General features: G+C 64.6%; 55 protein-coding genes (1 of these 55 running past the window's edge). 10 read left to right on the forward strand and 45 right to left on the reverse strand.

The features are described 5' to 3' along the window. From CCR94_RS06170 to CCR94_RS06185, 4 genes are all read right to left on the reverse strand, one after another. The coding region (locus CCR94_RS06170) for an L-aspartate oxidase (RefSeq protein ID WP_104507064.1) at positions 1-1,083 on the reverse strand (1,083 nt) is incomplete at its 3' end. A gap of 71 nt (positions 1,084-1,154) precedes the next feature. Then, on the reverse strand, positions 1,155-2,258 hold the full coding sequence (nadA, locus tag CCR94_RS06175; RefSeq protein ID WP_104507010.1) for a quinolinate synthase NadA: 1,104 nt from the start codon (positions 2,256-2,258) through the stop codon (positions 1,155-1,157). Between the two features lie 182 nt (positions 2,259-2,440). Next, positions 2,441-2,752, reverse strand: a complete 312-nt coding sequence (locus CCR94_RS06180) for a hypothetical protein (RefSeq protein WP_104507011.1) — start codon at positions 2,750-2,752, stop codon at positions 2,441-2,443. Further along, on the reverse strand, positions 2,749-3,672 hold the full coding sequence (locus CCR94_RS06185; protein ID WP_104507012.1) for a lipase family alpha/beta hydrolase: 924 nt from the start codon (positions 3,670-3,672) through the stop codon (positions 2,749-2,751). Before CCR94_RS06185 ends, CCR94_RS06180 begins: the two co-directional genes overlap by 4 nt. A 119-nt stretch (positions 3,673-3,791) precedes the next feature. On the opposite strand from CCR94_RS06185, the gene CCR94_RS06190 reads away from it, so the two are divergent. Next, positions 3,792-5,480 (forward strand): AMP-binding protein, encoded by a 1,689-nt coding sequence (locus CCR94_RS06190; protein WP_104507065.1) that lies wholly within the window; start codon positions 3,792-3,794, stop codon positions 5,478-5,480. A gap of 68 nt (positions 5,481-5,548) precedes the next feature. Further along, a complete protein-coding gene (locus tag CCR94_RS06195) occupies positions 5,549-5,827 on the forward strand; it encodes a hypothetical protein (protein WP_104507013.1) in 279 nt (92 codons plus the stop codon). 445 nt (positions 5,828-6,272) lie between these two features. Here the strand turns inward: CCR94_RS06195 and CCR94_RS06200 are convergent, their stop codons facing one another. The 19 genes from CCR94_RS06200 to CCR94_RS06290 all read right to left on the reverse strand — a co-directional run bounded on the left by CCR94_RS06200 (position 6,273) and on the right by CCR94_RS06290 (position 24,809). After that, positions 6,273-7,670, reverse strand: a complete 1,398-nt coding sequence (locus tag CCR94_RS06200; protein ID WP_104507014.1) for a UdgX family uracil-DNA binding protein — start codon at positions 7,668-7,670, stop codon at positions 6,273-6,275. Next, positions 7,661-8,893 carry a putative DNA modification/repair radical SAM protein gene (locus CCR94_RS06205; protein ID WP_104507015.1) on the reverse strand — a complete coding sequence of 411 codons (1,233 nt, stop codon included), beginning with the start codon at positions 8,891-8,893 and terminating at the stop codon, positions 7,661-7,663. The genes CCR94_RS06200 and CCR94_RS06205 overlap by 10 nt, the downstream gene beginning before the upstream one ends. Positions 8,894-8,944: 51 nt before the next feature. Continuing rightward, positions 8,945-9,568, reverse strand: coding sequence for a hypothetical protein (locus CCR94_RS06210; RefSeq protein WP_104507016.1), 624 nt, complete (start codon positions 9,566-9,568; stop codon positions 8,945-8,947). 80 nt (positions 9,569-9,648) lie between these two features. Next, the gene (locus CCR94_RS06215) at positions 9,649-10,968 is read right to left on the reverse strand and encodes an NAD(P)/FAD-dependent oxidoreductase (protein ID WP_104507017.1); all 1,320 of its coding nucleotides are present in this window, start codon (positions 10,966-10,968) and stop codon (positions 9,649-9,651) included. Continuing rightward, positions 10,965-11,930 (reverse strand): lysylphosphatidylglycerol synthase transmembrane domain-containing protein, encoded by a 966-nt coding sequence (locus CCR94_RS06220; RefSeq protein ID WP_206605785.1) that lies wholly within the window; start codon positions 11,928-11,930, stop codon positions 10,965-10,967. The genes CCR94_RS06215 and CCR94_RS06220 overlap by 4 nt, the downstream gene beginning before the upstream one ends. 34 nt (positions 11,931-11,964) lie before the next feature. Then, positions 11,965-12,912 carry a glycosyltransferase family 2 protein gene (locus tag CCR94_RS06225; RefSeq protein ID WP_184421332.1) on the reverse strand — a complete coding sequence of 316 codons (948 nt, stop codon included), beginning with the start codon at positions 12,910-12,912 and terminating at the stop codon, positions 11,965-11,967. A gap of 209 nt (positions 12,913-13,121) precedes the next feature. Beyond that, positions 13,122-14,066, reverse strand: coding sequence for a rhodoquinone biosynthesis methyltransferase RquA (gene rquA / locus CCR94_RS06230; protein WP_206605786.1), 945 nt, complete (start codon positions 14,064-14,066; stop codon positions 13,122-13,124). Between the two features lie 9 nt (positions 14,067-14,075). Beyond that, positions 14,076-15,101 (reverse strand): photosynthetic reaction center cytochrome PufC, encoded by a 1,026-nt coding sequence (gene pufC / locus CCR94_RS06235; protein ID WP_104507019.1) that lies wholly within the window; start codon positions 15,099-15,101, stop codon positions 14,076-14,078. After that, a complete protein-coding gene (gene pufM / locus CCR94_RS06240) occupies positions 15,098-16,078 on the reverse strand; it encodes a photosynthetic reaction center subunit M (protein ID WP_104507020.1) in 981 nt (326 codons plus the stop codon). The genes pufC and pufM overlap by 4 nt, the downstream gene beginning before the upstream one ends. 16 nt (positions 16,079-16,094) lie before the next feature. Beyond that, a complete protein-coding gene (gene pufL, locus CCR94_RS06245) occupies positions 16,095-16,919 on the reverse strand; it encodes a photosynthetic reaction center subunit L (RefSeq protein WP_104507021.1) in 825 nt (274 codons plus the stop codon). Positions 16,920-17,013: 94 nt separating this feature from the next. Next, a complete protein-coding gene (pufA, locus tag CCR94_RS06250; RefSeq protein WP_104507022.1) occupies positions 17,014-17,193 on the reverse strand; it encodes a light-harvesting antenna LH1, alpha subunit in 180 nt (59 codons plus the stop codon). Positions 17,194-17,208: 15 nt separating this feature from the next. After that, positions 17,209-17,415: a light-harvesting antenna LH1, beta subunit gene (gene pufB / locus CCR94_RS06255; protein ID WP_104507023.1), complete on the reverse strand. Its 207-nt coding sequence runs from the start codon at positions 17,413-17,415 to the stop codon at positions 17,209-17,211. 62 nt (positions 17,416-17,477) lie between these two features. Continuing rightward, positions 17,478-17,759: a hypothetical protein gene (locus CCR94_RS06260; protein ID WP_104507024.1), complete on the reverse strand. Its 282-nt coding sequence runs from the start codon at positions 17,757-17,759 to the stop codon at positions 17,478-17,480. Positions 17,760-17,797: 38 nt separating this feature from the next. Beyond that, the gene (bchZ, locus tag CCR94_RS06265) at positions 17,798-19,240 is read right to left on the reverse strand and encodes a chlorophyllide a reductase subunit Z (protein ID WP_104507025.1); all 1,443 of its coding nucleotides are present in this window, start codon (positions 19,238-19,240) and stop codon (positions 17,798-17,800) included. Further along, positions 19,234-20,766 carry a chlorophyllide a reductase subunit Y gene (bchY, locus tag CCR94_RS06270; protein WP_104507068.1) on the reverse strand — a complete coding sequence of 511 codons (1,533 nt, stop codon included), beginning with the start codon at positions 20,764-20,766 and terminating at the stop codon, positions 19,234-19,236. Before bchY ends, bchZ begins: the two co-directional genes overlap by 7 nt. 7 nt (positions 20,767-20,773) lie before the next feature. Then, entirely contained in the window at positions 20,774-21,775 is a 1,002-nt protein-coding gene (locus CCR94_RS06275) for a chlorophyllide a reductase iron protein subunit X (RefSeq protein WP_104507026.1), read from the reverse strand. Further along, the gene (gene bchC, locus CCR94_RS06280) at positions 21,772-22,704 is read right to left on the reverse strand and encodes a chlorophyll synthesis pathway protein BchC (protein ID WP_104507027.1); all 933 of its coding nucleotides are present in this window, start codon (positions 22,702-22,704) and stop codon (positions 21,772-21,774) included. Before bchC ends, CCR94_RS06275 begins: the two co-directional genes overlap by 4 nt. 76 nt (positions 22,705-22,780) lie before the next feature. Further along, the gene (locus tag CCR94_RS06285) at positions 22,781-23,941 is read right to left on the reverse strand and encodes an acetylserotonin O-methyltransferase (protein ID WP_244593959.1); all 1,161 of its coding nucleotides are present in this window, start codon (positions 23,939-23,941) and stop codon (positions 22,781-22,783) included. A 1-nt stretch (position 23,942) separates the two neighbouring features. Beyond that, positions 23,943-24,809 carry a polyprenyl synthetase family protein gene (locus CCR94_RS06290; RefSeq protein WP_425332315.1) on the reverse strand — a complete coding sequence of 289 codons (867 nt, stop codon included), beginning with the start codon at positions 24,807-24,809 and terminating at the stop codon, positions 23,943-23,945. Between the two features lie 98 nt (positions 24,810-24,907). On the opposite strand from CCR94_RS06290, the gene CCR94_RS24440 reads away from it, so the two are divergent. Beyond that, entirely contained in the window at positions 24,908-25,330 is a 423-nt protein-coding gene (locus tag CCR94_RS24440) for a hypothetical protein (RefSeq protein ID WP_146089876.1), read from the forward strand. Between the two features lie 402 nt (positions 25,331-25,732). Here CCR94_RS24440 and CCR94_RS06300 read toward each other — a convergent pair whose 3' ends face one another. The 19 genes from CCR94_RS06300 to bchF all read right to left on the reverse strand — a co-directional run bounded on the left by CCR94_RS06300 (position 25,733) and on the right by bchF (position 47,186). Next, on the reverse strand, positions 25,733-26,062 hold the full coding sequence (locus CCR94_RS06300; protein ID WP_104507030.1) for a hypothetical protein: 330 nt from the start codon (positions 26,060-26,062) through the stop codon (positions 25,733-25,735). Next, complete coding sequence (locus CCR94_RS06305; protein ID WP_104507031.1) at positions 26,062-27,108, reverse strand: phytoene/squalene synthase family protein; 1,047 nt, start codon at positions 27,106-27,108, stop codon at positions 26,062-26,064. Before CCR94_RS06305 ends, CCR94_RS06300 begins: the two co-directional genes overlap by 1 nt. After that, positions 27,089-28,618, reverse strand: coding sequence for a phytoene desaturase (locus CCR94_RS06310; RefSeq protein WP_104507032.1), 1,530 nt, complete (start codon positions 28,616-28,618; stop codon positions 27,089-27,091). Before CCR94_RS06310 ends, CCR94_RS06305 begins: the two co-directional genes overlap by 20 nt. A gap of 324 nt (positions 28,619-28,942) precedes the next feature. Further along, positions 28,943-29,845 (reverse strand): alpha/beta fold hydrolase BchO, encoded by a 903-nt coding sequence (bchO, locus tag CCR94_RS06315; RefSeq protein ID WP_104507033.1) that lies wholly within the window; start codon positions 29,843-29,845, stop codon positions 28,943-28,945. After that, on the reverse strand, positions 29,842-31,614 hold the full coding sequence (locus CCR94_RS06320) for a magnesium chelatase subunit D (RefSeq protein ID WP_104507034.1): 1,773 nt from the start codon (positions 31,612-31,614) through the stop codon (positions 29,842-29,844). The genes bchO and CCR94_RS06320 overlap by 4 nt, the downstream gene beginning before the upstream one ends. Then, complete coding sequence (bchI, locus tag CCR94_RS06325; RefSeq protein ID WP_104507035.1) at positions 31,611-32,627, reverse strand: magnesium chelatase ATPase subunit I; 1,017 nt, start codon at positions 32,625-32,627, stop codon at positions 31,611-31,613. Before bchI ends, CCR94_RS06320 begins: the two co-directional genes overlap by 4 nt. Before the next feature lie 151 nt (positions 32,628-32,778). Then, entirely contained in the window at positions 32,779-33,867 is a 1,089-nt protein-coding gene (gene puhE / locus CCR94_RS06330; RefSeq protein WP_104507036.1) for a putative photosynthetic complex assembly protein PuhE, read from the reverse strand. 13 nt (positions 33,868-33,880) lie between these two features. Further along, positions 33,881-34,942: a magnesium-protoporphyrin IX monomethyl ester (oxidative) cyclase gene (gene acsF / locus CCR94_RS06335; RefSeq protein ID WP_104507037.1), complete on the reverse strand. Its 1,062-nt coding sequence runs from the start codon at positions 34,940-34,942 to the stop codon at positions 33,881-33,883. Next, positions 34,939-35,244, reverse strand: a complete 306-nt coding sequence (locus CCR94_RS06340; RefSeq protein ID WP_210302273.1) for a hypothetical protein — start codon at positions 35,242-35,244, stop codon at positions 34,939-34,941. Before CCR94_RS06340 ends, acsF begins: the two co-directional genes overlap by 4 nt. Beyond that, on the reverse strand, positions 35,241-35,717 hold the full coding sequence (gene puhC / locus CCR94_RS06345; protein WP_104507038.1) for a photosynthetic complex assembly protein PuhC: 477 nt from the start codon (positions 35,715-35,717) through the stop codon (positions 35,241-35,243). The genes CCR94_RS06340 and puhC overlap by 4 nt, the downstream gene beginning before the upstream one ends. Before the next feature lie 20 nt (positions 35,718-35,737). Next, positions 35,738-36,376, reverse strand: a complete 639-nt coding sequence (gene puhB, locus CCR94_RS06350; RefSeq protein WP_104507039.1) for a photosynthetic complex putative assembly protein PuhB — start codon at positions 36,374-36,376, stop codon at positions 35,738-35,740. Then, entirely contained in the window at positions 36,373-37,137 is a 765-nt protein-coding gene (puhA, locus tag CCR94_RS06355; RefSeq protein ID WP_104507040.1) for a photosynthetic reaction center subunit H, read from the reverse strand. The genes puhB and puhA overlap by 4 nt, the downstream gene beginning before the upstream one ends. Positions 37,138-37,152: 15 nt before the next feature. Next, the gene (locus CCR94_RS06360) at positions 37,153-38,565 is read right to left on the reverse strand and encodes an MFS transporter (RefSeq protein WP_104507041.1); all 1,413 of its coding nucleotides are present in this window, start codon (positions 38,563-38,565) and stop codon (positions 37,153-37,155) included. Continuing rightward, on the reverse strand, positions 38,562-39,263 hold the full coding sequence (gene bchM / locus CCR94_RS06365) for a magnesium protoporphyrin IX methyltransferase (protein ID WP_104507042.1): 702 nt from the start codon (positions 39,261-39,263) through the stop codon (positions 38,562-38,564). Before bchM ends, CCR94_RS06360 begins: the two co-directional genes overlap by 4 nt. Beyond that, a complete protein-coding gene (bchL, locus tag CCR94_RS06370) occupies positions 39,263-40,144 on the reverse strand; it encodes a ferredoxin:protochlorophyllide reductase (ATP-dependent) iron-sulfur ATP-binding protein (RefSeq protein WP_104507043.1) in 882 nt (293 codons plus the stop codon). The genes bchM and bchL overlap by 1 nt, the downstream gene beginning before the upstream one ends. Further along, positions 40,141-43,869: a magnesium chelatase subunit H gene (locus CCR94_RS06375; protein WP_104507044.1), complete on the reverse strand. Its 3,729-nt coding sequence runs from the start codon at positions 43,867-43,869 to the stop codon at positions 40,141-40,143. Before CCR94_RS06375 ends, bchL begins: the two co-directional genes overlap by 4 nt. Further along, the gene (bchB, locus tag CCR94_RS06380; RefSeq protein ID WP_104507045.1) at positions 43,844-45,400 is read right to left on the reverse strand and encodes a ferredoxin:protochlorophyllide reductase (ATP-dependent) subunit B; all 1,557 of its coding nucleotides are present in this window, start codon (positions 45,398-45,400) and stop codon (positions 43,844-43,846) included. The genes CCR94_RS06375 and bchB overlap by 26 nt, the downstream gene beginning before the upstream one ends. Before the next feature lie 2 nt (positions 45,401-45,402). Further along, positions 45,403-46,680, reverse strand: a complete 1,278-nt coding sequence (locus tag CCR94_RS06385) for a ferredoxin:protochlorophyllide reductase (ATP-dependent) subunit N (protein ID WP_104507071.1) — start codon at positions 46,678-46,680, stop codon at positions 45,403-45,405. Beyond that, a complete protein-coding gene (gene bchF / locus CCR94_RS06390; protein WP_104507046.1) occupies positions 46,677-47,186 on the reverse strand; it encodes a 2-vinyl bacteriochlorophyllide hydratase in 510 nt (169 codons plus the stop codon). Before bchF ends, CCR94_RS06385 begins: the two co-directional genes overlap by 4 nt. A 386-nt stretch (positions 47,187-47,572) precedes the next feature. Here bchF and CCR94_RS06395 point away from each other — a divergent pair, with 386 nt between their 5' ends. The 7 genes from CCR94_RS06395 (at position 47,573) to CCR94_RS06425 (ending at position 55,028) form a co-directional block, all read left to right on the forward strand. Next, on the forward strand, positions 47,573-48,226 hold the full coding sequence (locus CCR94_RS06395) for a cobalamin B12-binding domain-containing protein (RefSeq protein WP_158254645.1): 654 nt from the start codon (positions 47,573-47,575) through the stop codon (positions 48,224-48,226). 34 nt (positions 48,227-48,260) lie between these two features. After that, positions 48,261-49,724: a transcriptional regulator PpsR gene (gene ppsR / locus CCR94_RS06400; protein WP_244593960.1), complete on the forward strand. Its 1,464-nt coding sequence runs from the start codon at positions 48,261-48,263 to the stop codon at positions 49,722-49,724. Between the two features lie 54 nt (positions 49,725-49,778). Continuing rightward, complete coding sequence (gene chlG, locus CCR94_RS06405; RefSeq protein WP_104507049.1) at positions 49,779-50,642, forward strand: chlorophyll synthase ChlG; 864 nt, start codon at positions 49,779-49,781, stop codon at positions 50,640-50,642. Between the two features lie 43 nt (positions 50,643-50,685). Continuing rightward, a complete protein-coding gene (locus CCR94_RS06410) occupies positions 50,686-52,041 on the forward strand; it encodes a BCD family MFS transporter (RefSeq protein WP_104507050.1) in 1,356 nt (451 codons plus the stop codon). Positions 52,042-52,080: 39 nt separating this feature from the next. After that, positions 52,081-53,247 (forward strand): geranylgeranyl diphosphate reductase, encoded by a 1,167-nt coding sequence (locus CCR94_RS06415; protein WP_184421335.1) that lies wholly within the window; start codon positions 52,081-52,083, stop codon positions 53,245-53,247. A gap of 2 nt (positions 53,248-53,249) precedes the next feature. Next, positions 53,250-53,756: a TspO/MBR family protein gene (locus CCR94_RS06420; protein WP_244593961.1), complete on the forward strand. Its 507-nt coding sequence runs from the start codon at positions 53,250-53,252 to the stop codon at positions 53,754-53,756. Between the two features lie 651 nt (positions 53,757-54,407). Continuing rightward, positions 54,408-55,028 carry a cobalamin B12-binding domain-containing protein gene (locus CCR94_RS06425; protein WP_158254646.1) on the forward strand — a complete coding sequence of 207 codons (621 nt, stop codon included), beginning with the start codon at positions 54,408-54,410 and terminating at the stop codon, positions 55,026-55,028. 264 nt (positions 55,029-55,292) lie between these two features. On the opposite strand, the gene idi is transcribed toward CCR94_RS06425, so the two are convergent. The 3 genes in view from idi to bchE are tightly spaced (at most 19 nt apart) and all read right to left on the reverse strand, a layout consistent with a single transcriptional unit that may run on beyond the window. Beyond that, positions 55,293-55,832, reverse strand: coding sequence for an isopentenyl-diphosphate Delta-isomerase (idi, locus tag CCR94_RS06430; RefSeq protein WP_104507052.1), 540 nt, complete (start codon positions 55,830-55,832; stop codon positions 55,293-55,295). A 19-nt stretch (positions 55,833-55,851) separates the two neighbouring features. Continuing rightward, on the reverse strand, positions 55,852-56,478 hold the full coding sequence (gene bchJ, locus CCR94_RS06435; RefSeq protein ID WP_104507053.1) for a bacteriochlorophyll 4-vinyl reductase: 627 nt from the start codon (positions 56,476-56,478) through the stop codon (positions 55,852-55,854). After that, on the reverse strand, positions 56,478-56,705 hold the 3' end of the coding sequence (gene bchE / locus CCR94_RS06440; RefSeq protein ID WP_104507054.1) for a magnesium-protoporphyrin IX monomethyl ester anaerobic oxidative cyclase. The gene runs 1,476 nt beyond the window's last position; only the last 228 of its 1,704 coding nucleotides appear in the window; the start codon falls outside the window, past its right edge; it ends in the stop codon at positions 56,478-56,480. Before bchE ends, bchJ begins: the two co-directional genes overlap by 1 nt.

Here is a 56,705-nt window from a genome sequence, read left to right on the forward strand (position 1 = left end):
GGTACGGCCGCGCGCGTCGGTCCACAGGCCGCCCATGTGGTAATGCTCCGCCGGCGCCACCGGGATCGGCTGTGTCGCAGGGTCGATGCCGGCCTCAAGGCAGGCGCTCGCGACATTGGGGAATTTTTCGCAAAAAGCCGCGCCGACCGCCTTGGTGGCGTCGAGAAAGGCGCCGCGTCCGCCCGCGACCTCGGCGAAAACCCCGCGCGCGACAATGTCGCGCGGGGCCAGTTCGGCATCCTTGTGCAGCGCCGGCATGAACCTTTTGCCGGCGCGGTTGACCAGAATGGCGCCCTCGCCGCGCAGGGCTTCGGTGGCGAGCGGCGCGGGATCGCGGCCGATGTCGATGGCGGTGGGGTGGAATTGCACGAATTCGGCGTCCGCGATCCGCGCGCCGGCGCGGGCGCCCATGGCCAGGGCCGCGCCAGTCGCCTGCGGCGGATTGGTGGTCAGCGCATAGAGCGCGCCAATGCCGCCGGTCGCCAGAATGGTGGCGCGCGCGGTGAAAGCGTGGAAGCGGTTTTCCGCGTCGCGCGCGAACACGCCGGCGACGCGGCCGTTCTGCACGATCAGATCTTCGGCGACATGGCCTTCGATCACCTTGATCGACGGCGTGGCGCGGACGCGCGCGATCAAAGCGGCCATGATCGCCGCGCCGGCGCCGTCGCCCTTGACGCGGACGATGCGCCGGGCCGAATGCGCCGCCTCGCGCGAGGGAACGAGCGCGCCCGCCGCGTCGCGGTCGAACGGCGCGCCAAAGCTCAGGAGATCGTCGATGCGGGCGCGGGCCTCGCGGGCGACCGACAGCGCCACCTCCATGTCCACGATGCCGGCGCCGGCGACGGCCGTGTCCCGGGCGTGCAGTTCCGGGCTGTCGCCGGGCAGGACGGCGGCGGCGACCCCGCCCTGCGCCCAGGCGGAAGAAGCCCCCTCCCCCAGCGGCGCAGCGACGAGCAGCGTCACCTTCTCAGGCGCAAGTTTGAGCGCGCAGAACAGGCCGGCGAGGCCGCCGCCCACGATGAGAATGTCGCACAAGTCCCCTGCCCCGGCTTCGGGGAGAGGATGATCAGGGGATGAACGCATTGCGGAAAGTCCAGTTTGACCGTTGCAAAAACCCTGTCCCGCGTGGGGACAGGGGCAGGTCCGTCAGGCGGCTATTTCACCGCGATCATGCGTTCCACCGAGCGGCGGGCGCGGGCGGCGAGCGCCGGATCGATGACGACTTCATCACGCATGTAGACGAGGCTGTCGAGAATCTTGGGAAGCGTGATGCGCTTCATATGCGGGCAGAGATTGCAGGGGCGGATGAATTCCACGCCCGGCGTCTCCGCCGCGACATTGTCGGCCATCGAGCATTCGGTGACCAGCAGGACGCGCTTGGGCCGGCGCGTCTTGACATAATCGATCATCGCCGCCGTCGAGCCGGAGAAGTCGCAGACATCGACCACTTCCGGCGGGCATTCGGGATGAGCAATCAGTTCGATCGAGGGATCGTTGGCGCGATAGGCCAGCAGCTCCTCGGCCGTGAAGCGCTCATGCACCTCGCAGGCGCCATGCCAGGCGATGATCTTCACCTTGGTCTGGCGCGCGATATTGGCGGCGAGGAAACGGTCGGGCACCATGATGACGGTGTCAACGCCGAGGCTCTCCACGATCTTCACCGCATTGGACGAGGTGCAGCAAATGTCCACCTCCGCCTTCACGTCGGCCGAGGTGTTGACATAGGCGACCACCGGCACGCCCGGATATTTGCGCCGGAGCGCGCGAACATCCTCGCCGGTGATCGAGGCGGCGAGCGAGCAGCCGGCCTTGGAATCCGGGATCAAGACGGTCTTGTCCGGGCTGAGAATCTTGGACGTCTCGGCCATGAAATGCACGCCGCCCTGCACGATGACATCGGCCTCGGACTGTTCGGCGACGCGGGCGAGCTGCAAGGAATCCCCGACCACGTCGGCGACACAATTGTAGATTTCCGGCGTCTGGTAGTTGTGCGCCAGAATGACGGCGTTGCGCTGCTTTTTCAGCTCGTTGATCGCCTTCACATAGGGCGCGTGAAACGGCCATTCGATCGGCGGAATGATCGCCTTGACCTTTTCGTAGAGATGCGCGGTCTCGCGGGCGACTTCCGGCGTCCAGGCCAGATTGGGCATGGCGACAGGCGCGAAACGCGGCTCATGAAGCGCATGTTGGCGCTCCTGCGCGTCGCGGGTGAATACGGGCGAACCCGAGGCGGCGGCTTTGGCGGAAGTTGCCGGCATGACGCTTACCCCCTTATGCTCATCGTGAGCATAACACGAACCCAAAAAAGCGCCGTCGCAGCGGCGGTCATGGAACTTACATATACTCAGTCTGAGCATAATGCAAGCCCATGACTTTTTGATCCTCGCGCCGAGCCGCCGGGCGAAACGCCGCCATCGCCGAGCGGTCGCCGGAGAGATATTTAGTTCTTGATTTGGGTGAAGGTGTAGCTGCCGGGGAGCGCCTTCGCCAGCGCGCCGCTCATGGTGGATGGGAAGCAGGCCAGGGTGTAGCTGTTCGCACATCGCCCGCGCCCGGTAGGAACGTAGCTCGCCACTTTGGCGCTGTAGGCGGCGCCGCTGTCGGACGTGGAGTTCAATTGCGTGATGCTGGCGCGGCCGGCGGACGTCTTGCGCGGATTCCGACAGCTTTTGCCGGGTGAGGACGGCGCGGCCAAGGTCGAGCGGGCGCCGCCGCCACGGACGAAAAGCCCGAGGCGGCGAACGCGGATCATGCGGAGACTGTATCTGCGACGGTTTCTTTGGCTTTTGCGGGCGCGGCGGAGGCGCTCAAAACCTTCTTGAGCACGTCGGGATGCCGCAGCACGCTGTAATGGCCGTAAAGCGGCGCGCAGGTTTCTCCGGCGCCCGGCAGGCGGGCGGATTCGGGCGGCGAGACGAATTCGTCGCGGCCCGACCAGAAGGCGTGGACGGGAACCGGCGGCTCCTGCGCGTTGAGCGCCGCCAGCCATGCCGACTTCGCCTCCATCTGGCGACCGCAGGGGCCGGGCGCGAATTTGGCGAGGCGCGCGCCATGATGCGGCGTGGCCAGCGTGATCAGGCCGGCGACGCCGGCGCCGCCATGGCGGGCGAGGTAAGCGCGCGCCACCAGGCCGCCCAGGCTGTGCCCGACCAACAGGACTTGCGTCGCCCCGGTCTGTTCGCGCACAAGGGCGATGCGCTGCTCCAACTGCCGCGCGAGCAGGTCAATGTCGGCGAAGGGCCATGCGAAGGTCACGGCCGCGACCTGGCGGCCGGCCTCTTCAAGATCGCGCTTCAGATCGAACCACAGCGCGCGATTGCAGGCATAGCCGGGAATCAGCACGACCGGAATGTCGTCCGGCGCATGGGCCAGCGGCTTTTCCTCGCTCATCCAGAAGTTTTCGAACGGCATCAGCAATACGAAGGCGCGCCAGAATTCAAGAACTTCCCTGGCGCTCGCCAGCCATCGGCGCTGGGGCGGCGCAATCCGCAGGAAGCCGGGCGCGCTCAGGGCGAGGGCGCCGAGCGGAATCGCCGTCTGCAGCCCGAAGAAACAGACAAGAAGGACGACCAGTCCGGCCTCGAAGCCGAACAGCATTTTCGTGAGATGGCCGAGACTCGCGGCGACAACTAGGATCAGAACAAGAACAATCCGCAATATTATGGTCAGCATCAGAGCTCTCCACGCCGCGCGCTTTTGATCGGCGTCATTGTTTTTCCCTGCGGCGACCGAATTATGAACGCGCGGGTTGCGCAATGACAAAGATCAACAATAAACCGGGAGGGCGCAACGTGGAACGCATTTGGCTGGAGCGATACCCCGCCGGAGTCGACGCGGACATCGACGTCCAAGCCTTTCCCTCGCTGCGGCATATGTTCGAGGACTGCGTCGCGCGCTTTCCCGACAACACCGCCTTCATCAGCATGGGCGCGCGTCTGTCCTACCGGCGCTTGCGCGAACTGAGCTGGAATTTCGGCTCCTATTTGCAGAATGTCGTGAAACTGCCGCGCGGCGCGCGGGTGGCGCTGATGGCGCCAAATCTGCTGAGCTATCCCGTCGCGCTGTTCGGGGCGCTGTCGGCTGGTTATGTCGTCGTCAACTGCAATCCGCTCTACACCGCTTACGAGCTTGAGCGGCAGTTGAAGGATTCCGGCGCCGAGGCGCTGGTGGTGATCGAGAATTTCGCTGTTACGGCGGCGGCGGCGGCGCAACGCACTTCGGTGCGTTGCGTGGTGGTCGCGACCATGGGCGACCTGCTCGGATTCGCCAAGGGCGCGCTGACCAATTTTGTCGTCAGGCATGTCAAGCGGCTGGTTCCGGCCTTTGACATTCCCGGCGCGGTTTCCTTCGCGGAGGCGTTGCGCCTTGGCGCGCGCGCGCCGCTGGTTTTGCCGGAGCTTGGTCCCGACGATCTCGCCTTTCTGCAATATACCGGCGGCACCACCGGGGCGCCCATCGGCGCCGAGCTGACGCATGGCGGCGTGATCGCCAATGTGCAGCAGGGCTTCGCCTGGTGCCGGCCCTTTGTCGAGGACGCCTGCGAAACCGTCGTCACTCCCCTGCCGCTTTACCATATCTTCGCCCTGACCGTGAGTTGCCTGCTGTTCATGAGGTTCGGCGCCGCCAACCTGCTGATCGTCAACCCGCGCGACATCAAGGGCATGGTGCGCGAACTGGCCCGCACCCGGTTCACGGCCATCAGCGGGGTCAACACCCTGTTCAACGCCCTGCTCGCCAAAGAAGCCTTCTGCCGGCTCGATTTCAGCGCGATGAAGATCTCGGTGTCCGGCGGCATGTCGCTGCACAAGGCGGTCGCGGAAAAATGGAAGGCCGTCACCGGCCGCACGCTGATCGAAGGCTACGGCCTGACCGAATGTTCGCCCGCCGCCATGATCAATCCGCTCGATCTCGAAGGTTTCAGCGGCGCCGCCGGCCTGCCCATGCCGCGGACCGAAATCTCCATCCGCGACGAAGCCGGCGTCGAGGTTCCGCTCGGCCAACAGGGCGAACTCTGCATCAAGGGGCCGCAGCTCATGCGCGGCTATTGGAAGCGCCCGGAGGAAACGGCGGCGGCTTTCACCCCCGATGGCTTCTTGCGGACGGGCGACATTGTGACCTCGGACGCGCAGGGTTTCGTGCGCGTCGTCGATCGCAAGAAGGACATGATCCTGGTCTCCGGCTTCAACGTCTACCCCTGCGAGGTCGAGGACATTGTCGCGCTGCACCAGGGCGTGAAGGAAGTCGGCGCCGTCGGCGTGTTCGATGCGCGCACGGGCGAGGCGGTCAAGATCGTCGTGGTCAAGCGCGATGAGGGGCTGGTCGCGGAGGATCTGGTCGCCCATTGCCGCAAATATCTCGTCGGCTATAAAATTCCGCGTCACATCGAGTTTCGTTGCGACCTGCCCAAGACCAGCGTCGGCAAGATCCTGCGGCGCGCGCTGCGCGAAGAGCACCCGCCAGCGCCCCAGCAGGCGCATTGATCGCCGCCGTATGATTTGCGCAACGCCGGGGTTTCACGCTTGATGTCGCGCGGGCGCAAGAGCATCATTTGGTCTGGCGGCCCGCCGACAACAACAACAAGAGCGGGCGCGCCGGTCCAGAACGGGAGGTCGCCATGATACGCCCAATCGTGAAACTCGCATGCGCCGCGCTGTTGGGTTCCTCCGTCTTGTTAGCGCCGGGCCCTGAATCCGCGCAGGCCGCGCCCATCTCCGCGTCGATCCTCGCCATGCAGGCCGGGTCGTCGCCCCTGATCGAAAAGACTTATTATTATCGCCGTCATTACCGGCGTCATTACGGGCATCACCGCCACTGGCGCCGTTGGTGAGGATGCGCTCGGCTGACTGAAACCTCGCAAGCACGCCGCCGGACCCGATTCGGCGGCGTTTGCGTGTCTCCGGCCCGAAAGGACAGGCGCAGCGAATGAGACGATTGCATCGGAGCGCCCTCGCGCTAGAGCAAGTTTGGTGAACCCCGTTCACCAAACTTGCTCTAGCTCTTTGGTTTTTCGCATATTCTTTTCCGAAAACCGCGCACACTTTTCGGGAATATGCGCTAACAAATTCCGCGCCGGCGCGAATTTTGGCTCCGTGCGGAAAAAAAACTGCGGGAATCGCCGGATTACGCCAGCGGCCGGGGCGCCAATGTGTTTTTCCCGGACGAGCGCCTTTATCCTCAGGCGCGGCCGCTGGCAAAAGTTCGGCGCGACCTGCTCGCGCGCGAGGTTGGCGAGACCGACCTTCTGGAGGCGCTGGCGAAACTGGCGCGGCGATTCATTCCGCCAGTTTTACGGCCTGCGTGAGATCGTCGAGAAAGGCGCGCCATGCCAAGCGTTTTTCCTGCTCGTCTTCGAGCCGCAGCAGATAGGCGGGATGGGTGGTGGCGAGCAGGCGGCGGTTTTCCGCAAGCTCAATGAGCCCGCCCCGGCTTTCGCGCACGGAGAGAGTTTGGCCGGTCAGCCCGCGCAGCGCGGAGGCGCCCATGGCGACGATGATTTTTGGCCGCATCAGTTCAATTTCGCGATGCAGCCACCATGAACAGGCGTCGATTTCGCCGACGCTCGGCTTGGCGTGGATGCGGCGCTTGCCCTTCAACGTGAACTTGAAATGTTTGACGGCGTTGGTGACGTAAATTTCGGCGCGGACGCAGCCGACGCGGCGCAGGGCCTCATCAAACACTTTTCCCGCCGGGCCGACCAGCGGCGCGCCGCAAATGTCTTCCTGATCGCCCGGTTGCTCCGCGACGATCATCAACTGCGCACGCGCCGGGCCGGCGCCGCAAACGGTTTGGGTGGCGTCGCGGTGGAGCGGGCATTTTTCGCAACAGGCGAGTTGCGCGCGGAGGTCGGCGAGATCGCTTGCATCGGCGGGCGCTTCCGACTGCGGCGCGGGCGGGCGCGAAAGAGAAAAACGCGGTGGCGTTGGCGGCGTCGCGATCATGGCCTCGGCGCGGTTTTGCGCGGCGCGGGCGAGCGCGGGAATCGCTTGCGCCTCCGGCAGGTTGCGCCAGAATTTTTTCGGCAATTGCGATTGCATGGCGGCAAGATTGAGGCGCGCCGGGTTGAAGATCGAGGCGTAATAGGTGCGCCAGTCTTCGTCGCGGGCGTCGTCAGCCGGGACATCGCCGCGCGCGCCGCCGGGCGCGAAACGCACTTCGCCTTCGTCATAATGGGCTGACAATTCCGGCGTGACGATCGACCAGCGCATGTTGGCGAAGCGGCGGGCGAAAAAATCGGCGTTGGCGCGCAGGGTGTAATGGCTCGGCTCGTACCAGGCGAGGAAGCGCGCTTGCGCGCCATCGCCCAGTTCGCGGAAGCGCACGAAGGCGCGCATCTTGTGGATGTCGCGCCGCGCCTCGCCCTCCAGCTTTTTTAAGGCGCGGACGTCGGAATCGGCGGGGTTTTGCAGGAAACGCGGGTCGCGCGCCGCGCGCCACAGCGCGCGATAGACCATGGCGAAGCGGCTTTCCGCGCGATGCAGCAGCGCGGCGGTAAAATGCTTTTCGCCGCGCCAGGGAGCGCGCGGCGCCGGGGCGGCGCTGGCGAACAGATCACCCGCCGCGCCGACGCTCCAGCCGACGCGTTCCGGGGTCTCGCCCTCGGCGATCAGGGCGGCGGCGTGTTGGTAAAAACGTTCCGGATCATCTGGCCGGTCCAGCGCAATCATGCGCATGCGAACAGGTCCAACTGGCGCGGCTCCGGCCGTAGTTTTTGCATCAGGCGCTCGGAGTCGAGCGTGGCGCCGGGGGTCCAGTCGAGCGCGGTGATGAAGGGCAGGAGTTTCTTGACGCTGCTTGCGAGGCGGGAGATGTCGTCGAGCCGCAGCGCGGCGTGGCGCCTTGCGGCGATCATCCGATCCGCCGCGCGCACCCCAAGACCGGGCACGCGCAACAGCATTTCGCGCGGCGCGCGGTTGACGTCCACCGGAAACAGCGCCCGGTTTTTCAGCGCCCAGCTTGTTTTCGGATCGAGGTCGAGGTCGAGCATGCCGCCGTCCGTCGCCTGCGTCAGCTCATCGATGCTGAAACCGTAGTTCCGCAGCAGCCAGTCCGCCTGATAGAGCCGATGTTCGCGTCGCAGCGGCGGCGCGCGCGGGGGCAGCGCGGCGGAGGCGTCGGGGATCGGCGAAAAGGCCGAGTAATAGACCCGGCGCAGGCGGTAGCCGCCATAGAGCATGGCGCTGGTCCGCAGGATCGTGGAATCGTCGGTGGAATCGGCGCCGACGATCATTTGCGTGGATTGCCCCGTGGCGAAGCGGCGTTTGCGCGCGGATTTTTCCGCCGCGTGGTTGTCGATCTGGCCGCGAATCGACGCCATGCTCTTGCGAATGGTCGAAAACTGTTTTTCCGGCGCCAGCGTTTTGAAACTCGCCTCTTGCGGCAGTTCGATATTGACCGACAGGCGGTCGGCCAGTTCGCCGGCGCGGGCGATCAGCGCCGGGTCGGCGTCGGCTATGGCTTTCAGATGGATATAGCCGCGAAACTGGTGGGTTTCGCGCAGCAGGCGCGCGGTTTCGATCAAGTGCTCCATCGTATAGTCGGGCGAGCGGATGATGCCCGACGACAAAAACAGGCCCTCGATGAAGTTGCGGCGGTAAAAATCGATGGTGAGTTGCGCCGCCTCTTCCGCCGTGAACCGCGCCCGCCGCACATTGGACGACACCCGGTTCACGCAGAAGGCGCAATCGTACATGCAGTAGTTGGTCAGAAGGATCTTCAGCAGCGAAACGCAGCGGCCATCCGGCGTGTAGGAATGACAGATGCCGGAGCCGTTGACAGAACCCACGCCCTTCGCGCCGCGCGAATCGCGCTTGGCGCCGCCGCTGGACGCGCAGGAGGCGTCATATTTGGCGGCGTCGGCGAGTATGGCGAGCTTTTGCCGGATGTTCGAACCCATGCGCCGATGTTCGCCAAACGTTCACGCTCTGTCAAGCGGCGCTGCGCGTTTTCAGTTCGATGCCGCGACGGTTTCCAGTTCCGGATTGATGTAGCGCCGGTTGAGGTGGAACAAAGTCGCGACCGCGTTGGAGAACCGGATGAAGGCGCGCCCGACCGGCGTGATGATAAAACCCTCGCCGCTGGGCGCGATATTGCCGCTGCGCAACTGTTCCTTGATGCGACGGTCCATCGCGCCATATTTGCGCACGTAGACGTCGTCGAACACCGTTTCCAGGCGATCCGCCGTAAACGTCTCGGTCGGGCGCTCGTTCATGACGCCCAGCAGGAACACGCTCACCGAACGGTCGAGCGTCACCGGCACCACGATGAGAAAGGTCATGTTCAAGCCGATGGCGAGGCTGACCGTGGCGATCTGGTGATGAATTGAAATCTGCCCGCCGCACCGACGGTTCAGCAGATGGCGCAAGGGGAAGGTGAACAGGAATTGAAGCATCGCGGCGAGGGCGATCAGTTTCAACCCGCGAAAGAACAGCACTTCGTCCGCCGAGAACAAATCGGCCGCGAAGGCGCCGACGAAAAGGGCGAGCCCGATCGACGCCGCCAGCACGTAAAAGGCGAGTGAGGGCAGGACGGTCGCTTTCGGCGCGCTGTAGGGCTCAATGGCGATCGTCATGAGGCTCGACCTTTCATGTGAGCCTCGTTGATAGAGGGAAACCGTTGAGGATTGTTTACGTGCGTCCGCTCAATGCCGGCTCAATCGCTTGAGACAAGCCGCCGGCCAATCGCGCGTCCCTCGCGGATGGCGTAATTGGTGCCGCGATCCTCGGGGTAAATTTGCGCCATCGAACACAGGTGCAGACCGGGGCGCGGGCCGTCCTGCGGGGGAATCAACCGGCTGTAATGTTTGCCGACCACTGGCTGCGACCAGCGCGCCCGCCAGACGTGATGCGCCAGACTCCATGACCTGTCCAGTTTGGGGAACATGGCCTGAAGATAGGGCAGCGCATAGGCGAAGAAGGCGTCGTCGCTCATCGTGTAGAGCGGGTCGGTGTGCGGCACGTATTTCGAAAGATAGACGATGTGGCGGCCGGCGTAATTTTCCGGTCCTTCGAAATTGGTATGTTCGATCACGCCGACAAAGGGAAAAGAGGCGTCGTTGACGTTCAGCCAATAGGTCGAGGACAGCGAGCGGTCGAGTTCGAGCACCAGGCAGACATTGCCGATATAGTCGATGGCGTTGAGGCGGGCGAGATGATCAGGTTCGGCCCAGTCGGCGATGAGATCGGCGACGATGGGCAGCGCCGTGGTGGCGACGACGCGCGCGGCCGTGAACACGCCCTTGGCGGTGACCACTTCCCAGCCGCCGTTCTCACGCGGCCGCACCGCGCTGACGCCGGCGCCCAGCTCGATTTCCGCGCCAAAACTCTTGATTTTCGCCGCCAGCGCGTCGGCCAGCGCGACGAAGCCGCCCTTATAATAGGCGAGGCGCTCCTCGCCGGCTTTGCCCCGGCTGCCGCCGCGCAACTTGATCTTGTTCCAGAACCAGACGGCGGACACGTCTTCAGCATAGGGGCCGAACTTGCCCTTCAGCAGCGGCTCCCACACCACCTGGAACACACGCTCGCCGCCGAGTTCGCGCAGCCAGTCGGCGGCGGTCCGACCCTCCAGCGCCATCCAGTCCGTGACCCGGCGCGCCCGCAGCGCGAGCAGTCCGAGTTTGATGCGGTCGAACAGGTTTAACGGCGAAAATTTCAAGAGATCGAGCGGCGTCGAAAGCTTGAAGACTGTATTGGCGTAATAGACCCCGGTATTGGTCGGGTTGATGCGGACCTGATCAGACAGGCCGAGTTCGTCGATCAGCCCCATCACCTCGCGATCGTTGGTGAACCAATGATGGTAGAACCGGTCGAGACGGCTTCCGCCGACGTTGAACGCGGCGGCGAGGCCGCCGATTTCTTCGGCCTGCTCCAGAATCGCGACCTTCTGGCCGGCGCGGGCGAGTTCATAGGCCGCGCTGAGGCCGGTAAAACCAGCGCCAATGATCACCACATCGAAGTTGCGCGCTTCGCTCATGCTTTTTCCGTTTTCAACAGGCCCTTGACCGGATGCGACAGCAGATGGAGTCCCCCCAACAGGGTTGGCGGCAGCCACAGGAGAAGATGGACCAGCACGGCGAAGGCAGCGCCCGTGGCGAAACTGTCGCCGGAGCGCATCAGCGCCTGCGCGGTGAAATAGTCGAACGTGCCGACGAAGCCGGGCGAACTCGGGATCACCGTCGCCAGCGTGCCGACGGGAAGCGCCAGCCACGCGCCGGCGGGGTTTTGCACCGTCGGCAGCGCGAGAGCGCAGAACCAGAACACCAAGCCTTCGCAGAGCCATGCCAGGGCGGACCAGCCCAGCAACCGGAACATGGTGGCGGGGATGCTGACATGGCCAATGGTTTCGGCGCCGCGATGGATTTCGCGGCTGAGGCCTTCGCTCAAGCCGGGGAGAAACCGCCGCAGCGCCGCCGTCAGATGCAGCGCAATTCGTTCGAACACGGCGGGAAACAACAGCAGGCCCGCCAGACCGGCGATGGTGACGACCGGGATCAGGCTGCTCAGCCGGATCAGCCCGCCGCCGCCGAACACCGCCAACGCGGCGGCGAGAAACAGCAGGACCATCAGAAGATCGAGCAGGCGCTCGACGAACAGGGTGGTGACCGCCACGCCCTGGGAGACGCCGAGTTGCTTGCAGAAGCCGAAGGAGCGCACGAGATCGCCCATGCGGAAAGGCAGCAGATTGTTGGCGGCGACGCTGGCGAACAACGGGCCGGCGCAATCGCGCCATGTGAGCTTGGGATTATGCGCGCAGAGCATGACCCGCCAGCGCGCCACCCGGCAGGAATAGCCCAGCAGAAAGGCGACCAAGGCGCCGATCACCCAGGAGGCGCGCGCCTGAGAGATCGCAGCGGAGACCTGTTCGACCTGGATCTGGCGAAAGCCGAGCCAGAGAAACAGGCACGTCAGCGCGAGGCCGATCGCCGCCTGCGCCACTCTCCTGCGGCCGCGACCCCGGGCCGGTCGCGCGTCAGGGTGGGGGGAAGCCGTGATATTCATCGACGACATAGAGCGGACGGCCTTTCGACTCGCTGTAGATGCGGCCGACATATTCCCCGAGAATTCCTACCGAAATGAGTTGCACGCCGCCGAGAAACAGCACGGCGATCATGAGCGCCGTCCAGCCCTCGACCCATATGTCCGTGAAAATGCGCAGATACAGGGCATAGACGATGCCGATCACCGCCATCACCGCGCAGGTCATGCCGAGCGACACCGACAATTGCAGCGGCTTGATCGAAAACGAAAGAATGCCGTCCACCGCGAAGCGAATCATTTTCGCCAGCGGATATTTCGTGGCTCCGGCGAAACGCGGCGCGCGCTTGTAGGGCAGCGGCGTCTGCTTGAAGCCGACCCAACTGACCATTCCCCGCAAAAAGCGATCGCGCTCCGGCATGGACCGCAGCACATCCGCAACGGTCTTGCTCATCAGGCGAAAGTCGCCGGTGTCAAAGGGAATGGGGACGTCCGAGAATTCGTTGAGCAGCCGATAAAATCCGCGCGCTGTGGCGACTTTGAACAGGGATTCTCCGGGACGCTCGGTGCGCACGCCGTAGACGACCTCATAACCTTCGCGCCATTTCCGGATCATTTCCGGAATGATTTCGGGCGGGTCTTGCAGGTCGGCGTCGATCAGCACGATGGCGTCGCCCTTGGCCGCGTCGATGCCGGCGGAAACCGCGATCTGGTGTCCGAAGTTGCGGGAGAAACCAATGAGGCGAATGGGCACGCCCTGGGAGTCGAAGGATTTGACGATTTCGCGCGTCTGGTCGGCGCTGCCGTCATCAACAAAGATAAGTTCCAGATCATCCTCGACCCTGTTCGCCAGGGCGCAAAGGCGTTTCAAGGTCTCGGCAATGACTTTCTCTTCATTGTAACAGGGGACGACTATTGAAATCGTCGCTTTTCCAACGGGCATACGGTGTTCCATCTGCGCGGAGACGATAAACGCCCGCTTCCCAACCGCCTGAACAGACTTGTCCCAGCGCATGTCTGCCTTTAGGAGACGCAAGGTAACAGAAGCCGCCGACATTTCAAATCGCGCCCCGACGCCAAAACAACCAATCGCGCGGAACTCCGCCCGCGCGTTTTGGTCGAAACTTCGGTCGATCACGACTTCCGTTACGCCTATTCAGTCCGTTCGAAGCTGACCAGTTGGTACAAGCCGCCGAAGAACCGCTGAATTTCAAAACCGCCTATCTTAGCATCCGCGGGCAGGAAGTCCCTGATGTCGTGTCGCCACAGGTCGAGTGCGAACGGTTCCAACCTGGCGAGGATCGGCGCGAACAGATAGCGCATGGGATTCCAGCGCGCCGGTTGCGCATATTCCATGATGACGACGCGACCGCCCGGCCGCACCACCCTTAACGCCTCCGCCAGCGTGCGACGACGCCAATCCTCTGGCATTTCGTGCAGCAGAAAAAACAGCACCACGCGATCGAAGCTTGCGGACTCGAACGTCAACGCCGCCGAGTCCATCGTCGCCAAGCGCACGGGCGCGTTCGCGCGGAGTTTGCGTTTGAGATTCTCGAGCTGGATCGGCAGCACATCGATCACATCGACTTCGCCTTGTCCGGCGACGGCGCGATCCAGCAGCGAAGGCGTGAAATCGCCATAAGCACTGGCGACCTGGAGTGTGCGGCCCGGCAAAGTAGGTCCGAGCGCGTCCAGCGCGGCATCGCGCAGGCGGTGATAATTACCCCAGAGAATAGCGTCGATCAGCCATTGCCGCTCGAACACCCAAACAGCGTTGGGGTGAACATAAGCCCACCAATAGTTATCCGTCAGATAGCTTGGGATTGCCTGGGCGCCATTGATCCCGGCCTCGGCCTCCGCGATCGGAGGCTCCCCTGATGCGGGAGACATGACGGAATTGGCGCGATCGGCCTGAAGATCGACCACTCGATCGACCTCTGTTGAACTATTTCCATTTAAGAGCACTTGGACATCCCCGGCGCGCGTGCGGTCAAGATAAGACAACCTAACCTGAAACGCCGGCGACCTCCTAGCGCCATCTGGCGTGTCGGCTTCATCGTTATTGGACGCGGCGGCCTTTTCGGACCGCCGCGCCATTTTTGTCTCTTACTTCGTCGCGGCTACGCCGCCAAGTTCCGACCAGTCCTTCGCCAACTGCGCGCCGAGGAGCGGCTTAGGCGCACCCTGGTGACAGGTTGCGCAGTAAAGCTTCGGACCGTCGCCCGTCGGACCCAACCGATTGGCGGGCCATTCAGCCTGGAGCGGCTTCAGGAAGTTAGCATTCAGATCGCGCACCAAGTTGATGCCCTGCCACGCATTGACGCGCAACGGGGAACTCTCCGGCCAACTGAAGAAGTCGCGGGAGTTGTGGCAATAGGTGCAATTGACGCCAAGCCCCCCCGAAATCGCCATCATCAGCGAGTAGGTTTTCTCCGTCGCGAACATAGTCGGACCGAAACTCGTCGGCAGCGCCTGGGTGGATTGGATGCGAATCGCATCCTTGCCATCGAGAATGCCGCTGAACGGATCCGTGTTCATAGCGGTGAAGCCATTGACGCGGTTCGGGTGACCAAGGTCGTGACTGGTGGCGGCGGCTCCGCCAGCCTTTGGCGGCGCATCCTTGTACCAGACGCCCTTGGGCACAGGCTGCCCACGGTGACAGGTATAGCAGGTCACGCCGGTGGTGAGGACGTGAGCTTGCCAATCCTTGTTAATGTGCCGCGTCATCTGCAGCATCGTCCGGGACACCCTCTTGGTGTAAAGACTGTCGTCCGCCAGGTTCTCCGGGTTATGACAGTAGTTGCACCCCTGCTCGCCGCCGACCCAGGCGCCGAGACCGAGCATCACACGGTTGAACTGCCCTTCCGTGAGGTCTGTCAGAACTTTGACGTTCTTATAGACATCAGTGGCCCTCTTGCCGCCGGCCTCCGCCGGATCAATCGCATCCGGCAAGGCGTTGGCTGCTTTCAGGAGGCGCACGGACTCCGCAGTAGACAACTCACCGGTCGACGTGCCGCGATAGCCCGTCTGCGTGGTATGGACTTTCGAAAAATTCCATCCCGGGGTGAGTATGAGCGCCGTGGCGAGCAGCGCGGCGGCGGTTCCGCCTAACAGTAGACCGACGGTTTTCATTGCGGAGCTCCCGACGCTGCCGGATCAAGGATCGCGGGGAAAACATGGGGATAGGAAGGCGCGATGTTGTGCTGGACCGCCCAGAGATACCAGTTGTCCACCACCGTGCCGGAGAGCAGGATGCCAATGCCGCCTGTCAACGGACACAGAACCGCACACCACCAACCCCAACGATGGATCGATTCCATCGTAGCGTTGTAGCCCATGGTCCAACGCCAGAACAAAGCCGCGCGCTCCGCCGCCGTACCGCGGTAAAGCATCTGCTCGACTTCGCGCTCCCCACCGTAACGCCCAACCGACAGGATCGTCGCTCCGTGCATGGCGAACAGCAGAGCTGCGCCGTACAGGAATGCAATCGAGAGCATGTGGAACGGGTCGTAGTACAAGTTGCCGTAACGCAGCGAGAATGCCGCGGTCCAGTCAAGGTGCGGGAAAATGCCGAACGGCGGCGCTTCGCTGAAATGACCCATCAGCAGCGGCTGGATGAATCCGAGAACCAGATACAACCAGATCGCGGAAGCAAAAGCCCAAGCCATGTGCGTGCTAAGACCCAGAGCGACCGCGCGGCGATAGACGCGCGCCCACCAGAGGAGCATGGACATGGTCAGGAAGAAGCCGGCCATCAACCACCAGCCGCCTTCGGCCAACGGCGGGAAGGCCCTGATGCCATATTCCGGCTTCGGCGGTTCCAGAGCCAGCCACGGGAACTGCCGCAGGAACTGGATCACATCCCAGTGCACCGACGCGAGCATATTAAACCCGATGATCAGCAGTGCGACCGTTCCGGAGATCAACGACGCGACCCCGAGGGTGCCGAGATAGAGCGGCCCGATCTGTGCGTTGCCGATGAAGCCGAGCCAGTAGGAAAGTATCGGCTTTCCTACGCGCTCGCGATCAACGATCTCCCCGCCCAAACCCTTCTCGGGAGTGGTTGGGTGGACCTGGAGTTGAGTGAAGACATTCTCATAAATGGACACGCTCGCCTCCTAGACGTTAGCGCCAGATCGGCAGGTTGAGCCACCAATTCCACCATTCGGGCCAGCCGCGCGTCCAAAACGGACCACTCAGCAGGATGCATATCGCGCTCCAGAAGGAGGCGGAAACAGCCAGGAAGAGGCCGAGCCGATGGATACCGAGCGTGCCGATGGAATAGCCGACCACATCACGGAAGAACCAGTCTTCGTACTCGGTCGGACGGACAGTTTCCCCGCGCCTTGGATTGGCGGCCGACACGATCACGGCGCCATGCATACCCAGCGCAAGGCAATTCGTGAAGAAGAAGGTGATCGCCAGCATGTGCGCCGGGTTATAGTGGAAGTGAAGATACTGATAGCCCGTGTTGGACACCCAATCGAGGTGACTGAGGATTCCATAGGGAAATCCGTAACCCCACGCGCCCATAAGAAGCGGCCGGAACACGACCAGGACCGTATAGGCGAAGATCGCGAAGCCGAAGGCGATCGGGACGTGATAGCCAATGCCGAGTTTGCGGCAGATTTCCACCTCACGCAAAGCCCAAGAGCCGAAAGCGCCGAGCGCGCAGACGGTCACGATCTGCCAGATTCCACCCTCTTTCAAGGGGGCCAAGCCGAGCCCATATTTGAGGTCCGGAGGCGCGATATTGATCTGCCAGAGGTTCCAGGTGGGGCCGAGCGCCGCCCCGTAAACGATCATCAACGTACCAACAAGGGCGAAGATGACCGTGGTGACACCGAAGAATCCGACGTAGAACGGTCCGACCCAGAAGTCGAGCAGGTCTCCGCCTAGGAGCGTGCCGCCCCGCACGCGGTATTTTTTTTCAAAGTTGAGCATCGCCATGGCCGGCGCTCCCCAAACGACGTTAAGTTTCAGGGTACGGGCGGGCGCTGAAGCGTCCACCCGTGACGCGGGCGATTCCCGCTGGTCGGAAGTGTCAGGCGACCGTTGTCGTGAGCTCGATCTGCGCGGCCCTCAGGGCCGGCTTGCCTTCCAGCCAGTTGAACCGATCGGTGCTGAGGCAGATGAAGTGAATAATCAGCCCCAGAACGAACAGGAAAGCCGACAGAGCAACGAGGACCCGACGCGGATCGAAGAGCAGCCAAAGTTTGTACATGAGCCTCTTCTCCTCTTAGCTGATCATCGAGATAGCGCTGGTGACGCTGTCGAGCAGAGCCCAGCCCTTCGGGCCCGGGATCCACGGACGCCACGCCCACGAGAGGACGTGCGCGAGAACGGCAACAACATGAAAGCCCAAGAAGCTTGCCACGAACACGGAGTGAAATTCTTTCGCCTCCGCATCCGACAGTCCGGACAGGGATGATCTGTCTTCGGCCATTTTTTGACCTCCTTACAGGTTACCGCGTACGCCGTTACGCGGCCCAAATTCGTCTCGATCCCTTAGGATCTCGACTGGCGTTCCTGACGGTTGTCCCGTCTGGATGACTGCAACATCGTCTTCGCCATGAGCGCGTAAGATGTCGCTATAGACGCTTGCGAGCGCGCCTCGGCGAGCCAAGACCGGCCCTGGTCCGGGGCGTGCTGCGAATCAATGAAAACCTTGGAGAAGAGAGCCTTCAGCCCGCCGGCGACCACCAGCAACACCAAGAGAAATCCGCCAAACACCCGCCAAGCCAGATCTTGCTCGCTTCTCGCCGTGACAGTGTGGACAGCCGATTTCATGATCCTCTCCATGCTATGCAAGCAAACGCGTAACCGCGTCAGCCAGCAAACTCCCTCGCGCGTTCAAGACGCGAGAGATCAACTTGCGCTTCGCCCGCTCGGCGGGCGTCCCGTTCGGCCGCGTCGCGGAGACGCTTCGCGGCGGAAATCCGCGCCACCAGGGGCGCCGCTTCAACGAGCTCGTCGAGCCGGGCTTTTGCTTCCGCACTCCATTCGAGTTCGCGATACAATCTCGCCGGCGTCGCATCGACGCGATCAATTTCGCTGGCGAGCGGCAGGATGTGAAACAAAGCGTCAAACAACGCATTGCATACTTCCTGAACGAGATAGGTCGCACCGGCATACCCCATGAAGGGCGTGCCCGTATGCCGCCGGATCACGGTGCCGGGGAACGACGCGGGAATGTAGGTAGCTTTGGAGCCGGCCTCCGTCAGGTACAGGCGCTCATTGTAGCTGCCGAACACGACCAGTGGCGGCTTGGACCGCAGCGTCTCACGCAGCGCTGCATTATCGGTCTTTTCGCCGGGCTTGCGAGCAACAGCAAACGCGCAGGGCATCCCTAGTTCGTCGGCGAGAAAATGCCTGATGCCGCGGGCATAGGTTTCCGACGCGGCGATTCCGAAGGAAGCTGTGGCGAAGAAATCCTGTGTGACGGAACGCCAGAGATCCCAGATCGGTTTGATCGTCGTGTGGCGTTCGCGTTCTATGAACGGTTCGGGATCGAGTCCAGACAGTTCACCCAACGCGCGCAAAAACTTGGTCGTCGCGTGCATGCCGATCGGGGCCTGCAGATACGGTTTTCCCAAGGCCTCGCACAGCGCACGTCCGAATTCCCGGTAGAGGCAGATGTTGACGTCGGCGTCGGCGAGGCGCGGAATCTCGGTCAGATGCGCCCCGAGTGGGAACACCAGATTGATTTCAGCGCCGACGCCTTCGCAGAGGCGCACGATCTCTGCGAGATCGGACGGCATGTTGAACACGCCGTAACTCGGGCCGATGATGTTGACCCTTGGCTTCGCCCCGGGTTCGCGCATATCCGCCTTGCGCGCCTTGGACTTCTTGACGCCATATTCGTTCCACAGCCACAACAGGGCGCGATTGGCGCACTGCCACTGGTCCTCATCAATCGTGCGCGGCAGGAACCGCTGCAAGCCCGAGCCTTCGGGCGTCACGCCGCCGCCGATCATTTCTGCGATCGATCCCGTGACCACCACGCTCGGAAGTTTAGGATCGAGAGTTTTGTGCGCGCGCGTCATCGCCGCTTCGGTGCCATGGCGACCGAGTTCGGCTTCGGAAAGGCCAGTGACGACGATCGGAAGTTCCTCTGGCGGCAGCGCGTCGGTATAATGAAGCACCGAGGTGACCGGCAAGTTCTGACAGCCCACCGGGCCATCAATGACAACCTGCAAGCCTTTCAGGGCCGTGAAGACGTAGACGGCGCCCCAGTATCCGCCAGCGCGGTCGTGGTCGAGAACTAGCATGCGCCGTCCTCCCTGTTGGCTTTTGGCTTGCTGGCTTTGCCATGTGTTTCAGGCAGGTTTTTCGGCGCCTCGGGCCAGACGCCCGCAGCGGCGCCCTCGCCCACCCCAGAGAAGAACTCACGCATTTCCGTGAACCGCGCCCGGTTTCCGATCGCCATGTTGAGGGTGGCCGCCACCGAGCCAGCCCCGGCTGCGCCCATCAGGGGACGCGCGGAGATCAGGTTGGTGAAATAGAGTCCCGGGATCGAGCGACTCTTGGCGGCCTGGACGACGGGCGTGGTGCCAATAGCCAGATCCGGTTCATATTCGTCAATCGCCGCGAGATCGTCTTCCAGGGTGGCGCGATAGCGCACCTGTACGCCCTTCGCCTCCAACCATTCACGGTCGCGCTCCGACCATGGCGTGCGCGGACAGGCCGTGCCGACATAGCGCAGATCGGCGCCACTTTCGATCAGAAGGCGCGCGGCGATCAGTTCCGAGCCTTCATAGCCCGAGAGCGTGATGCGTCCACGGATCGGCGCGCCAGCCAAGGCCTCACGGATGGCGGGGAGCAGGCTCGCCTTCGCGGCGTCCAGCTTTTCCGTCGCAATGTTGCAGACCTTGGCGACGTCATCGAGCCAAGCGGCGGTCCCATCGACGCCGACCGGGGCGGAGCCGATCACCGGACGCCCGGCGGCCTGGAACTCCCGGATGGAGGCGGTGTAGAACGGGTGGACCGCTGCGACGGCGCAGCAATCGAGCGCGCCATAAAGCTCGCGCCATTCGCGCGTCGGAACGACCGGACCCACCGCCAATCCGAGAGGCTTGAGCATGCCGCCGATCTGAATCGGATCGAGCGGAAACATTTCGCCGAGCAGCGTGATCGTAGGCTCCTGCGCGCGCGGCGCGCGCGGCGCCTGAACCGGCCCCTGCTCTGCTTCGCGCCGGGCGTAGGACAGCATGGCGGCGGCGAGCACGTCCTTGGCTTCCGCATGCGTTGGCACGCCAAAGCCGGGAACGTCGATGCCAATCACGCGCACACCGTTGATTTCTTTCGGCAGCAACCGAAGCGGCACGCCGGAGGCGGTGGGAACACAGAGATTGATGACCACGACCACGTCGAATTTGCCGGGGTCGGCGAGTTGGAACACGGCTTCGCGGATATCCTCGAACAGCTTGCCCGTGACCAGCGTTTCCGAACTGAAGGGGACGTAGCCCACGGAACGGCGCGCGCCGTAGAAATGCGAAATGAAGGTCAGGCCATAGACACAGCACGCGGAGCCCGAAAGTATGGTGGCGGTGCGGCGCATGCGCAGACCGACCCGCAACGACCCGAACGCCGGACACATGCTCTGCGGTTGGTCGTGCGGACCAGCCGGGTAATCCTTGGCGTAGCGCGCCAGCGTTTCGCCGGCGCCGGCCTCGCGGGCGGCGGCGAGCATGGTTTCGCGTCCAGCGTGGCAGCCAATGCCGTCCACACCAACCGCGCCCTCAGGCGCCCGTGGCGTTTCGTTCAATGCTGGAGTGTGGGGAGCGTCGAGCGTCATGACCAACTCACAACATGTCGTCGTAGACGACTTCGAGCGAGGGCTTCTCGACGATCGAAGTCCCGAACAGATCTTCCTTCGTCGCGGGCTCAAGCACGTAGTTCCGACCGACGGCGTCGCTCGAAAACAGAGAAAGCAATCCGTCCTGGCTCAAGGGAGTCGGGCGATTCGGTATCGCGTCCGCCACGGCGGCGGCGAGCGTTTCGAACAGCGGCGCCCAGCGCTCCCCGGGCCTGCCGACGATCTGGTAGGCCGCGCTCTTGCGGCGAATGTCCTCGTCAGCGGGAATTTCCGCCAGGATGGGAATGCCCGCAGCCTTCGCGAAGGCCTGCGCTTCGCCGGTTCCATCGTCCTTGTTGATGACGAGACCGCCGACGCCGACATTGCCGCCGAGCCTGCGGAAATATTCCACCGCGGAACAGACGTTGTTGGCGACATAGAGCGATTGCAGGTCGTTCGAGCCGACGATGATGACCTTCTGGCACATGTCGCGCGCGATCGGCAGGCCAAAGCCGCCACAGACCACATCTCCCAGGAAGTCGAGCAGCACGTAATCGAATCCCCACTCATGGAACCCGAGCTTTTCCAGCGTCTCGAAACCGTGAATGATGCCGCGCCCACCGCAGCCGCGCCCGACTTCGGGGCCACCCAACTCCATCGCATAGACGCCGTCGCGCTTGAAGCAGACGTCGCCGATTTCGACGTTTTCGCCGGCAGCCTTCTTGCGGGAGGAGGTTTCGATAATCGTCGGGCAGGCCTTGCCGCCAAACAGCAGCGAGGTGGTGTCGCTCTTCGGGTCGCAGCCGATCAGAAGAACCTTCTTGCCCTGCTGCGCCATCATGTAAGATAGATTGGCGAGCGTAAAGCTCTTGCCGATGCCGCCCTTGCCGTAGATCGCAATGATCTGCGTAGCCTTCTTCGCTGGCGTGGACGTCTCAGTCTCGGCCGAGGGCTGTTGCGCCCCGGCTCCGCCGCCAGCGATTTCCGCTTCCGACAGAAAACTGATCATAACGCACTCCAGTCGAGGACCATTTTTACACAGGTCGGATCTTCAAAGGCGACGGAATAGGCCTCGGCGGCCTCGCGCGCGTCGCGGCGGTGGGTGATGAGACCGTCCAGCGAAAGCTCGCCAGCCTCGACAAGACGAACGGTCTCGCCGAGATCGCCAGGCGCCCATTGCGCAGAGATACGGAACTCAACCTCACGCATGAAGGCGGGCGCGAAAGCAAAGCCGACCGCTTCGTAGAAGCCAGCCAAGGTTATCCGACCGCGCGGGGCGAGCCGCTGGATGAGCGAATCCAACGCCTTGGCGTCGCCGCTGACATCGATAATGTGACGGTAGTCGCGGCGAGCATCGGCTCCAGGCGCCAGCACCCGGTAGCCTTCGGCGCCGGTCGCACGCAGCGGATTGGTTTCCCAAACCGTCGCGGCGACACCACGCCCGACCAGCAGACGAGCGATCAACCGACCGAGCGCGCCATGACCGACCACCAGAGCCTCCCCGGAGGCGTCGGCTGTATTGACGGCGTGAAGCGCAGTCGCGGCCAAAGCAAGAAGTACGCCACGATCGCCTAGCGCTACGTCGACACAGGCGGCGCGGGCGCCGGGAACCACGAGGTGAGAGGCCGAACCGCCATGCACAACACTGACCGAACCGAAGCAATGCGCGCCAGGAACGAAAACATTGGCGCCGACAGCCAAACCGGAGTCGGGGCCAGCGTCTATGACGCGACCGACAGTCTCGTAGCCCGGCACAAGCGGGTAGCCCATGCCAGGAAACAACGGCATACGCCCCGTGTACAGCAGCTTTTCTGTACCAGCGCTGACACCCGACCAAAGGGTCTCGACGACAATATCCGCGGGGCCAGGCTCGTCAAGGACGAGCGACGCCAGCTTCAGGCGTCTTGGCTCTTCCATGACAACGGCTACGGACTGCATACGCGGAGGCCTTTATTTTGTCTCTGGTTCTTGGAAGCGTCAGATTAACTCGACAGTGCCTTCCGTCAAGTAATATTTACACCCGCTGCGCGACCAGAATGTTGGCCAGCATCGGGCGACGCGAAGCCACCGCGCGCACGTCCGAGAATCCGCTCGCTTCGAGCAGGCAGGTGATTTCCGCGACCGAGCGGGTGCGACCGCGCCCCATGGCGAGGAGATAGAAGTTGAAATAAGCGTCGCTGACGCGGTCGGAACCGCGCCCGCCGCCCATAGGCTCCGCGATCAGCAACGTGCCGCCCGGCTCCAGCGCGTCATGGGCGCGGGCGATGATGGCGCGCGCGGCCTCGTCGTCGTGGTCGTGCAGGACACGGATCAGCGACAGCACATCCGCGCCCTTGGGCAGAGAATCCGAGAAAAAATCGCCTTCATGGACAGTGACCCGCGACAACATGCCGCGCGTTTGGAGGGCGGCGCGCGCCCGGGCTGCGACCTGCGGGAGATCGAGCATCTGCGCCTCGACTTCGGGCGCAGTGATGGCGAGGACAGAGACGAACACGCCCTCGCCGCCGCCGACATCGAGCCAGCGGCGATGGCCGGTCGGCGGGAAAGCGTCCAGAATGTCCTCGGCTATGTCCAGCTGGGACTGCGCCATCAACTCGCTGTAGGCCGCATAGGCCTCGTCGACGTCAGCGCCAGCAGGCGCGGGATCGCCGGGCTTGCGGTTGGCGTAGGGCCAATAGCCCGACAACTCGGTCTTGACGTCGCCGCGCAGCAGGGCGACAGGATCGGTGAGATCAGCGTAGAGCAGCGCGTGGTGCTCGACGACAGCGCCGATAGAGGGATTGGCGAGCAAGGCGGCGCCGAGCTCGCCAAGGCCGTAGCGCTCGCCTTCAAGATGATCGACCAGCTTCAGGGCTGTCGCGGCGCGAAGAAGGCGCTGCGTGGCGTCGAATGACAGGTCGAGATCCTCGGCGACGGAAACGATGGGGCGCGGGCCGCCGGCGAGTTTGGTGAACAAGTCGAGGCGCACGCAGGCGAGGAGGATCTGAGAATAGACAAAGCCCGAACATATGTCGAACAAGGCGTTCGATTGCCGCTCCGCGACCAGACGCGTCAGCGGGAACGAGGCCGCCCACTTCTGGAACGAGGGGTTGGCGAGCAAAAGATTGCGCCCGTGACGCAACATTTCGGACACGGACGCGGGGCCGATGGTGGCGGGGAGATTGGTTCCGGTCATGTCAAGCCGCATACTGTTCGAGTTGCGAGGGGAACAATTGCCGAGTTTGCGCGCGGATCACGACACGCAATTGCTCGGCGCCGGGACATTCGGGAATCGAGGCGGCGGCCGCATCGGCGAGTTCCGTGAGGCGCGCCTTGGCGCCGCCGATGCCCAACTGGGCGGCGGCGTTCGGCCGCGCGCGCCGTTCGTCCTGGTGGGCGGGCTTGCCGAGTTCTTCCGCGTCGCACAGCAGGTCGCGGAGATCGTCGGCGACCTGATAGGCCTCGCCGATATAGTCGCCCAGAGCGCGCCAGGGCTCAGGATCGCGGCCGGCGGCGGCGGCGCCTGCGAGGGTCGCGCCGGCGAACAGGGCGCCGGTCTTGGCGCGCTGGTAATCGACCAGAGAGATCGTGGATTCGGATTCCCAAGCCTGACCGGCGATGATGCCCCCCGGCGCACCGACCGCGCGCGAAACGATGGAAATCATGGCGGCCAGTTGACGCGGATCGGACGCGAAGGCTTTCGCGATCGTCTCGTAGGCGAGCACGATCAGCGCATCGCCTGTCAGCACGGCGAGAGGCTCGCCATATTCGACATGGATGGTCGGCTTGCCCCTGCGAATGGGCGCGTCGTCAAAGGCCGGCAGGTCGTCATGGACGAGCGAGGCGCAATGCATGAATTCGATTGCGGAGGCGGCGGCGTCGGTGTGATGTGGATTTGGATCGCCGCAGGCCATGGCGACCGCGAGAACGATTTGCGGCCTGATTCTATGACCGCCGGGGAAGACGGCATAGCGCAAGGCGGAGGCGAGCAACGGCGGGCAATTGGCTCCGCCGGCCTCCATCAGGGCCGCTTCAAGAGCCTTTTCGACGCGCTCCATGTGCATCACCGCCTCCGTGACCTTTTCAATAGACACTCAAAGTGTAAGATAATATTGACAGCTTTTGCCGGCGCGTCAATCCTTTTCCCTCTGGCTCGGGGGCGATGACGGCGGCGAGGCCCGAAGTCGTCGCGATCGGCTCGGGCGGCGGCGGACTTGTTCCGGCGCGGCTGTCGTCCGCGCGGAGCTGGACATGGGGTGTGCTCGATACCGGCAATACGCCAGGCGACAAACTCCGCGCCATCGAGATCGCGGGCCGGAGCATCGGCGTCGGCCCCTCAGTCTTTACCTTCCGAGACGTGTTCGAGGCCCTGTTTGCCGGATGTGGCGGGGAATTGGGCGATCATCTCACGCTGAATCGCGCCGAGCGGTTCGCCTGGCGCTTGTGGAGCGGTGGCGCGCGGCCCAACTTCTTTTCCCGATATCGAGGCCAAGGTCGAGGCAATCCTGGACTTCGTCGGGGTGATCGAGGCGGAGGGACATCGCGCCTTGACGGCCTGCGCAACGCGCAGTCATGCGACACTTAACCGCGCCTTCATGCGCGACCGATGCGGTTTCCGCGAGACTGTTTCGCGATCCGCGAAAGCAAATCGCACGAACGTCCTTGAAGCCAAGGCGTAAGGCCGCGCGAAAGGAATACGAAATCAAAAAATGGATCATTCGGACTTCGTATGACCTCGATCACAGTCGCCGGCGGCGTCTTTTCGCCCGTTGACGCGAAGAGCGCATTCCGCCCACCCCAACCAATATCGCGCGATCACGCACGCCCTCGATGCTGCGCCCTCGCGCTTTTCACGGGGGGGGGGCGAAAATTTTCTGGTCGCGCCCAGTTCCTCTCCCGCGAGGCGGCGTCACTATGTCGCGGCCTGCGCATCCCCAAGCCATGCCTTATCGACAGCCGCTCAGCCTGGCTGGCCTCGCACGGGAACTCAGGCGCGCGGCGCCAACCGCGCCTCCAATGCCTCCAACTCGGCGAGACGGGCGCGTCCGGCTTCGATTTCAGCGCGAATAGCGGCGGCGCGGGTGATGTCGTCCTCCTCGGGAGAGACAGCCTCGATGCGTTCTTCGATGAGGAGCGCGGCCTCGGTGACGATCGCGGTCTCTCGAACAGGCGCGACCTGCTCGCGCGGCTCTCGCGCGGCCCGCTCCTGATCTTCGCGGAGGCTGCGCTTCGTCACCACCAATTGCCAGGTCAGAAAGGCCAGCACGAGCGCGAAGGGAATCAGCATTTCGATAAAGGCGATCGTATTTCCCGACATCAGCGCACCATCTGTTGAGCACGGTCTCGTCGCTCCAGCCGCTCGTACATTTCGAGCACCGTCAGCGCGCGCGACTTAAAAGTCGCGGGAGCGAATGTCGGCGCGGGTTCGCGCCCGACCGCTTCGACCAGGAAAGCGGTTTCGGGCAAGGCGGGCGCCGGCGCGTGGGTCCGCGGCGCAATCGCGCGCAGGCTGGCCTCGGCCAGCAGCGCCAGCTTGCGCCTGTTGCCGATATAGGCGCGCGACGTCACGGAATCATGCCCGCGTCGTTCGACCTCGCGCCCGATCTCGCAATAGATCAGGGCGGCGGCGAGAATGGCGGGCCGGCAGCCGGCGGGAAGCCGCGCCACGCCGTCGCGCGCGCGCTCGTAAAGGCGATCGGCTTCAGCGAGGAGGCGCGCGACCACGCTTGCCAGCGCCTCGGACGGGGCCGGGGCGGCGAGGAAAACCTCGGGGTCGACGCCCGCCTCCACCAGCCAGTCGAGCGGCAGGTAGAGCCGGCCGGCGCGCGCGTCCTCGCCGACGTCGCGGGCGATATTGGTGAGTTGCATGGCGACGCCGAGGTCGCAGGCCCGCGCCAGCGCGATCGGGTCGCGCACACCCATCAACAGGGTCATCATCACGCCGACTGTCGAGGCCACGCGCGCGGAATAGGCGCGCAACTCCGACAGATTGGCGGGCATGCGGCCCTCGCTGTCCCAGGCGAAGCCGTCGATCAGCGCGAAGGGAATTTCGCGGGGGATGTAAAAGGACCGCACGATGTCGGAAAACGCCCGATCGGCGGGATGGTCCACCGGCGCGCCCTCATAGACCCGGGTGAGCCGTTCGCGCAGCCGCTCCACCGCCGCCGCCTTGGCTTCATGCTCGTCGACCGCGTCGTCGGCGAGCCGGCAGAAGGCGTAAAGCCCGAAGGACGGGCGCCGCACAGCTTCGGGCAGCAGCCACGAAGCGGTGAAGAAGCTTTTAGAGCCGCCGCGAATGGATTCGCGGCAAGCGGCGTGATCAGCCTCGGTGGCCAGCCGCGCCTCAGGCGAAAGTGCAAGCATCGGGCGCAACCTTGTCGAGAATCCGGGCAGAGGACAGCACACCGGGAAGACCCGCGCCGGGATGCACGCCCGCGCCGACGAGGAACAAATTCTCGATGTCCTCGCTGCGATTGTGAGGACGGAAATATGCGCTCTGCGTCAGAAGGGGTTCGAGTCCGAAGCCTTCGCCATGGATGGCGTTGAGCCGGTCGCGAAAATCGAGCGGCGTCGTCACCCGGGACACGACGATGTGCTTGCTCAGATCGGGCAGGATGTTCGCCTCCAGCCAGCTCTCGATGCGCTTGCGATAGCCTTCGGCTTCGAGGCGCCATTCCTGGCCGCCCTGAAGATTGGGAACCGGCGACAGCGCATAGAACGTGTCGCAGCCGCGCGGCGCGACCGACGGATCAGTCGCGGTCGGCCGATGCAGGTAAAGGCTGAAATCCTCGGCCAGAACCTTGCGCTGGAAGATATCCTTCAGGAGACCCTCATAACGCGGACCCATCAGAATGCTGTGATGGCCGATGTCGTCGTAACGGCGATTGACGCCGAAATACCAGACGAACAGGCCCATGGAATATTTGGCGCGCTGTAGCCTGGAATCCGTCCAGCGCTTGCGCGTATCCGGGGGCAGCAGGCTGCGATAGGTATAAGCGGAATCGGCGTTGGAGACGACGATGTCGGCGCGCAGCCTTTCGCCGCCGGACAGTTCCACGCCGACGGCCCGGCCGCTTTCGACCAGAATCTGGCGGATGTCGGCGCGATAGCGTATCTCGCCGCCCTGCGATTCGATCAGCTTGACCAGCCCGCGCACCAGCGCGCCCGTGCCGCCGATCGCCGAATGCACGCCGTAATTCTTTTCCAGGAAGGCGACCAGGCAATAGATCGAGGACACGCGGAAGGGGTCGCCGCCGATCAGCAGCGGATGGTAGCTGAAGATCGTCCGCAGACGCTCGCTCTTGAAGAATTTGGACACCAGGCCGCGCACGCTGCGGTAGCCTTGCAGGCGCACCAGATCCGGCGCGATGCGGGCCATGTCCGCCAGCGAATCGAAGGGAACGTCGCCGAGCTTCTCGAAGCCGATGCGATAGATGGATTCGCTCATCGCCATGAAGGCGTCGAAATTCGGACCTTCGCCGGGCGCGATGCGCTCGACCTCCGCCCTCATCGCCTCGCGGTCGCCGCGATAGGTGAAGGTTTCGCCGTCGCTGAAGCGGATCTTGTAAAAGGGGTCCATCTCGCGCAGTTCGACGTCATCGGACATCTTGCGACCGCACAGGCCCCAGAGCTCCTCGAACAGGAAGGGCGCGGTGACGATGGTGGGGCCGGCGTCGAAGGTGAAGCCGTCGATGTGATGCTGGTAGGCGCGCCCGCCGGGCGCGTCGAGGCGCTCCAGCACCTTGACGGCATAGCCGCGCGCGCCAAGCCTGACCGCGGCGGCGAGTCCGCCAAAGCCGGAGCCGATGACGAGCGCGACGGGTTTGCGTTGGCCCGTGGCGCCGCCGGTGTGTTCTTCCTGGACCGTCAACATGAGATGACACTATATCCGTCAGTTACATTTGAACAAGCCAAATCTTGGCCGTGTCCGGCGAGGCGCGAGACCTAGAGCACGATGCGTTTCCACGGAACGCATCGTGCTCTAGACTCTTTGTTTTCGCATGATCTTTTCCAAAAATCGGTGTCCACTTTTTGGGATCATGCTCTCGGAGAGGGCGCCGGTGATGACGACCCGCCTTGGCTGTTTCAAGCGGTTTCCGAACGGATCATTGGGAAACCGATTACCCATTTCCTTGTCGAAACCAGTTCACAACATCATGACGCTCCGACGCAAGTAAATCCGCCATCGCAAACCCGCTCACGCCAACGATTCGCCGTCATGGTCCGACCGGCCCGCGTTCACGGCGGACCAGGCGGTGAAAATCGCCTCGGCGACGCCGTGCGGGTCTTCCTCATGGACGATATGACCGCCTGGAAAACGCACGATTTTGGCGTGGCGCAGCAGCTTGGCGACCCGATCCGCCATATGCGGGCGGATCGCCTTGTCGTTCTCGCCGACGATCAGCAGCGTCGGCGTCTCCACGCGGCGAAGATCGTCGGGGATGCGGGTCAGATCCCAGTTCGCCACCATGTCGAGCGCGCCGGAACAATGCGACGGCGTGGTCATCAGCCTGGTGTAGAGATCGAGCCCGAAATCGTCGATGTTCGAGCCCATGCCCTTGATGAGCAAGCCGACCTGCCGACGGTCAGCGGTCCAGGCGAACAGGCGCCCGGCGAGCGGGTTAAGGTGCATGAGACGGGCCATGACCGGGAGGATATGGCCGGCGGCGCCCTCGAACGGAAAAAAGGCGCCGTTGATGCAGACGAACAGGTCCGGCTTCAAGCGCCCTTCGGCGATCAGGCGGGCGAGGATCACCGCGCCGGCCGAATGGCCGATCGCGAGTTTCGGCGCGTAATCGAGCGCGCCGAGCAGCGCGTCGAGCGCCTCGGCGTTCCCCTTGAGCGAGGCGTCCAGCCTTCCCTCGGCTTTGGTGAAGGCGTGGCCCGGCAGGTCCGGCGCGACCACGCGGAAATGCTCGGCGATCAGGGGCGCGAGGCTGCGCCAGGAATGCGTGGCCCCGGCGGCGCCGTGGAGGAGCAGCGCCTGCGGGCCAGCGCCGAGGTCCTGCACATGCCAGCGATAGCCGCCGGCGCTGACGAAGCGACTCGACTCGCGCAGCGGCCAGTCCGCTCCGTCGATGTCGAAGTCGAGGCCGCTCATTGTGGCAACGCGCCGCGCACGACGGCGTTGATGACGGCGGCGTCCGCGCGCGGCAGTTTGACATAGCGGCCCAGCATCGCCGCCGCCAGCGCGCGCACCGGCGTGTCCGGGCCGGAGCCGCCGCCCTGGGTGGTGTCGATGGCGAGCGCGGCGACCTGCGCCGCGGCGATCCGCTTGGCGGCGTCGAGCGCGTCCTCCATCGCGCGCGGGCGCCCTGCCCCGCCGTCGCGGCAAATGTTGGCGCGGCCGTCGGTCATCAGCACGATCAGCGGGGTCTGGCCTTTGCGCCGGCTCTGGTCGGCGACGTCCAGCGCGACGTCGAGACCGGCCGCGATGGGGGTGCCGCCGCCGCCGGGCAGGCCGCTCAGCGCGCGTTTGGCCCGCGCCGTGGAGCGCGTCGGCGGCAGCACGACTTCGCCGACGCGACCGCGAAAGGCCACCAGCGCGATGGTGTCGCGGCGCGCATAGCAATCGGCCAACAGCATTTCAATGGCGCCCTTGACCTCGGCGAGGCGGGCCATCGCCAGCGAACCCGACGCGTCCACCACGAAAATCGTGGTCGCGCCCTTTTTCTGGCGGTGGCGCCGGATACGAAAATCCTCGGGCTTGACGATGACCCGGCGCGATTCCTTTTCGTCCGGCTTCAGGCGCAGCTTGCGCCAGGGCGCGGCGGCGCGCAGGGTCGCGACCAAAGCGAGGCGTCCCTTGGACAGCGAACCCGGCCGCGCGTCGAGCGGGCGTCCGCGCTGCATCGAATAGGTTTCCTCGCCGGACTTGCCGTCGCGCGCGCTGCTGCGCCGGTTGCGCGGCAAGCCCGCCGCCAGCGCGGCCAGCAGGCCCGGCGGCAGCGCGGCGCGCACGGCTTCCAGAATCTGTTCTTCCAGCTCGCGCGGGGTGTCGTCCTCGCCCTTCTGCTCCTGGTCCTCGGGCGGGGTCTCCTCCTCCGGCGGGGGAGGCGGCGGCTCCTCCGACTCCTCCTCCTCGGGGGGAGCGGGCAACCGAGTGGCGCGCGGGCCGAGCGCCAGCGCGGCGGCGAGCTCGATGTCCTCGTGCTCGACATTGGTCTCGCCGCGCAGGGCCGCCAGCGCGCGCGCGGCGCGCAGCGCGAACAGGACGGCGCGGGGGGAATCGACGCCGAATTGCGCGGCGATCGCGACCATCGTCTCGATCACCTTGTCGTCGGTCTTTACGCTCGGCAGGATTTTCCGCGCGGCCGCGAAATCCTCGGGCGTCAGCGCGGGCGGCTCAACGTCGCGCCAACCGACCTGTTCGAGATTGACCCAGAACCCCAGCCGCTCCGACAGCGCCGGAGGGGGCGCCTCGTCTTCCTGGCCTTCGTCCAGCGCGATCACGCCGACATGGGCCGGCAGGATCGCCGACAGGCCGTCGCGTTGCAGCGCGACCTCGCCCATGTCGAGCGCGGCCGACAGCCGCGCCGCGACGCCGGTCGAAATACGCTCGGCCATGGCGATGGCGAGAACGCCGCCATGGGACGCGGCGAGGACGCCAGTTTCGGCGATGGGTCTTCCAGCTTGCAGCGTGGCCGCGACGTCGAGGCCGCCGATCAAGCGGTCGTCGGCGATATCGGCGGGCGCGCGCGACAAGCGCATCGGCGCGATATCCTCGGCGATCCGGGCCATCAGCGCGTCGCGCGCGGGGCCGGCGCCCGAGCGCACGAGCAGGCCGGAGCCGAGCGGGTCGAGCGCGAACACGGCGGCCGCGAGGCTCGCGCGCCGCCAGGGCGTCGAGACCGCGTCCGAAACGCTCATTTCGCGAAGACCTCCTGGAGCGCGCGCTCGACGCGCGTCGCCGACCCGGAATCGTCGAGCGGATTGCGGCGCAGGCGATGGCTGAGCACCATGGGCGCCACGCGCTTCAGCTCAGCATCGCCGACCGTTGCGACATCCTCCAGCGCGGCATAGGCGCGCGCGGCGCGGATCAGCGTGAGTTCGCCGCGCAGTCCGTCGGAGCCGAGCGCGACGCAGAGCCGCGTGGCGCGTTCGAGCGCCGCCTCGGGAACCTCGACATTGGCGACGCGCTCGCGCGCGTGGGTGATCTTGGTCCGCAGCTTCTTTTCCGCTGCGGCCCAATGCTTGTGGAAGGCGTCGGGATCGCGGTCGTAGGCGTCGCGGCGGCGGATGACCTCCATGCGGGTCGGAATTTCCTGCGGCGTCCTGACCTCGATGGCGAGACCGAAGCGGTCGAGCATTTGCGGACGCAACTCGCCTTCTTCCGGGTTGCCGGAGCCGATCAGCACGAAGCGCGCGGGATGGCTCAGACTCAAACCTTCACGCTCAACGAGGTTGAGGCCGGAGGCGGCGACGTCGAGCAGGAGATCGACGAGATGATCTTCGAGCAGGTTGACTTCATCGATGTAGAGGAAGCCGCGGTTGGCGCGCGCCAAGAGTCCAGGCTCGAAGTGCTTTTCGCCGGCGGCGAGCGCGCGTTCGAGGTTCAGCGCGCCGACGACGCGATCCTCGGTGGCGCCGAGCGGCAGATCGACCACGGGAGCGCTGCGCAGTTCCGACTTGCCCTTGGCGTCGTTCGTGCAGGCGCCGCACAGCCCCGCGCGCTTTTCAGGCGCGCAATTGTAGGGGCAGCCGGCGACCACGCGGATTTTTGGCAGCAGCGCCGCCAGCGCGCGCACGGCGGTGGACTTGCCGGTGCCGCGATCGCCGAAGGCAAGCACGCCGCCAACCGAAGGATCTGTGGCCGCGATCATGAAAGCGAGACGCATATCGTCCTGACCGACGATAGCGGAGAAAGGAAACGGATTTGCCATATGCTGTAGTGCCCTGTTCGGGGTCTTTATGTCATTCCAGGGTGACATCTGGCAATTGATTTCCATCAAGACAAGTTGACACACCCCCTTTGGAGGACGTTGCGCGTCCTTTCGCGACAGTAGGGAGTCTCGGCGGGAATTTTCGGCGCTTTCAGGCCGCGCAATTCTCGATCGCGGCCAGGAGGCGGTCGCGATCCAGATGGCGGCCGATAGCGACAATGCGCGGCTCTTGCGGGCGGCGCGGCGTGAACGGCGTCATGCGCGCGCGGCTGCCGTTGATCTCGAACGCGATCCAGTGCGCGCGTGTGCGCATCGCGCCCTTGACCTCATCGACTTCGCCGAACGCGCCGGCGGCGACGAGCTCCAGCAACTGCGCGAGATGGCGCGCCTCACAGATTTGAGGCAGTGGCGCGATCCAGCTCTCGTCGCGCTCGGCGAAATTTTCCAGCGCGATCATTTCGCCCTCGATCAGGCCGGAGAAATCATCCTGGCGGCGCCCCATCTGGCCCCACAACGCGTTGGCGTTGAGCGGCGCGACCAGGAACCAGTGTTCGGCGACGGCGAGCGCCATCAGCGTGCCCAGCATGGTGTAGCCGGTCGCCTCGAACGCGGTGGTGGCCGCCGTGGCGGCCCAGGCCAGCCAAACGGTGATGACGGTCGAAATCGTCACCGAGATCGGGAAGAACATGTTCATCGGCCGTCGCGTCATATAGGTGGCGAGATAGCGCAGATGCTCGGGAATCATCTCCTCGCCGAGATTGGGCACGCCGAAGAACACGTTGAGCTTGGCGCTCTCGTGCATCCACCAAAGCGTGGCATAGGTCCAGAAGCCCAACTGGTTGGGCTGGTTGTGGGTCAGGGCGAGCAGGACGACGGCGCCGATCAGCGCGAAAAGCTCATGATAGAGGCTGGTGCGAACGCCCTCGATGAACCGGCCGAGGCCGCGAAGTTCCGGTGGGCAGGGCTGGCGCTGGGGACCGGTGATGTAGCCCATGTAGAAGCTGAGGATTTGCCAGCCCCAGCAGATAAGCCCGTAGGAGAAGGCGCCATAGGCGGAACTCGCCGTCAGGTGGTCCGAGGTGGCCACAAGGCCCCAAAGGGCGAGGCCGACGAGCGCCGTGGCCGCGATCATGGTGTAGCGGAACGTGTTCCGCGGCAGACTGTCGACATAGAAGATGATGCCGGTGGAACCCCACCACAGCGCCAGGGTCGCGAGGATCGGCAGGCCGAAGTCGTGCACGGTTACGGCTCCCTTACCAAACCGGCGCGAGCCGGATGGTGTCCGGCAAGGGGTTGCTCTTGACCGGAATCAGATAGAGGCGCGCGAAGGTCAGCGCGGCCCCCACCACGAGCAGGCCTTTCTTGACCTTGCCGATGACGCCGCCTTCGGCCTCCGCGCGCTCGATGGCCTGCGAGATCCGGACCATCCGGTCGAAGCCCGGCTTGAACGCCGGATGATCGATGTCGAGCGTGAGCGGAAACGCCTGCTTGGAAATCTCAGAACAGAGGCGGAAGACTTCGAAACTATAGTCCTCTGGCGCGACTCCGACCGCCTTGTGGAACGCGGGCCGGCAATGGTCGCGCACATACATTGTGGCGTAAACCGACAGCACGAAGAACTTGATCCACCAGACGTTGAGGCCCTGCGTCAGTTTCGGATCCGCGCGCAGGATGAGCGCGAAGGCTTCGCCGTGCCGGAATTCGTCGTTGCACCATTCCTGGAACTTTTTGAAGAGCGGATGGAAACGACGCTCGGGATGGCGCTCGAACAGGCGAAAGATGGTAATGTAACGGGAATAGCCGATCTTCTCGGAGAGGTAGGTCGCGTAGAAGATGAATTTTGGCCGGAAGTAGGTGTATTTTTTCGCGCGGGTGAGGAAGCCGAGATCAACGCCGATGCCGAAATCCTTCAACGTGTCGTTGATGAAGGCGGCGTGGCGCGCCTCGTCGCGGCTCATGAAGGTGAAGAGATCCCTCATGTCCTGGTTCGTGGTGCGCTTCTTCATCTCGGCATAGAGCACGCAACCGGAAAACTCGGCCGTGCAGGAGGAGATCAGGAAGTCCCGGAATTCCGCGTCAAGTTCCGGGTTCAGCTTGAATTCCTGGTCGAACTCCTCGTCGCGCTGGAAATGCCGCTTATTGGGGTCAGCGCGCATCTCGGCGATCAACGCATCCCATTCCGCGCGCACCGAACTGACGTCGATACGGTCGATGGCTCCAAAATCCGTGGTGTAGAAGCGCGGAGTCAGAACAGAGTCCTGCTGCGCGATGCGGGTGGCCTCGGCGGTTTCGATAGTCCGGACTGGTGCGTTCACAGAGACCTCTTTTCTGAAAAGCTCACGTCGTAGAGTTCAGTCAATTCAAGGTTGCCAGCCAGCCGGGTCCACAATTGTCCCAGCGCGCTGGCGCGCGTGACAATAGCGCGGCGGCGCGCGACGATCCTCTCGCCATAGGGCGGGCGTTCCGGTGGGTTGATCACACGTACTTCGTCGCCGGGCGCGAGGATGAAATCGCCATCGAGTTCGACATGGGCGTGAAGCGAGTCCGCCGTGTTCTCGATTTCCACCGTACAGGGAACCTCGAACCGCCGCCGGACAAACACAGACGGCACGCTCAATGCGTGGGCGCCTTGGCCGCCGGGAACAACTTCGCGAAGGTCTCGGACTGATTTGATCCGAAGGCGTCGAGATCGACGCGCCGGCCGGTCTTTTCGTCAAGCAGCGACAGCGTGCCGTCGCTCCAGCGCGTGAGGGCGAACGGCGTCTCCGGGCCGATGCCGCCGAGCATGCGCGCGCGCGCGAAGCCGCGCATCGTGCTGCGCAGGAAACCGTTCGTGCCCGGCGCGACCTTCGACAGAATCACGCCATTCGACGCATCGACAATGGCGATGCCGCCGTCGTCCTGATCGTTGAAGCGAAGGAGCAGTGTTTGGTACGCTTGGGCGGCCGGCATGTGGACGGCCCCGACATCCGAGGAGCGCCCGAAAAAAACCGCGAAAAAAGCGAAGGCGAGGAGCGCCCCCGCTCCAAAGAGCACGCCACGCGGAAAGGTCTCCGCATGATGGCCGCTCTTATGGACGGTCTCACTCATCCCTTCGCTCCTCTCAAGCCTCAAGTGGACGCCGGAAGCTCCATCTTGCTGGCCTCGACGCTGTCCGCATGGGTCTGCTCTGGCGTTCGTCCCGCCGCCGCGCCAAGCGCGCGGCCCAGGGTTTCTGCCACCGCCCGAGCCTGCGGCACACACCGCAAGGTCGGTTCAGTATCGACGAACCGGAACGGACGCGCGCTCGGCCAGAGAGCAATATAAGAGGCGTGTTGACCTTCGGCAAGTACCACCGAGACATCACCCGTTTTATCGCCGAAAACGCGAACGTCGGCCGAAACGATGCGTGCGAACGGCAGGTTGACGAAGATCGGAAGAGCGACGCCACTTTTGATGACGAGGCGGCGCTCCGTAATGACGTAAAGACTGGCGCGCGCGCTCAGCCAAGCGAGCAGGCCGAAGATCGCCAGACCCGCCGCGCCGAGGGCGAGCGTCACCCCCGCCGCAAGTAGGGCCTTTTGGGCCCCCTCGTCGGCGAAGGTCGAGAAGAAGCTCCAGGCGGTCGCGACGGCGATCCAGATGATGACCCAATCCGCGCGATAGGCCCTGCGCCAAAGGCTCTTGGGATCAGGACGACCGCACCAGAGTATGTGCTCCCCGGGCGGAATGTCCGAGGGCAGTAGCTTTTCCAGGTTTACAACCTTCACAGGAAGGGCTCCGCCCGCTCCGAAGTAGCATACAGGGTGCCGGCGCCGTAATAGGCCGAGACCTTGTCTTCTTCCTGCATCGTGATCGCGTTCGGCGACTTCAGCTTAGGAACGCGCTGGAGTTGCTCGGAGGTGACCGCGTTGATCTTGATAGCTTTCACGCCGTTCTTGACATCGACGAAACAGACGGGCGCGAGCACGGAGCCGCCCGACGCGAGCGCGATTTCATAATAGCGCACGCAGGATTCGCCGCGGTCGATCCAGAGATCCTTGACCGTTCCGCCGGACTTGCCGTCGGCGCAGATCACGGAATATCCGATCGGGCTTTTCCCTTCAGCCGGCACCGCGAAATGGGTGGCGACGCGAAGCGGCGAGACCAGATCCAGGCCGTCGACAGTCTTGTAGGTGAAGTCCGGACGGACGTTGTAGGAGCCGGGGCCAACGCCGGCCGACAGCGGATCGCCGTTCGGCTCGATCGGGGCGCCCGGCCAAAGCTCGACCTTGGTGCCGTTGACCGGACGGGTGTCGCCCTGGAAGGTCGGCGCCTTGACAGCGGTGCCGTCCGCAAGGCGGAAGGTCTTCGCATCGGGAATGTAGAGAAAGCCGCGCGGGTTCAATTTACCATCCGCCTCGGACTCGAGCGGATAACCCTCGCGCCGGTCTTCCTGACGCAGGTACCAGCACAGGCCTGCGAAAAAGAACCAAAACGCCCATATTGTGAGCTGGGCCACATCGAGATGGCCGACTGCGCCGTGAACCATGGCATGCCTCCGGGGTTAAAAACCAAGTGAAGGGGAGCCGCGCAGGCAATTGTCCTGCGTGGCCTTGACGTTTCTGCGAGACAGCGGCCCGATCGAGATGATCGAGGCGAGCAGCAGAAGGATTTCGATCGCGTAAACCGCGCAATAGCCGGCAACGGGATCGGCGAGGGCCTCACCGAGAGCGCCGCTCACGGCGAGCGCGCCCACTGTGTCATTGATCAAACCGCTAAGCGCGATCGCGAGACCCGCAGCGGTCGCTTGCGCGGCGCCCCAGGCGCCGAGCGCGAGCCCGCGCGCCTCGGGACGCGCGAAGGCCATGCTCGCCGTCAGGCCGCCATGTGCGAACAGCCCGCCGCCGAAGCCGATGAGTCCGACGCCGATGCCGAAGGCCAAGCCCGACTCCACCGGGGCGGCGAACATGACGAAGGCGAAGGCGATCACGCCGACGAGCGCGCCCATGCCCGCGACCCTATGCGGGTCGGCGCCGTGGTTAAGACGCCGCGCCGCGAGAACAAGACCAAGTCCGCCGCCGACCGCCAGCATGGCGGTCAGCAAGGTCGTCGCCCCGACCGGCAGATGCAAAATCTTGCCGCCATAGGGTTCCAGCAGAATGTCCTGCATGGAGAAGCCGGCCGTGCCCAGCGCGATGGCGACGAGACGGCGACGAGACCGCGCCTCATTAGCGAAAAGGCTCCAGGCTTCCAGAAATCCGGCGCGGCGCGGCGCTGAATCGACAATGCTGTTGCGGGGTTCCTGCTTCCACAGCGCGATGGTGTTGAGCGCCAGCGTCACGAGCGCGGCGCCCTGGACGACCTGGATCAGCCTGACCTCGCTGAATGCGCGCAGGGCTAAGCCGAAGACGAAGGCGCTCAAGGCCATGCCCAAAAGCATGGCTGCGCATAGAAGCGCGACCACCTTGGGCCGCGCCCGCTCCGGCGCGAGATCGGTCGCAAGCGCGAGGCCAACGGTTTGAACGGTGTGCAGACCGCCGCCGACGAGAAGAAAGGCGAGCGCGGCGGCCGCCTGGCCGAACCACATCGGCGCCGTTGTGTCGCCGGACAGCAGCACCAGCGCGAAGGGCATGATGGCGAAGCCGCCAAACTGCGCCATTGTGCCAAACCAGATGAATGGCGCGCGCCGCCAGCCCAACACCGAGCGGTAGCGATCCGAGCGGAAGCCGATCACCGTGCGCAGCGGCGCGGAGAGCAGAGGCAGCGCCAGCATCAGCGCGACGATTGACGAGGGCACCGCGAGTTCGACGATCATCACGCGGTTGAGCGTGCCGATCATCAGCACCGCCGCCATGCCGACTGTGACCTGGAACAGCGACAGGCGCAGCAAACGTCCCATCGGCAACTCCGCCGTCCCCGCGTCCGCGAACGGCAGGCGGCTGAGGCTTCCAACGATAGTGGCGCTGAGGCTGTTCATGCGGGCCGCGCCTCCAGGGCTTCGGAGATGTAGAAGCCGCGCGCGACGCGATGCGAGCGGGTCAGACGCCAGTTGGCTAGGCCGGCCTGACGCTGCATGTCGCGCGCGAGCGCGGCCTGAGAGATCGGCGCGATCGCCGGGGACCGGTCGCCGCGCGGAAAAAACTTGCCGACCGCGTGCATCAGCGTCAGCAGCGTGGTGCGCGGCGCGATCGTGAACACGATGGCCTGCGAGGTGCGGGCGGCGAGCGTTTCGAGCGCCTTGGCGATGTCGGCGCCGTCATAGTGGATCAGGCTGTCCATCGCTACGACATAGTCGAAGGCGCCAAGGTCCGGGCTGAGGAAGTCGCCCACGCGCCAGTCGATTTGATCAGCGAAGGGTTCGGCTGCCGAGCGCTCCTTGGCCAGATCGACCAGGGTCGGCGAGATGTCGGTGGCGACCACATCGGCGCCGCGCCGCGCGAGCTCCACCGCGAGGGCGCCGGAGCCGCAGCCGGCGTCAAGAATGCGCGCGCCCTTAGGGTCAGCTGGTAGCCAGGACAACAGGTTCGCGCGCATTTCGTCGCGACCGGCGCGCACGGTGGCGCGAACCGAGCCGACCGGTTCGTCAGAGGTCAAGCGACGCCATGCCTCGACCGCGGTGCGGTCGAAATAGTGGCGCAGTTCTTCGCGCTTGTTATGGTAAGTCAGGTCGGCCATCAATCAAAACCAAGGAATTCAAAGAGATCGCGGTCTTTCATCGGCGTGGCCTCGATCGGTTCGACCCCAGCCCACAGCTTTTCGGCGAGCGACATATATTCCTTGCGCACCGCTTCGACTTCGGGGGACTCTTCCATTTCGAACAGCGTACATTTCTTCAGGCGGCTGCGCCTGACAGCGTCGATGTCCCGGATATGCGCCACGCGCTTGAGGCCGGTCGCATCGCAGAAGCGGTCGATCTCGTTGGTGGCGGCGCTGCGGTTGGCGATCACGCCGCCGAGCCGGACGTCGTAGTTTTTCGCCTTGGCGTTGATCGCGGCGGCGATGCGGTTCGCCGCGAAGATCGAATCGAAATCATTGGCGGTGACGATCATCGCGCGGTCGGCATGCTGCAACGGCGAGGCGAAGCCGCCACACACGACATCGCCGAGGACGTCGAACACCACTACGTCGGTGTCGTCGAACAGGCGATGCTCCTTGAGCAGTTTTACTGTCTGGCCCACGACGAAGCCGCCGCAACCGGTGCCGGCCGGTGGTCCGCCCGCCTCCACGCACATCACGCCGCTATAGCCCTCCATCATGTAGTCTTCGGGCCGCAATTCCTCGATGTGAAAACGCACCGATTCCAGCGCGTCGATCACGGTCGGCGCCAGGCATTTCGTCAGCGTGAACGTCGAATCGTGCTTGGGATCGCAGCCGATTTGCAGCACGCGCTTTCCGAGCTTGGTGAACGCCACCGACAGGTTCGACGAGGTCGTGCTCTTGCCGATTCCACCCTTGCCGTAGATTGCGAACACCTTGGCTGTGCCGATGCGCACGTCCGGGTCGAGTTCGACTTGAACGGAGCCTGGCGGCTGGGGATTCCGGATAACCGTGTTCATGCAACCTCCGCGACAACGCCTTCGAGGCGATCTTCCAGTTCCTCACCGGCGTTCTGCAATGCGGACAGCATCTCCGGGTCGGGCTTCCAGTATCCACGCTCGTGCGCTTCAAGCAACCTTGTTGCGATTTTGGCCGTCGCCGCCGGATTGAGCGCGGCGAGCCGCTCGCGCATTTCCGGGTCGGTGACATAGGTCTGCGTCAGGCGCTGATAGACCCACGGCTCCACCTGTCCGGTGGTCGCCGACCAGCCCATCGTATTGGTGACGTGGGTCTCGATCTGGCGAACGCCCTCGTAGCCGTGCTTGAGCAGGCCCTCGTACCATTTGGGATTGAGCATGCGGGTGCGGGTTTCCAGCGCGACCTGCTCGTTAAGTGTGCGCACCACGCCCTCGCCCTTGGTCTGGTCGCCGATATAAACCGGCGCGACCTCGCCCTTAGCGCGCTTGACCGCGCGGCTGACGCCGCCGAGCGTGTCGAAATAATTATCGACCGTGGTGACGCCGAGTTCGACCGAATCAAGGTTCTGATAGGCGAGATCTACGCTTTGCAGCACGCTCTTGAGCAGTTCCGGCTTCTGCGCCGGCGCGCCCGAGCGACCGTAAGCAAAACCCTTGCGGCGGGTGTAGGTTTCCGCCAGTTCGTCCTCGTTTTCCCAGTTGCCGCTTTCAACGAGGTTGTTGACGTTGGAGCCATAGGCGCCGTCGGCGTTACCGAACACGCGCAGGGCCGCCTCTTCGATCTCGCCCCCATGCGCGGCAACGAAATCCAGCGCATGCTTGCGCAGGAAATTGCGCTCCGCCGGCTCGTCGGCGGACGCGGCGAGGAAGGCGGCCTCCGCCAGCATCTTGATCTGCAACGGCAGCAGGTCGCGGAAAATACCCGACAGCGAGATGATCACGTCGACGCGCGGGCGGCCGAGTTGTTCCAGGGGGATCAACGTCGCGCCCGCGAGGCGGCCGTAGCTGTCGAACCTGGGCGCCGCGCCCATCAGCGCCAGCGCCTGCGCGATCGGCGCGCCTTCGGTCTTGAGATTATCCGTGCCCCACAGCACCAAAGCGATGGTTTCCGGGAAGGCGTTGCCGTCGGCGAGATAGCGGTCGAGCAGGCGCGCCGCCTGTTTGGCGCCGTCCTGGATGGCGTAGGCGCTTGGGATACGGAAGGGATCGAAGCCGTGCAGGTTGCGGCCTGTCGGTAGGATTTCCGGCATGCGCAGCAGGTCGCCGCCCGGCGCCGGCCGGACGAAGCGGCCGTCCAGCGCGTGGAGAATGCCCGCGACTTCGTAATCCTTGGCCAGATAGTCGGCCGAAGACTTTAACGCCCGCAAGGCGTCGCGGATCGTGGCGTCACGCGAGATCGAATCGACTGCGGCGCCGTCGACCATCGCCGCGACGTGCTCGGGCGACAGGCGAACGCCCTGGGTCGCCTCGGCCATCGACGTCAGCATGTCCACGCGCTCCTCGCGCGACATCGGCGAACCGACGATGTGGAGGCCATGGGGGATCAGCGTGTATTCGAGTTCGAGCACCGCATCGCCGAGCGCGAGGATTTTCGCCTCGGCTTCGTCGCCCCAGGCCGGTTCGGCCTTGGCGAGATCGAGTTCGCTGGCCTGCGCCTGGATGATTTCCGCGAGTTCGCGCCGCTCGCTGTCGGCGTCCGGCCCGCAATTGCGATAGCGATCGAGCGTCGCGCGAAGGTCGAGCAGGCCGCGATAGAGGCCGGCGTTGGCGACCGGCGGCGTCAGATAGCTGATCAGCGTGGCGCCGGCGCGGCGCTTGGCGATCGCGCCCTCGGACGGGTTGTTCGAGGCGTAGAGATAGAAATTGGGCAAGTCGCCGATCAGACGATCCGGCCAGCACGATTCGGACAGGCCGGTCTGCTTGCCCGGCATGAATTCCAGCGCGCCATGCGTGCCGAAATGCAGGACAGCGTCGGCGCCGAAATCTTCCTTCAGCCAGCGGCAGAAGGCTGAGAAGGCGTGGGTCGGGGAAAAACCGTGTTCGAACAGCAACCGCATCGGGTCGCCTTCATAGCCCATTGAGGGCTGAATGCCGACGAACACATTGCCGAACCGCTCGCCCAGCACGTGTATCGTCGCACCGTCGGTGTTCTGCCGGCCCGGCGCCGGTCCCCACTGCGCTTCGATCTGCTTGAGCCAGCGCTCGCGACGCACATGGTCGTCGACGGGAATGCGGGTGTGGACGTTGGCGATCGCGCCGTAATTGGCAGCATTGCCCTTGATGATGGAGTCGCGCAGGGCGTCGACACTGGTGGGCGGCGTCACCGAATAGCCCGCCTCCTTCATCGCCACGAGAACGCGGTGCAGCGATTCGAACACCGACAGATAGGCGGCGGTGCCGGTATTGCCGGCGTTCGGCGGGAAGTTGAAGATGACGATGGCGATCTTGCGCTGCGCGCGTTCCGAACGGCGCAACACCGCCAGCTTTTCGATGCGCGACGCAAGCGCGTTGGCGCGCTCCTTACATACGTGCATGTCGCGCAGGCTTTCCGAGTCCGGGAAGCAACAGCCGTCCTCGCAACCGCCGCAAATAGAGCCGCCGCGCGCGCGACCGCCGAACACCGCCGGACCGGTGGAGCCATCCAGTTCAGGAATAGCAACCATGATGGTCGCTTCCACCGGCAGCAGACCGCGATCGGACTCCTTCCATTGCTCCAGCGTCTGGAACTCGACAGGATGGGCCGCGATATAGGGCGCGTCGATCTTGATGAGGATTTCCTCGGCCGCCTTCGCGTCATTATAGGCGGGACCGCCGACCAGGCTGAAGCCCATCAGCGACGCCATGGCGTCGATGGTCGAGCGGCCATCCTTCATGAAGAATTTTTCGATCGCCGGACGGGCGTCGAGACCGGCGGCGAAAGCCGGAATCACCCGCAAGCCCCGCGCTTCCAGCGCCGCGATCATGCCGTCGTAATGGCCGGTGTTGCCGGCGAGCACGTAGGACCGCATGATCAGCAGTCCGACCGTCGCCTTGGCGTCGGGCCGGGCTGGCAGCTTGTCGACCGATTCGGCGACCCGGCCGGGAATGGCGGGGTGATAGACGCCGTTGTCGGGATATTCCTTCGGCGGCGCCGCCTTGATCGCGCCGCGCAGTTTCCGGCGGGGGCCGTCGGCGTAGCGATCGACCAGCGCGCGGACCAGATTCTCCATGTTTTCTTCGGAGCCGGCCAGCCAATATTGCAGCGCCAGGAAATAGACGCGCACGTCCTGCGCCGTGCCGGGGATGAAACGCAACAGCTTCGGAATTCGCCGCAGCATGGTCATCTGGCTGGCGCCGGCGGCCTCGTTGTTCGGCTTGGAGCCGCGCAGCTTTTTCAGCAGGGCCATCGGCCCGCTCGCCGGCGCGCTCATGTCGAACTTGCCCATTTTGGTGAGCTTGGTCACCTCGCCAGCGGACATGGCGCAGACCATCGCATCGCAGTGGTCGCGGCGCGCCATCAGCGCGGGCAGCAGCGGTTTGAAATGCTCCTCCAGGAACAGCATCATGGAGACGACAATGTCGGCGTCGGCGATGTCGTCGAGGCAACGCTTCAGACGCTCGGGCTCGGAGGCGAATTCCGACGCGGCGTGCACGACCAGCACCAGACCGGGGATTTCCTTCGCCAGCGCGATGCGCGCACGATCTGTCGCGCTCGCGACGTGCGAATCCATCGTGACGATCACGAACTTCACGGAAGCTTCCTCAGCGGCCGTAATGGGCTTTTGCATCGTACAAAGTTCCCACACTAATGGTCGTCAGACCACGCTCACGCGCGTACTTTTCGGTATTGCCACGGGCCTTGCCGCGAACGAAAAACGGGATCTTCTTCAGTTCCCGCGCCGCCTCGTCGCTCCATTGCGGATCGAGAGGCGTGGCCGCCGCAGCCGGGGCGGCGGAGACCGCCGCGGCCGGGACAGCCCGTTGCGGCGTGGCTGGCGCCGGCGCGCTGGAGGCGCCCAGATGGGAGGCCCCCTCGTGAAACTCGGAGTCCTCGCGGAACATGCCGAGCAGATGCTCTTCGAGGCCCATCATCAACGGATGAACCCAGGAGTCGAAAATGACATTCGCGCCTTCGAACCCCATTTGCGGCGCATAGCGCGCCGGGAAGTCCTGGACGTGCGCCGGCGAGGAGATCACCGTGCAAGGCAGGCGCAGGCGCTTGGCGATATGGCGCTCCATCTGCGTGCCGAGCACGAGGTCGGGATGCGCCGCCGAGATCGCAGCCTCGACATCGAGGTAATCGTCGGTGATCAGCGCCTCGATATTGTGACGCTTGGCGCATTCGCGAACATCGCGCGCGAATTCCCGCGAGTAGGTGCCGAGGCCGACGACATCGAAACCCATTTCCTCGCGCGCGATCCGCTCGGCGGCGAGCACATGAGTGCCGTCGCCGAAGATGAAGACGCGCTTGCCCGTCAGATAGGTCGAGTCGACCGAGCGCGACCACCACGGCAGCTTTGACTCCGGCAGGACAGCGCCCTCCGGCAGATTGGCGAGCGCGCGCACCTCGGCGATGAAGTCGCGGGTGGCGCCGACGCCGATCGGCACGGTCTTGGTATAGGGCTGACCATGCGCCTTTTCGAGATATTGCGCCGCCGGCAGCGCAATCTCTGGATAGAGCACGACGTTGAAATCGGCCTCGCCCAGCAGCGTCAGTTCATCGGGCGTGGCGCCCATCGGCGCGGTCACGTTGACGTCGACGCCGAGCGTGTTGAGCAGTTTGGTGATTTCCAGCACGTCGTCGCGGTGGCGGAAGCCGAGCGCCGTCGGGCCGAGCAGGTTCGCCAGCGGACGCTCGCGCTGCGGGCGTTCCCGCCGCACGCCGGAGAGCGTGCGCGTGAGACGATAAAACGTCTCCGCCGCGCCCCAGTTTTCCTTCTTGGAGTAGGCGGACAGTTCAACGGGGATGACCGGGACCGGAAGGGCGAGCGCGCGGGCGAGGCCGCCGGGATCGTCCTGAAGCAGTTCGGCCGTGCAGGACGAACCGACGATCATCGCGCGCGGCTGGAAACGCTCGAAGGCGTCGCGCGCGGCGGTCTTGAAGATTTCGGCGGTGTCCGTGCCGAGATCGCGGGCCTGGAAGGTCGTATAGGTGACCGGCGGCCGCTCCTGGCGGCGCTCGATCATCGTGAACAGCAGATCCGCATAGGTATCGCCCTGCGGAGCGTGCAGGACAAAATGCAGACCCTTCATGCCCGTAGCCACGCGCATGGCGCCGATGTGCGACGGGCCTTCATAGGTCCAGAGCGTCAGTTGCATGGTCAGACCTCCAGCCGCGACCGGCGCGTGAGCGGCCGGGTGAAGAGTTCGGCAAGGTCGCCCGCCTGGTCATAGCCCTGGATCGGCGTGAACAGCAGCTCAATCGCCCATTTGGTCGCCAGCCCCTCGGATTCCAGCGGATTGGCGAGGCCCAGACCACAAACGGTCAAGTCCGGCCGCGCGGCGCGACAGCGATCAAGTTGGCGATCCACGTCGGAACCTTCGTTCAGGCGCGTTTCGGTAGGAAGAAGAGCGAGCTCCTCCGCGAGCAATTGCTGGTGGAGATAGGGCGTAGACACGTCGATCGGCTGCATGTCGAGTTCACGGGCGAGAAACCGCGCCAGAGGGATTTCGAGCTGCGAATCCGGGAAGAAGAAAATCGTCTTGCCGGAGAGTTGCGCCTTGTAGCGGGCGAGGGATTTTTCGGCGCGCGCGCGACCAGGCGCCACGGCGGCGTCGAAACGCGCGGCAGGAACATCAAAGGCGTCGGCGGCGGCCTTGAGCCAGAGGGTCGTTCCCTCGCAGCCGAGCGGGTAAGCAGCAGAAATCCGTCGCGCGCCGCGCAATTCAAGCGCGCGCGCCGTTTCGGCGAGGAAAGGCTGCGCCAGGATGAACTTTGTGTTCGGCCCGACCGCCGGCATGGCGTCGGCGCGACGCGCCGGCAGGAAGCGCGCGTCAATCCCGATTTCTCGGAATGTCGCCGCGAATTGATCCTCGACGACGTCGGCAAGAGCGCCGACCACCAGAAGAGAGGGAGCCGCCGTCGCGGGTTCGGCCGGCAGGTCCGGCGCGAGCGCGGCGAGACAAGCATCCTCGCCCTCGGTAAATGTCGTTTCGATGCCGCTGCCTGAATAGCTCACGACACGGGCGCGCGGCGCGTGCGCGCGGTTCAGACGATAAGCGGCGCGGACAAGGTCGATCTTGATGACTTCGGAAGGGCAAGAGCCGACCAGGAACAGAAGTTTTATGTCGGGCCGACGCTCCAGCAGGCGCGACACCACACCATCGAGTTCGTCGTTGATATCCGCGATGCCAGCGAGGTCGCGCTCCTCGAGGATCGCGGTCGCGAAGCGCGGTTCGGCGAAGATCATCACGCCAGCGGCCGACTGCAACAGATGAGCGCAGGTACGGGAGCCGACGACGAGGAAAAAAGCGTCCTGAATCTTGCGATGCAGCCAGACAATCCCGGCGAGACCGCAGAACACCTCGCGCTGGCCGCGCTCATGATGAACGAGCAGCGCCCCGGGCGCGGACGGACGAAGCGGGACAGCCTCGTTCATGGCGCGCATTCCGTCGCGGCGACGCCGTTAGCGCCCTGGAGCCGGGCCGCGCGCAACTTCAACAGGAACTGCGCCGCGTTGACCACATAGGTCGCATAGGCGGCGAGCGCGATCATCATCTGCGTGCGCACATCGAAAGCATGCGTCAAAAGCGCCACCAGATAGGTTGTATGCAACGCGATGACCAACATGCTGAACACGTCTTCCCAAAAGAAAGGCTCGGCGAACAGATAGACTCCGAACACGACCTTCTCCCAGATCGCGCCGGTGATCATGATCGTGTATAGGGTAACGGTCTTGACGACAATCGACACCGTAGCGACATCTTGTCCCTGGTCGGTCGCCAAGTAGCGAATGACGAGAACGAGGGAGACAAGGAAAACGAGAAACTGGAACGGCGCCAATACGCCCTGAACAAGAGTCCAAGGGGTCGCGTCGCGGCGCGCTCTCTGCTCGGGACTATAGAGCGATTTCGATGTCGCGCTGGTCGTCCTTTGAACGATCATACTGTTTTCCCTGGGAAGGCACGCGTTTATTCGAGCAGCGTCAAGGTCATCGCTGGGCAATTATCCTAGGGCGGCGGTGCAAAAAATGTCAAGATAAATTGACGTAAAGCAAAAAATACATTTAAGTGTGACACGGCGCGCGGACGTCGCGTGCTGGGCCGGCGACCTGTGTCGGTCACCTCTGGACTACGCTTGACGCGTTCTCGGGAATTGGGGGCGGCATGTACCTGTCGGGCGCGTTCCCACGGCGTTTCGCGAGAGACGGCTCCATCGCCGAAAAGACGGCGACGCGACGCGCCGATCGGGCCAAGGCGGAGCTTGACGCCCTTCGCATCGATCGGCGGCTGCTCCGGCCCGAGAAAGACGGCGGGCTTTCCGCTGCGGAAGTGGCTCGCCTCGCCCGCCTGCTCGTCGTGGGCGGCAGCGACGTCTTTCGCGACGAAGTCGAGACGCGGCTCGCGGCAGGAGCCGCGCCGCTCTCCGTGATGAACGAGATCCTCGCGCCGATCGCGCGTGAACTCGGGCGGCTGTGGGATCGGGACGACTGCGACCTGATCGACGTACAGCGCGCATGCGGCGCGCTGCAACGCCTGATGAGCCGGATCAAGCCGCAAGCCGCCGCGCGGGGCCCTTTGAAACCGCCCTCCATCCTCATGCGGGTCGCTCCCGGAGAGCGGCACACGCTCGGGGCCGAGGTGGCCGAAGCCGCCTTTCGCGACCTCGGTTGGCGGGTAAGCAGGGGCGAGGCGCGCGGAATTGGCGCCCAACTCGCGCGGGAGTGGCATGATTTTGTTGGCTTTTCGTTAGGCTGCGATCGTCATGTCGAGTCCCTGTCGCACGCGATCGCCGAGGCGCGCGCCGCCTCGCGCAATCCGAGGCTGCTGGTTGTCGTCGGGGGCGCAATCTTCGCCGAACATCCTGATATCGCTAGAAACATCGAGGCGGATTTCTGTGTGTGCGCCGCCACAATCCCTGTTAAACGCCCAAATGCTTTGGTAACCGGGTCCGCCATGTCACACGCTTTTCACACGCGCGGCTGAGCTCGCGTTCGTCAGACGGAACAGGAATACATCCGTGAGCGATGGCTCGTCGGCTTCCCCAGCAAAGGGGCGATTCTCCGACGCCAAGGAGCATCTTGGCGTCATGGACGCCGTGACGACCGGGGCGCTCGTGGCCGTCGCGGCGGACGTGTCGCTTGTCGTCGACAAGGAGGGCGCAATCATTGATGTCGCCTTCTCGAACGCAGACCTCGCCAAGGAGCTGGGCGGCAAGTGGCTTGGACGGCGCTGGGCCGACCTCGTCACCAGCGAGACGCGGCCCAAGATCGACGACCTGCTGCACGAGGCCAATCCCCGCGAGCCCACGCGGTGGCGCCAGGTCAACCACCCCTCGGCCTCGGGCGGCGCCGACGTTCCCGTGCGCTATTGCGCGGTGCGCATCGAGACCGAATCCCGCGTCGTGGCGGTGGGGCGCGACCTGCGCGCGCTGGCCGCGCTACAGCGGCGGCTCGCGGACGCCCAACAGGACATGGAGCGCGAATACGCGCGAATACGCGACGCGGAAAAGCGCTACCGCCTGCTGTTCCAACTCTCGAACGAGCCGGTCGCCATCGTCGACGCCAATTCGCAGCGCATCGTCGAGCTCAATCCGGCGGCGGCCACGCTGTTTGGCGTCGATCCCCGGCGCATTTCCGGCACGTCCTTCAATGAACTGTTCGAAACGCGCAGCCGGCAGGCGATCCAGTCCTTCATCGCCGCCGCCCGACTCGCGCCCCGGGTCGACAATGTCATGGTCGAAATCGCGGCCAAAGGCGTGCGCGTCCTGATCTCCGGCTCGCTGTTCCGGCAGGACAGCGCCGCGCATCTCTTGGTGCTGTTCTCGCGGGTCGAGGCCGGCGCCGGCCCACGCAGCGAGCAGGACGCCAACCTCCTCCAGATGGTCGTCGCCATGCCGGAGGCCTTCGTCGTCATCAGCTCCGATCTGCGCGTGGTCAGCGCCAACGCCGCATTCCTCGATCTGGCCCAGGTCGGCGTCGAGGCGCAGACCAGGGGCGAGAAGATCGAGCGCTGGCTGGGCCGCCCCTCGATCGATGTCGGCATTCTCTTCGCCAATCTGCGCGCCCATGGCGCCGTGCGGCACTTTTCCACCATCGTGCGCGGGGAACTCGGCTCCAACGAGGATGTCGAGGTCGCCGGCGTGCTTCTGCCCGGCGCGGGCGACCCGTTCTATGGGCTGACCATCCGCGCGGTGGGCTGGCGTCCCGGCAGCGAGCGGCTCGGCGGGCGCGAACTGCCGCGCACGGTCGAGCATTTCATCGACCTGGTCGGCCGGGTTCCGCTGAAAAGCCTCGTGCGCGAGACCACCGACCTGATCGAGAGGCTTTGCATCGAGGCGGCGCTGGAGCTCACCCACGACAATCGCGCGGCGGCGGCGGAAATGCTCGGCCTCAGCCGGCAAGGCTTTTATGCGAAACTGCGTCGCTATGGCCTCGGCGATCTCGGCGAGGACGACTCCGCCCTCGACGATGACGGCGTCTGATCCAACCGTAAATGCGGCTTGACACTTTTGACTGTCAAGTCTAGCGTTTTTGATATGCAGAAGCCTCAATTATCAGCCGTCCTCGAACTGCTTAAGCCCATCACGTGGTTCGCGCCGATGTGGGCGTATATGTGTGGCGTAGTGTCGAGCGGCGTCTCCATTCGCTGGGGGGCCGCGGTCGTCGGCGCCTGCCTCGCCGGACCCCTCGTCTGCGCCACCAGCCAGGCCGTCAACGATTGGTATGATCGCGAGGTCGACGCCATCAACGAGCCGCGCCGGCCTATTCCGTCCGGCCGCATTCCCGGGAACTGGGGTTTCTACATCGGCTGCATCTGGTCGGTGCTGTCGCTCATCGTCGCCGCCACGCTCGGCGCCTCGGTGCTGGCGGCCGCGATCTTGGGGCTGGCGCTGGCCTGGGCCTATAGCGCGCCGCCCTACCGACTGAAGCTGAACGGCTGGTATGGCAATTCGGCGGTCGCGCTGTGCTATGAGGGACTGCCTTGGTTCACGGGCGCGGCGGCGATGACCGGAGCCTTCCCGAGCGGCGCTGTCGTTCTGTTCGCTCTTCTTTACAGCTTCGGCGCGCATGGCATCATGACCCTGAACGACTTCAAGGCCATCGAGGGCGACAAGGTGATGGGCGTGCGGTCCCTGCCCGTCCAGCTTGGCGTCGTCAAGGCGGTGCAATTGGCCTGCGTGGTGATGGCGGCGCCGCAGGTGCTGGTGATCGGCCTGCTCATAAATTGGGGGCATCCTTTCTACGCCGTGCTCGTCGCGGGCCTGCTGATCGGTCAGTTCGTTCTGATGGTCCGGCTGCTGAAGGATCCGCGCGGACAGGCGGCCTATTATAACGCCACCGGCACGACGCTTTATGTGCTGGGCATGCTTGTCAGCGCTTTCGCGCTGCGCGCGGGGTGAGGTTGGCATGAGCGCCGCGTCCGAGCCCTCGTCGGTCCCTGGAATGCGCGACGCTTTGTCGCCGTTCACCTCTTATCCTTTGCTGACCTGGGCCGGCATCGCGCGTCTGGGTCTGGTGCAGACCTCGCTCGGCGCGATCGTTGTGTTGATGACGGCGACGATCAACCGGGTGATGGTGGTCGAACTCGCCCTGCCCGCCGTGATCCCCGGACTGTTGGTCGCCCTGTTCCACGGCGTCCAGATCATGCGGCCCGCGTGGGGCCATAAATCCGATGTCGGCGGACGCCGCGCGCCCTGGATCGTCGGCGGCATGGCGGCGTTGGCGCTGGGCGGCGTACTCGCCGCCGCCGGCGCGGCCCTCGCGGGAACCTCGATGTTTGAAGGCCTCGCCGTCGCCGCGCTCGGCTTCCTGTTGGTCGGCTGCGGCGCCGGCGCGGCGGGCACCAATGTGCTGGCGACCCTCGCGGCGCGTGTGGCTCCGAAACGCCGCGCCGCCGCGGCGACATTGGTGTGGGTGATGATGATCGTCGGCTTCGCGGTGACCGCGCCGCTCGCCGGGCATTTTCTCGACCCCTATTCCGGTTCGCGGCTGATCGCGGTGACGAGCGTGGTGTGCGTGAGCGCTTTCGCCTTGGCTTGCCTCGCCGTCGCCGGCGTGGAGACCCGCTCCGCCGCGCGGGCTGGAGATGGACGCCGGCCGTCCTCGTTCCGCGCGGCCTTTGGCGAGGTTTGGGCCGAGCCCGCCGCGCGCCGCTTCACCATCTTCATCTTCGTCTCTATGCTCGCCTACAGCGCCCAGGAATTGCTGGTCGAGCCGTTCGCCGGCCTCGCCTTCGGCCTGACGCCGGGCGTTACAACCAAACTCGCCGGCCTTCAGCATGGCGGCACGCTGCTCGGCATGATCGTGGTTGCGATCGGCGCGTCGGCCATCGGAGGGCCGCGCCTTGGCAATCTTAAGTTCTGGATCGTCGGGGGCTGTCTCGCCGCCTCGACCGCGCTGGTTCTGGTGGCCGCCGCTGGCTTGGTCCCCTCCGACGCCGGCCCGTTGCGCGCGGCCGTATTCGTGCTAGGCGTCAGCAACGGGGTCTACGCCGCCTCGGCGATCGGGGCCATGATGGGCCTTGCGGGCCGCGGCGCTGAGGGGCGCGAGGGCGTGCGCATGGGACTCTGGGGCGCGGCGCAGGCTTTGGCGCTCGGCGCCGGCGGGCTGATCGGAGCCGCTTTGGTGGACATCGCCCGTTGGGCGCTCGGCTCGCCACTCGCCGCCTATGGCGTGGTGTTCGTGATTGAGGCGATCGCCTTCGTGGCGGCGGCGCTGCTCGCGCTCCGGATCGAGCGCCAGGCGCCTCGGTCTCCCGGCGAGGTCGTGGAATTCGAGAGCGCGCCGACAGGCGCGTAAATGGTCAGATTGATGATTCAGCTTCAAAAGGAGAACTCCATGCCAGCTCAGGATCGCTTCGACGCGGTTGTGGTCGGTGGCGGACCGGCTGGCGCGACCGCCGCGCAGGATCTGGCTCGCGCCGGGCGGCGGGTCGCGCTGCTCGACAAGGCCGGTCGCATCAAGCCTTGTGGCGGCGCCATTCCGCCGCGCGCCATTCGCGACTTCGACATTCCCCAGCATTTGCTGAAATGCCGCGTCAGCATGGCCACCATGATTTCGCCCAGCGACGTCCGCGTGGACATGCCGATCGAGGGCGGCTATGTCGGCATGGTCGACCGCCTCGAGTTCGACGAATTTTTACGCGTTCGCGCGGCAGATTCGGGCGCGACGCGCCTGACCGGGACCTATCTGCGACTGACGCGCGAAGACGGCGACGTTCTCGTCCACTATCGTCCCCAAGGCGCCGTGACCGAGGAAATTCTTCGCGCCAAATATGTGATCGGCGCGGATGGCGCCTTGAGCCAGGTGGGGCGGCAGGAAATTCCTGGCGCCGAGCGCATTCCGATGGTGTTCGCCTATCACGAGATCGTCGAGACGCCGGCTGATCGGCCCGACCGCTGCGAAATCTACTATCGCGGCGACCTGTCGCCGGATTTTTACGCCTGGGTGTTCCCGCATGGCCCGACCATGAGCGTCGGCGTCGGCTCGGCGCACAAGGGGTTTTCCCTGCGTGGCGCGGTGGCGGCGCTGCGGGGCGAGACCGACCTGGGACCGCTCAAGACCATTCGCGGCGAGGGCGCGCCCATCCCGCTGAAACCGCTCAAGCGCTGGGACAACGGACGCGACGTCGTCCTGGCGGGCGACGCCGCCGGAACGGTGGCGCCGGCTTCGGGCGAAGGTATTTATTACGCCCTGCTCGGCGGTCGGCTCGCCGCTGACGCCGTCAACGAATGTCTGAACACCGGCGACGCGCGCGCGCTGGCGACCGCGCGCAAGCGCTTCATGAAGGACCATGGGCGCGTGTTCTGGGTGCTCGGCTTGTTGCAGCGTTTTTTCTATTCAACCGACCGCGGTCGCGAAAGCTTCGTCAAAATCTGCCGCGATCCCGACGTGCAGCGGCTGACTTGGGAATCCTACATGAACAAGGAATATCCCAAGCGGAACTTTTGGGCGCAGGCGCGCATCTTCTTCAAAGACGTCGCCCACCTGTTGAGACTGGCATAGCCATGATGCAAACTTTTTGGGCTCATGTTGTGGAAATCGCCGTCGCGGCCGGCGCGGTGGTTTTTGTCGCCGTCATTGGCGGGGCGACGACGGACACCGGGCCCTGGTATCAAAGACTGCGCTTTCCCGCGCTGAAACCGCCGGATTGGGCGTTCGGTCCCGGTTGGTCGTTGATCTTCGCCCTGATCGCGACAGCGGGGGTGATCGCCTGGAACGACGCGCCGGATGCGGCGACCCGCGCCGGCTTGATCGAAATCCTCGCTGTCAACGCCTTGCTCAATCTCGCCTGGAGTCCGCTCTATTTCAAGTTGAGGCGGCCCGACTGGGCGCTCATCGAACTCGTGCCGTTCTGGGCGTCCATCCTGGCGCTGATCTTCTATTGCGGCGGTTTCTCGCCAAGGGCCGCCTGGCTGCTCTGCCCCTATCTGGCGTGGGTCAGCTTCGCCGGATGGCTGAACTGGCAGGTTGTTCGGCTCAACGCGCCGTTCGCGGGCAAAGCGGCCGGGTGACCCCCGTGTCCGTTCATCCCCGCGCTTTCGTCGTCGAGCCCTTCGCGCCGCTGGCGCGGGAGGGGGGCGTTCAGCTCTGGCGCTGATCGCCTATACATTTGATCTTGCTGTACGTTGCGAGAGGTCAACCCGCGGGGATGAAGATGAGTCAATCTTGGGCTTGAGGCGTAATGTCGCAGCGTCATGGCCCCCGTCACGTCAAATTGATAGAAACGCCGCGAAATAAAATGATTTAGGTCAAGGATTTATCAGGCGGCGCCCCCTAGGTTTCCGCGCGGTGATCCGTCGTACCGGGGCCGGAGCGCGTCATTTGGGCTTTACTCGCGTGAGGTTTTTGGCTCTTATACGCGCGCTGGCCCTCAACGACTGGCTCGACGGAATTTCCCAACGGTGTTTTTTGACCGGGAGGGGTTGATGGGTTTTGTTGGCTTTGCCTTTGACGCTCGTGACCACCACGCGGGCATTGTTCAGCTTCAGGATGCAAGCGAATTAACCGCGAGGCGGGCGCTCCTCAGCGCCGAGAACGAGCGTCTGGAACGGGTTGTGAAGGAACATCTCGGACCTAAGCTCGCCAGCCTTCACCGCAAACTGCGGGTTCCGGCGTTCCCTTTCGAAGCGGACGCTGACGTAGTGGCAGAATTTGCGCGCTTGGTGATCCAGCCCGACGGAGCGGATGCGGAGAGCTTCTTCTTCCGCAAACGCGACGAGGGCATGGGAATGGCCGCGCTGCTGGAAACTTTGCTCGCGCCTACGGCGCGCCAACTGGGTGAATCGTGGTTCCAGGACGAATGCGATTTCGTCGATGTGACCCTTGGAGTCACCCGCCTTCGCGCAATGCTGGAAACCTGTGTTCGGGTTTCCGGCGGTCCGGGCGCGCCCGGTCGCAACGCTTTGCTGATTTCGGCGCCGAAGGAACGGCATTTCTTTGGCGTGGAGATTGTTTCGGCTTTCCTCGTTTCGTCGGGATGGGACACGACCCTCTCGCTCGGACGCTCAGCGGCCGACAGCGCCCGCATCGCAGAAACCCAGTGGTTCTCCGTGCTGGGCGTGACCGTCAGCGAGGAATCGGATCTCGATGGCGCCGCGCGCGTGATCGAGGCCATTCGTCGGCGCTCCGCCAATCGGTCGATCGCTGTCATGGTCGGCGGCTCCGCCTTGCGCGGCCGGCCCGAACTGGTCGCGCGGATCGGCGCCGACGCCATGGCGGAGGACGGGCCGGGCGCACTGCTGCTCGCAAATCGCTTCTATTTCGGTCAGGCGGTCGCCGCCTGATTGGGTCTTAGAGAATGAGAGCGCTCGGGGTCCTCAGGGTCGTCCGGGCGCTTTTTTATTTTGGCGCTCGCGCGTCGGATGAGAGCGCAAGACTGAGGCGTTGCAAGCGCGGCGGGTTGGAAGGTGCGGCAAAGTTGGCGCAGGTCAAGCGTGGCGCCACGCGACCGACCGAGTCCCTCCGGAGCGCCCGACATGAGATGATCAGTGTCGCCAGCTTCGCGTCGGCAGTATCGGCCTTACCGTGAACCAGTCGCGCGCGAATGCTCAGGAACAGGCCACGCCCTGGAAAATCTCGTCCGGATGGTGTTCCAAATAATGACGAAACCAATAGGTGTAGGCTTCGGGACGTTTCGCGACGTCCGCGACGAGACGGCTGCGCGATAGCCATGCGTAATCCATGACTTCCTCTGGGTCGGGGCGCACTTCGCCGTCAAACCTGCCATGGTACATGTGAACGATTTCGTCCTCGACGAGGTCCGAACCGACGTCCGCGCGGTAATGCGTCACGCGCAGGAAGTGGAGACCGCAGTCCACGCCGAGTTCTTCCTTGAGGCGGCGGGCGGCCGCCTCCCCTACTTCTTCCCCGATACGGGGATGCGTGCAGCACGTGTTGGTCCACAGGCCGCCGGAATGGTATTTGCCCAGCGCGCGACGTTGCAGCAGCATCTCGCCGCACCCGTTCGTGACGCAGACCGAGATGGCGCGATGCCGCAATCCCAGGCGATGGGCTTCAATCTTCCCCAGCGCCCCGATCTGTCGGTCCTCGTCGTCGACGAGGATGACTGTCTCTCGGTCGTCGTTCATCTTTCATCCCAGGTTGCCTTTACCGGCTAAACGATTTTTCGTTCCAATGCAATTGAAAGCGGCAGCAATCGTCGCCTTGGGCGCAACAGCTGATTTCGCGCGCGCGGGTCGCCGGCGACACCAGCGCGCGAAAAAGGCCTTCAAAGACAGCAGCATGCCACACGCAAGACGGACTGTCGGATTTCAGACCCTCACAGAGGGGATTGTCGCGGATGCGGGCTTCGACGCCGGAATTCAAATCATAGCTGAAGCCGGCCGATCCCGCGAAGGTCCAGGCGTTGGCCGAAATCGCGCGCATCAGGATACGGGCGGCGAGTGGCGCCGGCAACAGTTTCAGGATGAATTGCGCGGGACGGGGGATGCGATTGGCCAGCAGATAGTCGGCCGTCAGGCTCCCCGCCTTCGCCAGCACCACTTCCGCGCGCGCCTTGGGCAGAACGTCGCGCAGCCCGATATGCAGGCGGGCGGCCTCGCTGGCCGGAATCATCGCGCTCGGAGGGGAGTCAAGCCAAGCAAGGCGATCCGCGTCCGTGAACAAGCGAACCATCGCCTCGGTTTCGCCGAGCGCCTTTAGGGCTTCAATCAACTGAATAACCGCGTTCGGGCCGATATGGCCCGAACGCTCAATTTCGGTCGGGTGAGGCATCAGACGCGCATGTGAGCGCGCGCGTCGCTGCCAGCCTTGGCTGCTTCCTCGGCCCGCCTCGCCAGCGTGGCCTCGTCAATGCCCTCGGCGTCCTCATCGCTCAACTGTTCGTCGCCGCCGCCGCAGGCCTTGATCTCGACCGGATCGATGTGCGCCTGCGCCTTGCGCGAGTTCTCGGCCAGCGCCTTCCAGTCGCCGGTCGTGGCCTCGTCCATCTTGCGCGACTC

The organism is Rhodoblastus sphagnicola (genome assembly GCF_002937075.1).
GTDB classification, from domain to species: Bacteria; Pseudomonadota; Alphaproteobacteria; order Rhizobiales; family Beijerinckiaceae; genus Rhodoblastus; species Rhodoblastus sphagnicola.

Bases quoted from the DNA above. Each gene is read 5' to 3' on its own strand.
- pufC (WP_104507019.1), bottom strand. From the start codon at position 15,101: ATGAAAACCGTCGGTCTACTGTTAGGCGGAACCGCCGCCGCGCTGCTC.
- idi (WP_104507052.1), bottom strand. From the start codon at position 55,832: ATGAACGACGACCGAGAGACAGTCATCCTCGTCGACGACGAGGACCGA.
- puhC (WP_104507038.1), bottom strand. From the start codon at position 35,717: ATGAGTGAGACCGTCCATAAGAGCGGCCATCATGCGGAGACCTTTCCG.
- CCR94_RS06260 (WP_104507024.1), bottom strand. From the start codon at position 17,759: ATGAAATCGGCTGTCCACACTGTCACGGCGAGAAGCGAGCAAGATCTG.
- CCR94_RS06215 (WP_104507017.1), bottom strand. From the start codon at position 10,968: ATGAGCGAAGCGCGCAACTTCGATGTGGTGATCATTGGCGCTGGTTTT.
- CCR94_RS06200 (WP_104507014.1), bottom strand. From the start codon at position 7,670: ATGCGCATGATTGCGCTGGACCGGCCAGATGATCCGGAACGTTTTTAC.
- CCR94_RS06420 (WP_244593961.1), top strand. From the start codon at position 53,250: ATGATGCAAACTTTTTGGGCTCATGTTGTGGAAATCGCCGTCGCGGCC.
- bchC (WP_104507027.1), bottom strand. From the start codon at position 22,704: ATGCAGTCCGTAGCCGTTGTCATGGAAGAGCCAAGACGCCTGAAGCTG.
- bchL (WP_104507043.1), bottom strand. From the start codon at position 40,144: ATGAACACGGTTATCCGGAATCCCCAGCCGCCAGGCTCCGTTCAAGTC.
- chlG (WP_104507049.1), top strand. From the start codon at position 49,779: ATGCAGAAGCCTCAATTATCAGCCGTCCTCGAACTGCTTAAGCCCATC.
- CCR94_RS06320 (WP_104507034.1), bottom strand. From the start codon at position 31,614: ATGAGCGTTTCGGACGCGGTCTCGACGCCCTGGCGGCGCGCGAGCCTC.
- bchB (WP_104507045.1), bottom strand. From the start codon at position 45,400: ATGCAACTGACGCTCTGGACCTATGAAGGCCCGTCGCACATCGGCGCC.
- nadA (WP_104507010.1), bottom strand. From the start codon at position 2,258: ATGCCGGCAACTTCCGCCAAAGCCGCCGCCTCGGGTTCGCCCGTATTC.
- pufL (WP_104507021.1), bottom strand. From the start codon at position 16,919: ATGGCGATGCTCAACTTTGAAAAAAAATACCGCGTGCGGGGCGGCACG.
- CCR94_RS06290 (WP_425332315.1), bottom strand. From the start codon at position 24,809: ATGCACATGGAGCGCGTCGAAAAGGCTCTTGAAGCGGCCCTGATGGAG.
- bchJ (WP_104507053.1), bottom strand. From the start codon at position 56,478: ATGCCTCACCCGACCGAAATTGAGCGTTCGGGCCATATCGGCCCGAAC.
- CCR94_RS06185 (WP_104507012.1), bottom strand. From the start codon at position 3,672: ATGCTGACCATAATATTGCGGATTGTTCTTGTTCTGATCCTAGTTGTC.
- CCR94_RS06210 (WP_104507016.1), bottom strand. From the start codon at position 9,568: ATGACGATCGCCATTGAGCCCTACAGCGCGCCGAAAGCGACCGTCCTG.
- CCR94_RS06205 (WP_104507015.1), bottom strand. From the start codon at position 8,893: ATGGGTTCGAACATCCGGCAAAAGCTCGCCATACTCGCCGACGCCGCC.
- rquA (WP_206605786.1), bottom strand. From the start codon at position 14,066: ATGGCGCGGCGGTCCGAAAAGGCCGCCGCGTCCAATAACGATGAAGCC.
- CCR94_RS06275 (WP_104507026.1), bottom strand. From the start codon at position 21,775: ATGATCAGTTTTCTGTCGGAAGCGGAAATCGCTGGCGGCGGAGCCGGG.
- pufB (WP_104507023.1), bottom strand. From the start codon at position 17,415: ATGGCCGAAGACAGATCATCCCTGTCCGGACTGTCGGATGCGGAGGCG.
- CCR94_RS06300 (WP_104507030.1), bottom strand. From the start codon at position 26,062: ATGTCGGGAAATACGATCGCCTTTATCGAAATGCTGATTCCCTTCGCG.
- CCR94_RS24440 (WP_146089876.1), top strand. From the start codon at position 24,908: ATGACGGCGGCGAGGCCCGAAGTCGTCGCGATCGGCTCGGGCGGCGGC.
- CCR94_RS06225 (WP_184421332.1), bottom strand. From the start codon at position 12,912: ATGCCCGTTGGAAAAGCGACGATTTCAATAGTCGTCCCCTGTTACAAT.
- CCR94_RS06385 (WP_104507071.1), bottom strand. From the start codon at position 46,680: ATGAACGAGGCTGTCCCGCTTCGTCCGTCCGCGCCCGGGGCGCTGCTC.
- CCR94_RS06310 (WP_104507032.1), bottom strand. From the start codon at position 28,618: ATGTTGACGGTCCAGGAAGAACACACCGGCGGCGCCACGGGCCAACGC.
- bchI (WP_104507035.1), bottom strand. From the start codon at position 32,627: ATGGCAAATCCGTTTCCTTTCTCCGCTATCGTCGGTCAGGACGATATG.
- CCR94_RS06360 (WP_104507041.1), bottom strand. From the start codon at position 38,565: ATGAACAGCCTCAGCGCCACTATCGTTGGAAGCCTCAGCCGCCTGCCG.
- CCR94_RS06415 (WP_184421335.1), top strand. From the start codon at position 52,081: ATGCCAGCTCAGGATCGCTTCGACGCGGTTGTGGTCGGTGGCGGACCG.
- CCR94_RS06305 (WP_104507031.1), bottom strand. From the start codon at position 27,108: ATGCTTGCACTTTCGCCTGAGGCGCGGCTGGCCACCGAGGCTGATCAC.
- bchM (WP_104507042.1), bottom strand. From the start codon at position 39,263: ATGGCCGACCTGACTTACCATAACAAGCGCGAAGAACTGCGCCACTAT.
- puhA (WP_104507040.1), bottom strand. From the start codon at position 37,137: ATGGTTCACGGCGCAGTCGGCCATCTCGATGTGGCCCAGCTCACAATA.
- CCR94_RS06375 (WP_104507044.1), bottom strand. From the start codon at position 43,869: ATGCAAAAGCCCATTACGGCCGCTGAGGAAGCTTCCGTGAAGTTCGTG.
- pufA (WP_104507022.1), bottom strand. From the start codon at position 17,193: ATGTACAAACTTTGGCTGCTCTTCGATCCGCGTCGGGTCCTCGTTGCT.
- bchY (WP_104507068.1), bottom strand. From the start codon at position 20,766: ATGACGCTCGACGCTCCCCACACTCCAGCATTGAACGAAACGCCACGG.
- bchZ (WP_104507025.1), bottom strand. From the start codon at position 19,240: ATGCTAGTTCTCGACCACGACCGCGCTGGCGGATACTGGGGCGCCGTC.
- bchF (WP_104507046.1), bottom strand. From the start codon at position 47,186: ATGATCGTTCAAAGGACGACCAGCGCGACATCGAAATCGCTCTATAGT.
- CCR94_RS06180 (WP_104507011.1), bottom strand. From the start codon at position 2,752: ATGATCCGCGTTCGCCGCCTCGGGCTTTTCGTCCGTGGCGGCGGCGCC.
- CCR94_RS06285 (WP_244593959.1), bottom strand. From the start codon at position 23,941: ATGACCGGAACCAATCTCCCCGCCACCATCGGCCCCGCGTCCGTGTCC.
- bchO (WP_104507033.1), bottom strand. From the start codon at position 29,845: ATGAGCGGCCTCGACTTCGACATCGACGGAGCGGACTGGCCGCTGCGC.
- CCR94_RS06410 (WP_104507050.1), top strand. From the start codon at position 50,686: ATGCGCGACGCTTTGTCGCCGTTCACCTCTTATCCTTTGCTGACCTGG.